The following is a 57,671-nucleotide window of genomic DNA, read 5'->3' as shown; positions in this document are numbered from 1 at the left end:
AGCTTTTCTCGCGATGGGAAATACATCGTCTACTCAACTTGGCACGACAAAGACCTGGGATCGATTCGCGTCACCGCGCTCGATTCGAGCAATGCTGAAAACTGGACGGTCACCGACGCGCCCGGTCACTACTTGCAGCCGGTGTTCTCTCCCGACGGGCAAACAATCGTTTTCATCAAATCGGGCGATGGCTACCTACGATCACCGCTCTGGTCTCGTGAACCTGGTCTTTATCAAATCGCCGCCCGAGACGGTGAACCAAAACTGATCACGCAATCCGGCGAAACGCCGCAATTCGGTTCCGAAAGCGACCGCGTTTATTACCTAAAAACCAATCGCAACTCCGATGCAGACAACTTGATGCTCTGCTCGATTGGGCTCGACGGAAAAGACGCACGTGAACACCTCAAAAGCACTTGGGGAACCACCGTTCAAGTCTCTCCTGACGGAAAATGGGCGGCGTTCATTGAACGGTTCAACGTCTATGTTTCGCCACTGGTCAAAGCTGGCAAGGCGATCAACATCGGCCCCAAAGGCTCTTCACTACCGATCGCCAAAGTCAGCCAACAAGCTGGCGACTGGTGCCACTTCTCGGGCGACAGCTCCAAGCTGCTTTGGACACTCGGACCAACGCTTTACAGCAAGCCTCTGGACGAAGCATTCGCTTTCTTGAAAGGCGAAACTGAAGACGTCGATTCCGAGGAAGCCACAGAAAAGCCTGATGATTCTGAATCCGACGAAGACGCATCTTCCGAAGACGCTGACGATAAAACCGATGACTCGATCGAAGAACTGGCGATCGGATTCGATGCAAAGACAGCTATTCCTGAAACCGCTTATGCTTTGGTCGGCGGCAAGATTGTCACGATGGGCAAGCAGGGCGTGATCAATCCCGGCACGATCATCGTTCGTGGTAATCGCATCGAAGCTCTCGGCGCCAAATCGGACATCGATATTCCTGATGATGTCAAAGTCATCCCGACACCCGGCATGGTCATCCTTCCTGGGTTGATCGATGTGCACGCACACGGCCCAATGTCCAGCGATGGCATCACGCCGCAGCAAAACTGGGTCAACTATGCACGACTTGCCTTCGGCATCACGACTGCACATGACCCGTCCAACGACACAGGCGGAACGTTCTCGGCGATCGAAATGATTCGTGCCGGCAAAACGCTTGGGCCGCGAACCTTTTCGACCGGTACGATTCTCTATGGCGCCGCGGGAAGCTTCAAAGCGGAGATCGAAAACCTCGACGATGCCAAGTTCCACCTGCAACGGATGAAAGCGGTCGGTGCCTTCAGCGTTAAAAGCTACAACCAACCGCGACGCGACCAGCGACAACAGGTCCTTGCCGCCGCACGTGAATTGGAAATGATGGTCGTTCCCGAAGGCGGTTCGACTTTCATGCACAACATGACAATGATCGTCGATGGCCATACCGGGATCGAACACACGCTTCCCGTTCAAAGCGCTTACGATGATGTGTTTGACCTTTGGCGAGGTACCAACGTTGGCTACACGCCAACTCTGTGTGTTGCTTACGGTGGTATCTCCGGGGAACGCTACTGGTACGAAGTTGACGACGTCTGGCGGCACCCACGACTGAAGCAATTCTTGCCACCGCACAAGCTTCATCCACAATCACATCGTCGACAAAAAGCCCCGCTGGAAGATTACAACCACATCCGAGTTGCTGAGATTGCCAAACAAGTCGTCGATGATGATGGTCTCGTTCAAGCCGGTGGTCACGGGCAGCTAAACGGAATCGACACCCACTGGGAATTGTGGAGTTTTGTCCAAGGTGGCATGACCCCAATGCAATCGCTTGCTTGTGGAACCATCAAAGGTGCCAAATACCTTGGACTCGATGGCGACATCGGATCACTGGAAACGGGCAAGCTGGCCGACCTGATCGTGATTGAACGAGGTTTCGATCCGACGGAAGAAATCCGTCACTCCGACAAGATCGACTTGGTGATGATCAACGGCCGTCTTTTCCGAGCATCCTCGATGGAAGAGGTCGGCGGTGCGGAACAGCCCGCACCAGAGTTCTTCTTCAGCAACGGGCAGACGATGACCGCACCGATCATGTCGCGACTGCGTGGCTGTGAATGTTGCCGCCCCGGTGGATTGCCAGACTGGATGCTTCAATCCAAATAGCCTGGCCAGCGGAGACGCGACCCAAAGCGTCTTTGGCCTTTATTCTTTCGGCTGATTCCTGCGGGCCGGTGGGAATCAGCCGAACCTAAGCTTCTAAGGCGTAGATGGATGCTTGCCGTCCATCTACGTTCGTGGCCGTCTGGTACTCGCGACACCTCTTTCAAGTCGGCAACATCGCGTAAAACAATAAGACGGCTCCAACAGCGTTTCTGCTAAACTGTCCCGGTTGTCATCTTCGCTGTGCCGGGAGCCATATAACGATGCCTATCGCGTTGTTGCGTTTGATCTTTGCCGTCGTTGTCTTCTTATCCACGTTCGGCAGCCTGCTGAAACCGCTCGCCGCCGCAGATGACCTACCAAAGCGAGCCACACCTTGGCTGACATCAAAAGTTCACGGTACGCCAGACCCGCCATTGCCGTTTAAGGCAACGCGGACATTTGCCGAAATCAAACTGAACAATCCGACGGACCTCGTCTGGCTGCCCGACGCACGGCGTTGGATCGCGACACAGCAGCACGGACCGATCGTTTCATTTGCAAATGATCCCGAGACCGATTCGCTTCAAAACGTGCTCGACTTAAGCGATTGCCATCCACAACGTGTCAGTCAAACACTGGCGACGCTGTTCCACCATGACTTGAAGAAATACCCATGGTGCTTTGTGACCTACACCTACAACGGCGGTGACACCCCAAGCACAAGGCTCGTCCGTTTTAAAGTCACCGACCCATCCGTTCCGACCATTGATCCCAACAGTCGGCAGCTGCTTGTCCAGTGGCAACCGACCGGACACACCGGTGGATCGATGCAATTTGGGCCCGACGGAATGCTCTACGTCTCCGTCGGTGATACCCAAGCCCCTTATCCACCCGATGCCGATGAAACGGGGCAGGATCTCACCGATCTAGAGGCTTCGATTCTGCGGATCGATGTCGACCTGCCCGAAGGTGATGTGACGTATCGAATCCCACACGACAATCCGTTTGTCGATCACCCGAACGCCCGCGGTGAAATTTGGTCGTATGGACTGCGCAATCCCTGGAAGATCGCTTTCAATCCGAACAATGGAGACCTACTGGCGGCCGATGTCGGCTGGGAAATGCGCGAGATGATCCATCGTGTGGATCGTGGTCGAAACCATGGTTGGAGCATCATGGAGGGCAGCCAAATCGTCAAACAGGGACGCGATCCCCTGATACCGATCACGCCTCCGCTGTTTGAACACACCCACCTGGATTCGCGTTCCATTACCGGTGGCCATTACTGGCAAAGCGACCGCATCCCTGAACTAGAGGGTGCCTTCATCTACGGGGACTGGATGACCGGTAAGGTCTGGGCCTTAAAATCAGATGGGGATCAAGTCGACTGGCAAAAAGAACTTGTCGACACATCGCTGCAAATCGTTTGCTTCGGTTTGGATCCCACCGGTGAAGTCCTGATCGTCGGTTTTGACGGAACCATCATGGCGATCGATCGCAATGACGCCGAGGATACTCAGCAGTCCTTCCCAAAACGATTAAGCCAAACCGGAATCTTTGCGGATGCTGTCAGTCAGCAGCCGTCTCCCGGTGTGGTTGAATATCAAATCAATGCTCACCACTGGGCCGACGGAACCGTCTCTCGCCAATGGATTGCCATCCCCGAAGACAAGCAGTTGGGGCTTTACGACCGTGACGACTGGCAGCGTCCGATCGTTTCGGGAAGGTTCGAATTCCCGACCGACACCGTCGTCGCAAAAACGGTCAGCTATTACAAAGACCCAAACGACAAATCGACACTCACACATCTCGAAACACAGATCTTGCATCTGCCGGATGAGGAATGGCGTGCTTACAACTATGTCTGGGACGAATCTCAATCGGATGCTTTCCTGCAAGACGATGTCGCCACCGAAACGAAACTACGCATCGTCGACCAAGAAACTGACGACGGATACCGCACCCAAACGTGGCGTCACGCCAGTCGTAGTGAATGCCTGCTCTGTCACATCTGGGCTGGTGGAACGGTGCAAGCCTTCTGGCCGCCTCAACTGAATCGATCCTTCGACCCGTCCAACGATTCACAGTCAAATCAAGGTTCGGTGCAGACCAATCAACTTGACGAGTTATTCAAGCTCGGTTATTTCCGATCGGAATTTGATTGGCCCGAACCGATCGCGTCGCCACACGACAAGTCTGCACCAATCGAAGATCGAGCTCGCGCGTACCTTTCGTTGAACTGTTCTTCTTGCCACCGACCTCAAGGCGGCGGAACGGCGAACTTCAACTTTGACATCACCAAAAGCCTCAAGGCCAATAACTTCATTAACGAAATTCCCGCACAAGGAAATTTCGATGTCGAAGATGCTCGTGTCATCAGTCCGGGCGATCCCTATCGAAGCGTGCTGCTATACCGTGTCTTGAAATCTGGACGCGGTCATATGCCCCAATTTGGTTCAAACGTCATCGACTTAGATGGCGTCCGTGTGCTCCATGACTGGATCGCCTCCATGAAAGGCCTTGAAGATCATCATCAAAGCTGGCAGCGACTCGCAACGAAACTAAACGCAGCTGATTCCCCAAATGAATTGATCCAAGCAAACTTGCGCTCGCCGCAAAATGCACTGGCGATGTCGCTTGCCTGTGGACTCGGCGAACTTGATCAACCACTGCGTGACCAAATCATCCAGCTCGCGACGGCCAGCGAGAAACCGCTGGTGCGTGACCTGTTCGAGCACTACTTGCCAGAAGATCAGCGAATCGAACGTTTGGGTCCAAGTATCGATGCGGAATCGTTGCTCGCCCTCAAGGGCAGCATCGAACGCGGCAAGGTACTGTTCGAACAAAGCAACGAAGCCAACTGCCGATCTTGCCATCAGATCAACCAAGTGGGCAAATCGGTCGGACCAGACCTGACCGGCATCGCCGTGAAACAATCACCACAGGAAGTCTTGGTAAGCATTTTGCAACCTTCGGCAAAGATCGACCCGAAATACCGATCGCGGCAGATCCTTGGAACCGATGGGCAAGTGATCGTGGGAATCGTCACGCGTGAAACTGCGACTGAGATCGAAGTCGTCGACTCGACCGGAAAGCAGCAATCGATTCTGATCGAAGAGATCGAACTGATGCGGCAATCTGAAAAGTCCGCGATGCCAGATCAACTGCTTTCCGGAATGACTGCAGACCAAGCTGCGGATCTGCTCGCGTACATCCTTTCGACGAAGGTTCCCGCTTCCCAATCGCAACCACCCGATGTGTCCCCGACGGAATGACCTGGACGTGGAACCTTGCAATATTGAACAATCCGGATTGACGGACGGTTTAGCCCAGCAAGGAGACACACCGTGGCTAGTGGTGACGAACAAAAATCGAAGTGGAGCGACCTTCGCGACCTATTCGCCGCGACTCGTGAGGCAATGATTGTTGCCGCGATGGTGTTATTGATCGTCGTCCCAAGTTTTGTCCGCAGCCAACTTGAACGTGCCGGCATCAGTTCCTTTGCCGGTGTCGAATTCGGTATCGAAGACGTTGTTGACGCGAGCGAGCAGGTCGCCATCGCGGAAGCCGAAGTCGCAAAACTGTCCGAGCAGCTTGCTACCGTTCAAGCCAAACTGGACACGATGACATCAACCGGACGTTCAGCCAGACCGGAAGAAATCCGCGAACTCGCCTCTGCGGTTAGCTCCCTAAAGTCGCACGCCACTTCGGTTGACCATTCGCTATCAAAAACGTCTAACAAATTTGGCCGGGTGATGGATTTGATGCCTCCCGAACAGCTTCGTGAACTGGCAGAACAGAACAAACGCAAAGCCGCAAACGAGCAAGATCTCAGCCAAGCTCAATCGACCTTGAACGATCCGCCCGTCCAACAAACGCCACAGCTGCGCGGCTTCCTCGTTCCTCAATCTGCTCAGTCTAGCCTGCAACCTCAGCCGCTGTCCCGCTAGCTTTCGAGAGCCAGCAATCGGTTCTCGCATAATCATCAGCCCGTCGCTGCCTAGCCATCCAGAGACCGTTCGCCGGAACTATACTGGTGCCCATCGGTTTCTGTTGATGGTGCGATAGAGTAAGGGTTGAACGTGAGCGACGAACTAGCTGCAAAAATGCGGGCCAAAATCTCCGGCTCGAAAATCGAGAACTTCGTCGAATCCATCCAGGTCGACGGACTGAATTTGATCGTGACCGCCAGTTTGGACTACATCGATCTCGATCATCCGCGACGTGAAAAACTACAGAACCTGATCGAAAAGGTTTGGCGAGAAGAAAGCGGGTTCCAGTTCGGACAGGTCCGCATGCAGCTCGCTCAATCAGCACCGGCTCCGCCACCAGCGCCGACCGCAGCGGTGATCCAACCGCCTGTCCCGCCAGCACCACAAACAGCCGCGGCGATTCCACAGATCGAAGTTGGACAACAAGCGGCACCAGAGCCTCAGCCAACTCCGCAAGTCGAAACGGCAACCGAATCAGCCAGCCCGTACTCGACCGACTTCGGAGCCGATTCGCCAAGTCGCTTTGCCGCCTTCAAGTCCTTTGCCTCAAACTCGCAACAAGCCGCTCAGTCCGTCGCCGGCTTCGGTAACCATACGACGTATCGGCAGGAACGGTCCGCAGCGAGCCTTGTGATTACCTACGGCGTCTTCTTTCGCTGGATTGTGAACATCGCGACAATCGTTGTTGCGATCCCCATCATCGGTGGAGCGTTGTTCGGGATCGTCATGGCAGTCCTAGGTGGCTCGCTTTCGGAGATCATGCTCGCTGCCCTAACCTTCGTCATCGCGGTCGTGGGTGTAGTCGGCTTTTGGTTCGCACTATCGCTACTCGGTGCGTTCTATATCGTCTTTGGAGGCATCATGCGTGCGCTAGCGGATATCTCAGATGCCGTCAGCGGAAGCCATCCTGAAAATGTTCAACGCTAGCTGAAGCACCTGACGCGATAGCCTGTGTGCCAAAGAGATCTGTATGCAAACTTGGATCGCACTCTTTCGTGGAATCAATGTCGGTGGGAACAACATTCTTCCGATGGCCAAGCTGCGTGAAAACCTCGAATCGCTTCAGCTAAGAAACGTTCAGACTTATATCCAAAGCGGCAATGCCGTCTTCGAAAGCAAAGCAAAAACAAGCGGACCGCTAACGAAGAAAATCCAGCAGGCGATCGAAAGCGAGCATGGATTTCGCCCAAATCTGATCCTTCTAAGCAGCGAGCAATTCGAGGAAACAATCGAAGCGAATCCATTTCCCGACGCCAGCGACGATCCAAAGTCTCTGCATTTTTTCTTTCTGCAAACGCCGGCAACCGATGCCGACCTGCCGGCGATCGATGCGATCAAATCTGAAACGGAACAGTACGTCCTTACCGATTCCGTCTTTTACCTGCATGCCCCAGAAGGCATCGGCCGATCCAAGCTAGCCGCAAAAGTCGAACGATATCTCGATGTCCCCACCACCGCACGAAACTTCCGCACGGTGCAAAAGCTAAGCGAGATGGTCGGTACCTAGAAGCTGTCCATAAGACGTCAACATTCCCGATCGCCAAAGCGGATCAGTTCGTCTGCCCTGAGCCGTGATCGCGCTAGCGACGGTTTCTTCTGCTGCTCAATGCCGTCTTCCATAGGCCTGTAATCAAATAACCGTGGCTAGCGCCAAAGCGGATCATCCCATTCCCCTGACCGCAAATGCCGGTGGATACCGGAGGGAAGGCATAGTAGTCATGGCGGTAAACTACTAGAATATCATTCCCTTGCGTCATCTCTTTGACGCAATTTCGCCGAACTGATTTGCTGATCAATGCCACCAACCCATCTATGGCAGCTGGGAATGGCAACAGCAACAACAACTTCAGTTCAACCGAACTTCACGACTTCTCAGCAAGAACGCTGATTGAGGCGTCAAAAAAGCTGCCATGCCCAAACAATCTATCTTTGCAACATCGGACGATCATTCCCGGACCTCCGCTGGGGCAACCCAGGAAAGCAAAGAACACATCGACGTGTCATCAAGCACCGATGAAGCGTCCGAATCAGGCTCCAGTTCTGCTGACACGTCCTCAAGCACTGATGAAGACTGCGAGGATTCTGACGACGCATGCCAGCACCACATCGTGGCGATCGGCGCATCGGCCGGTGGCCTGGAGGCACTCGAAAGTTTCTTCAAGTCAGCCGCGACAGATGCGGGGATCTCCTATGTGGTCATCCAGCATTTGTCACCTGACTTTGAAAGCCACATGGATTCGCTTCTGGGTCGAATGACCGACCTGCCCGTCAAGGTCGTCAAGGACCGAATGCCTGTCGAACCGAATCACATTTATTTGATTCCGGCCAAGACTGAGATGATTGTTTCCGAAGGCAAGCTACTGCTGACCGAACGCCCGAGTGATCGAATCGTCAACCATCCGATCGACTTGTTCTTTCGATCCCTGGCCCAAGACATCGGTCGCTACTCGATCGGTGTGATCATGTCCGGAACAGGAAGCGACGGCTCAAAAGGAGTCCGTGAAATCTCAGAAGTCGGCGGGCTGGTGATCTCCCAAGACCCCTCGACTTGCAAATTCGACTCCATGCCGTTGAATGCACAAGAAACGGGATGCGTCGACCTGATTCTTCCTCCAGATACGATCCCCAACGCCATCGTTCGTTATGTCGCCAATGGTGAACCCGTCGAACAACTGCGAGAACAGTTTCAGCACCAAGATGACACCTCTGGTTTGGACCATGTTTTCCACCTGCTGCAAACCGCTCACGACATCGACTTTTCCAGCTACAAGCCGGGAACCGTTCATCGCCGAATTCAGCGTCGCATGGAGATGCTCGACATCAGCGATTTGTCTCAATACGTCACCTATCTTCGCGAGAATGGGAACGAGGTAAACGATCTCTACAAAGATCTTCTCATTGGCGTGACGCGATTCTTTCGCGATACAGAATCATTCGAATTGCTGACGACGCACGCCTTTCCAAAACTGATCGAACAAATCGAAGACAGCGAATTTAGAGCGTGGGTTTGTGGCTGCGCCTCCGGCGAAGAAGCTTACTCGATCGCGATCCTTTTAAACGAAGCCTACGAGCGAGCTGGCCGACAACCGAACTTCAAAATCTTTGCGACCGACGCACACCAAGAGTCGCTACAGTTCGCTGCCGCAGGGATCTACGACGCAAAGAAAATCGAAACGCTTCCCGAAAGATATAGGGCGAAGTACTTCAGAAAGCGGCGCGACGGATTCTATGTCACACCGGAGCTTCGAAGGCACATCGTTTTCGCACCGCACAACGTCGTCAGCGACCCGCCATTCACACAAATGCATCTGGTCACGTGTCGCAATTTGCTGATTTACTTGCAACCGACGACACAGCGAAAAGCGTTATCGCTGCTGCACTTCGCGCTCTGCACTCAGGGAATCCTATTTCTTGGCCCGAGCGAATCGCCTGGTGACTTAGCAGATGAATTTGATTCATTGCAAAAAGGTCACAAGATCTATCGCAAGCGGCGCGATCTTCGATTGCCTACTGAAGTTCGCATGCCGATCGCTCGTCGCCACGAGCGACGTGGCGTCAGTCCGTTTTTTCAAAGCGAACAGCAAGTCGAAACACGCAATGACATCCTTCCATCGCTTTACGACACCTTGCTTGGCAAGGTCATGCCGCCCAGCATCCTGATCGACGAAAACAATCAGGTGCTTCATACATTTGCCGGATCAGAGCCATTCCTGAAAGTCGTCATTGGGCGACCGACGACGAACGTTCTGGAAATGATTTACCCGGCAGCACGCAATTCGCTCTCCGCCGCAATTCAGCACACCTTGCGTGGTGGCGAACCGGTGCGTTACAGCGGTCTGCCCCATCCTTCAGATCCCTCTCGCGAAGTTCGTCTAATCGTCGAACCGATTAAGCTGGAATCGAACGGACGGCTCTATTTACTCGTCCAATTCGAAGACATGCAGGCGGCGGCAACGTCCTACACCGAAGCCGAGTACCACAACGTTGATATCGGAACGGTCGCCGCTGCCAGAATCGAAACGCTCGAACAGGACCTGTCCTACACCCAGCAAAACTTGCAAGCGACGATCGAAGAACTTGAAACGTCGAACGAAGAGCTCCAAGCGACCAATGAAGAAATGGTCGCAGCCAACGAGGAATTAACCAGCACCAACGAAGAACTGCATAGCGTCAACGAGGAACTCTATACCGTCAACGCGGAACATCAAAAGCGAGTCAAAGAGCTTGATGAATCCAACACGGACATGCAAAACCTTCTGGCCACAACGCATGTCGGGGTGCTGTTTCTTGACCGAGAATTGCAAATCCGCAGATACACCCCTGCATTCGGAAAACTGCTTTATCTGGAAAGCCAAGACATCGGGCGAAAGATCGAAAATTTCCTCGCCCGAGTCGCAGACGACACGTTCATTCAGCAAGTGAATACGGTACTCGATGAGCGACGCGAGATCGAATGGGAAGTCACGATCGCTGACAAGGTCTACTTTACTCGCGCGATTCCGTATTGGACGGGATCAGAAGTCGACGGTGTTGTAATCTCACTTGTCGACATCAGCTCACGCAAGGAAACCGAAGCCGACCTTGAACAATTCAAGTTCATGGCGGATGCGAGCATTGACGCACAAGCGTTGATCGACGAACAAGGCCAAATCACCTATGCGAATGAGCAACTCGCGAAGCTGTTAAACACCACTGTTGAGGACACGGTCCATTCATCAATTCTGAAAATTGACAACCAACTGGACCAGATCGGATTCGGCGAGGCCTTCAGCGAAGCACGTAACAAAGGCGGACTGATCTACGAAACAACCCTCCAAACAATAGAGGACTCAATCGTCCCGGTCGAAATTGCCCTGACCTATGTGACGCTGCGAGAAAAAGGATTTCTGTTTGCCGCAATCCGAGACATCACGGAAAGAAAACAAGCCGAATCACGACGTCGACTACTCGAACAGGCCATCGAAACTGTTGAAACAGGTGTGGTGATCTCGGATCCGACCAAAGATGACAACCCCATCACTTTCGCAAATACCGGCTTCGAAAAAATTACCGGCTATTCCGTTGACGAGATTCTGGGACGCAACTGCCGCCTGATGCAAGGCGCCGAAACCGATCCCGATGACGTTCAAAAGCTGCGAACTTCGATCAAAAATCACCAGTCTTGCCGAACCACCATCCGCAACCACCGAAAAAATGGCGAGCCGTTCTGGAATGACCTGCATATCACTCCAGTAAAAGACAACGCTGGCGAGACGATTGCCTATGTTGGCATCCAAACGGATGTCACCGAACGAATCGAAGCCAGCTTGGCACTCGAACGCAACGAACGAATGACTCGCCTGTTGCTCAACTCCACCGCCGAAGGAATCTTCGGTATGGATCAGCAAGGAACCTGTACGTTCTGCAACCAAACCTGTGTGCGGATGCTCGGATATTCGGATGCAGAAGAATTGATCGGAAAGGACATCCACGATGCGATCCATCATACGTCGATCGAGGGTGATACGATCAATCGCGAAGACAGCATGATGCATCGGGCGCTGCGGCAGTCTGAATCGGATCATGCCGATTCAGATCAGGTCTTTTGGCGTGCCGACGGAACCTCATTCCCGGTCGAGTACTGGATTCACCCTCTTATCGAAAAGGGCATCTCGATTGGCGCCGTCGTTACCTTCGTTGACATCACCAAACGTCGCGAAGAAGAACGCCGACTTCGTCATATGCAACGTGAAGCCGATGCGGCCAACGCTGCGAAATCGCGTTTCCTTGCCAACATGTCCCACGAATTAAGAACGCCTCTATCCGCGATTCTCGGCTTCACGCAGATCGTTGACGAGGAAATTGAAAACGAAGAAGTCCGCGATAAGCTTGCGACGATCAAACGAAATGGCGAATACCTCCTTCGCTTGCTCAACGACGTGCTCGACCTTTCACGAATCGAATCTGGAAAGTTCTCCACCGACCCGATGGTCATTCGTCTTGATGAGTTCTTGACCGATATCGAACAGACGATGCAAATGCGAGCCATCGAGTTTGAAACCGAATTGAAAGTTGAACTGGAAAACCCACTACCAGAATCACTCAACACAGACCCGGCTCGCCTTCGCCAAATCCTGATCAACCTGACCAGCAACTCGATCAAGTTTGCTGCCGGTGGACATGCCAAGGTTGTTGTTCGGCACCACCAGCGAGACGACGGTCAATGGATGGAATTCGAAGTCTCCGACGATGGCATTGGCATGTCACAAGAACAGGTTGATCGCCTCTTCGAACCCTTCACCCAAGCCAGCCAAACGATTCACCAACGATTCGGTGGCACAGGACTGGGATTAAGCATCTGCCAAAGACTGGCAAAAGCCCTTTCCGGAACGATCGAAGTCGAGTCCCGAGAAGGCGAAGGCAGTAGCTTTCGAGTCACCCTGCCGGTCGACCCGGCCACGGAGCTTAAAGATCTGAAACTGGGTGAACGCCGCGAAACGGATCCGTTGCCGCAACACCAATCATCCGACGACCGCTCCATCGCCGGATCCCGAATCCTCATTGCCGATGACCGTCGCGACATTCGCTACATCGCACAACACTTTCTAAGCAAAGCAGGCTGCTTGATCGAAACAGCGGAAAACGGCCGACAAGCCGTCGACAAAGTCATTGAGTCTCACCAAACGGGTCAACCGTTCAACTTGGTCTTGATGGATATCCAAATGCCAATTCTGAACGGGATGCAAGCGATCGAAGAAATTCGCAATCGCGATTTGGAACTGCCGGTGATCGCGTTGACGGCAGACGCGATGAAGGGCACTCGGCGCAAATTGATCTCACTCGGCTTTGACGAATACTTAACTAAACCAATCAGCTCGAAGGTATTGCTTTCGACCGTGGAAAGATTACTCCACCCCGAATAAACCCCGATGACGGGTATCGGATTGATGCCTAGTGAAAGTCGCAAAGCTCTGTATTCGCAGATCTGAAATCAGACGATCTTCACTGCCGCGAAATGTCACCGAGGTGATAAGAATCGGCGAAACTCCTAGAACTCCTAGAACTCGCGGAACTCGCGTAGAAACGCAATCGTAACATTTGCGAATTTGACCTACCGCATCGCCTGGCTTTCCACATTCGCCATTCATACCGGTCACTGGCGAGTGCATCTGCGTCGATACGTGAAGCTTTGTCATCAAGACTTCGTATCTTTTTCCGCCCGATTGGCGGACATTTGCTGCCGATAGTAAAAAGTGACGCTTGCCACCAGCGATGCGAATTATCTTTTGTGTGGCGGCGGACGGCTTGATAAGTCGTGCTAAACTGTGCCGCTGAAAATCAAACACCCGCAGTGCACCTTCACCACCTCTTTAGCTAAATCAGAAAGTTCCTTTGACCGGTATGGAAGCAGATATTTGTGGCAAATGCGGCGGAGTGCTAACCGCGAACGAGCGACGCACGAAGTTCAAGTGCCCGTATTGCGGTATGAAATACAATCTGCCGGGAGCACCGATCCTTGCTCGATCACTTCGCGATAACAATGTCAAAGAAGCAATCTTGCTCACCTCAGCAGACGAAGTACGTCCGCAAAAACGAAAGACGCCTCCCCGTGTCCCTCCACGACGCCGACCTCCACCACAGCAACCACCTCCGCTATCACACTCCGTATCCTCCTTTTTTCGACTTATCAACCTTGCGATCAGCTGGGTAATCTTCGGAACGATCTGGCTCATGATCGCGGGAATCGGGGTCGGAGGAATCCTTCGTTTTTTTCTGTTCCGCAAAGCCCATCCCGGTCAGTACTGGGAATCAGAATGGGTGACCTACGGCATCGGTGCAGGCTGGATGGTGATGATCCTAAGTCTTCTGTTGTTTGTCTCCCTCTTTAAACCAAGCCGTTAAAGGACGAGCGATTTTGGCGATACGAATTGCATGCCCGCGATGCCATGAACCACTGGAAGTTCCCGACTATGCATCGGGCCGTGTCATCCAGTGTCCCGCGTGTCGTGCCCTCTCCGAAGCCCCGATGGCTTTCCGCCCCAAACCGCCACCACGGGTTAAACAAGGTCCCTCGGAATTGGATGACCTGACAAAGACATTCCAGAATCTGTATTCCAATCCGCTTCCAAATCTGTCGTTGTTCCTAAGCTGCCTCGCGATATTGTTTTTCATGCGTCCTTCGCATGCCCTTATCATAGGTGGCCTCACGATCTGCATCGGCCTGTATGGTCGGAATAGCGTCGAACTGAATCCCAGCGGCGCTGACAAAGAGCAAAAGAAAGCGAAGTCGCTAGAGATCAAAAAGTTTGATGCCGCCATTACCGTCAGCTCAATCGCAATCGCCCTCGCGTTGCTACTGAGCTGGTTCGGTCGCTAGACCACGCGAACTTCATGTGTCGATCCGATACAACGTATCGGCGTCATGCGGCGAACTTCTACTTGCCTGCCGAATGCCCAAAAGCTTGCAAGTAAGACACAACGTCTTATATTAAAGAGAAACTCCAAAGAGGCGTTTAGGATCATGCGAAGTCGATGCACCATGTATCAATCGGCAGCGTTGCTATTGATGATCGGGCTTGCTCTGCCAAACGCAATGTCGGCCGAAGAACCGGCAAAGCCAGATCAGCACCTCACATACCTGGTCAAACGTCAGCAAGCTCACCAGCTGACTCGCAAAGAGGACCGCGTCTCTTGTTCGCTGCGGACCGAGCCGATCATTCGTTGGGTGAACCCGATCAGTGGCGCCAATGGTGGTGTCTTTTTGTGGACGATCGACGACCGGCCCGCAGCGATCTCGAAATGCCACATCAACGACAGAAAGAAACACTACGTCGAATCGACCGTTGTCCTTGCTCCGAACCTGGTACTGACGCATCCCAATCGGTCAACATGGATGCCACAACAGCCCGATTTTAAAGAGATCGCTGTCAACGAGACTCCCCGCTTAAAACTTCCTGCGACAGGGCGTCTTATCGAGATGCGAAAGCTTGCCGAAGAATTCACGATCACCGATCGCTGGGGAGAAGACGAAGGCGAGCTTTATCAACTCAGACTCATGCCGCGCCCGCTGTATCGGTACTCGTCTGAATCAGCGGGGGTGATCGATGGCGCGATCTTTGGGTTTGCGCAAGGGACCAACCCGGAAGCGATCGTGATCGTCGAAGTCATTCGCCAAAATGGCAGCCTAAGTTTCCGATGCGGCATATCGCGACTCACCGGATATGAGCTTCAAGCCACACGCGGAGGAGCAACCGTCTTTGAAGTCGCCCGAGTCAACGGCCCAGGGATCCACGACGGCTACCGCCACCACTGGGAAAAACCGATGCCCTATCCGATTGCGTTCGACGAGACCAAGTAAACCAACTAAATCGCAAACGGGACGTTTATACCGAACGCGATCACCATCTTTTACCCTGGCTCCCATCGCCCCGCCTGCGATCGCCACACCCTACCTGCGCTGGCGGTTGCAATCTCATACCCAGGCTCCCTTCGCACCGCGTGCGGTCGCCATCTCTTCCCCAAGCTCCCTTCGCCCCGCTTGCGATCGCCACGCAACTTACTCTGGCTCCCTTCTCCCCGCTTGCGGGGAGAAGGGCTGGGGATGAGGGGCTCTCCCGACCGTTCCTAGAACAAACCCACCGTCGCCAACCCACCACAACCGAAGCAAAAACCAACACCTACATCACGACGGAGCGTGATGGATACCGAACGCATTACGTAGCGGAAGCATCACTATGCAGCCTGATGGGTACCGTACGAATATCTCTGCGGGAGCATCACGATTGCCCGTCTTCCACTGCCCCTCCTCTGCACCACACCCGCCTGGATCGCAAACGGGTATGCTCATCTGATATCAAGACTTGATCGCTTAGCGACGTCCGCCTCGACCTGATCGCGCCCCTCCTCGGCTGCCGCCCAAACTGGTCCCTCGACTTTGGGTCTGGATACCATTCTGGACACCCAAGGATGATGAGAAGTTGCCGCTTCCACGACTGAAATCTTGTCTCGTATCAGCTCCGGTCACCGAGCTTGCTCGTGATGCACCTGCCGAGCGACCGAACCGGCTACTAGCGTTTCCTTCATGCTTCAGAGTATTCGATCGGGCACTAAGGCCTTGCCCGGCCAATGCCTCGTTGAAATTTCCAGCTTGTCCGCTGTTGCGAGCGAAAGACCGTTGAGCACTCGATGCCGATTGGCTCTCACGTGCAGTACTCTGCGATTGACTGCCGAACTGTCCGTCGCCAGCAGTGACGGAGTGGCTACCGTTGTCGGTCGTCACCGTTGATGTGACTTGCCCGTTCCCTGCACTCGTTTCAATGCTCGCGTTACCGTGCGTCGAATCGATCGAGCTGGACCCGTTGTAGCTGCTATTGCCAATCCCACCTGCGGTTCCGGCTCCTTCGTGTGTGATTGTCGAACTGCCGTAACTGCTGACAGTTTGAGTCGTTGCTGATCGGTCGAAGCTTGTTGTCCCATCCGCATTTTGCGATGTCGATGCGTCGCCGCTCCGAACGGCGCCGGCGTAGTTGCCGGTCGCGGGATTGTAGACCGCGCCTCCAGCGACAGAACTTGTGTTGTACCCCGAACCGGTATTGGTTACCGAACCGGCCGCACCGCCAACTCCATAGACGGTGTTGCCCGCAGGACCAGTCACGGCTCCCGCCCCGGCGACGCCTGCGACGGTCGTGTCACCATGGGGCACCTGCCCACTGACGGTGCCAGTTGTCGCTGTCGTTCCCGCAGGACCGGTTGCCGTTTGCGAAGCAACGTACACGTTGTATTCGTCATTCAATTCATCGATCACCGCATCAGCCCACAAGGTGGCCGTGTAAGCGATGTAACCCGCCGGGACATAAGCCGTGGGAACAGGAACCGCGGCAACATTCGTCACTGTTGCAGGCTGATTGGCGTAGGTCGCCTCGGCCATTTTGTAGGCTTTCCGGACACGATCGATCGCATCCCAAACGTCGTTGATTTGTGTACGTGCCGCGACACCGAGCCGTGCGGTCAACGCCAGTTGCGAGTCAAGCTGCTGAAGCAATTCTGGGTACTTTGCCAAAAACAATAGGCTTTCATCAGTTTGACTGTTTACCCCATCGACGGCAGCCACGTGCAACGACTGTGGGTCTTGAGCGGCCGACAGAATGTGTTCGATCACAGGGTCACGATAAAACGCACAACTGGAAACGAGCGCGTCCATCGCAGGAGGCGACAGCAACGCGACCGGAGACGCGTCGGATTGTTGAGCCAAAACCCTTTTTGAAACAACGTTGCTGACGGAAACAATTGTGATACCGATCACGACCAAGTGCTGGATTCGGCTCAATATTCTCGATGACTTCATGGGATGCCTTTGACAAGTTGTTGCGGACGAAAAGTGGTGTGCGATTTCCCTATCGATGTAGCTAGTTGTTCGCGGAACCGAAATCGAGGACACCTGATAGCCAATTTTCTTTTTCGGCGGGTGCTCTCGTTGCCAATGGATTGGCGTATTCGATACCAAACCTAAAACCGCTACGAAGTCGGTTCCGTTGGAAACCATCCTCCCAGTCGAATCCTCGAAAATTGAGATTTTCGTGTCCTCGACCGCGACCCAATCGCACAATACTTCGTGGAAAAACTAGCTTATGAACCAGCCTCCACCTTGCGAAAAATCGCTTCATCGATATGCCTGAACCGCATTCCAACGCACACGACTTGTTCGAGATCCTTGTGCGCGAGAACTCGCGTACCCTGCTGGCTTACATTCGCAGTGCGGTATTTGATTCGTCTTCAATCGACGACATCTGGCAAGAAACCATGATGGTCGCATGGCGTCGAATCGATGATTTTGATCGATCCCGTCCGTTCGCGCCGTGGTTACGCGCCATCGCCGCCAATGTCATCCTGGCACATGGACGCAAAACTTCGCAGGCCATTTGTGTCGACCAGCAAACGCTTCAGCTGCTCGACTCTCGCTTCGAGCAATTACAGATGCTCAGCGGTGACACCCTCGATGAAAAGCTGCAGGTCCTGCGCGACTGCGTATCTGACTTACCAGACCACTATCGCACCTGCATCGAATTGCGTTTCCTGCACGACCTGAAGCCAAGTGAGCTAAGTAAACGCATCGGATCGGCCATTGAATCGGTCAAGAAGCGGTTATCACGCGGCAAGGCGATGCTTGCCGATTGCATGAATCGAAAAATTGCTGCTCAGTGACCGAAGGGACCAACAATGATTCGCAGGCCCAACGAATTGCCCGATCATGACAATCGCTACATCGACACGCTGCTGCAGGAAGCGCTAGCACCGGATCCTGCTGCTGATGAGCGAAGGATCGAAGCACTAATGCAAAAGATTCGGTCCGAATCTGAACCGTCCGTCGAACTGCCCTCGACCCATTCAAGAGGTGCCAGGTTGTTGTCGCGACGAAACATAACGCGACTGACCATGGCAGCTGCCGTGATGCTAATTGCAGGCATCGCGGTCTCATTTTCCCTGGGAGGCAATACCGCCTACGCGACGGTGATGCGTGCGATGCGAAACGTCTATCCGACACGCCAATATCACGTCCAAATGATCAACCGCTGGCCCGTCATTGGCGATCGTGATGTTGCCGCAACACTTTACATCAGCCGCGATGGGGAATTCTGCTTACAACACCCAGGCTGGTTGCCGGGGGGAGAACTTTGGTTGGGCGGCGATGACCAATCACGCTGGTTCGTGCCTCGCATGGGCCCCGTCATCACCGGTGATCAATTGATGGTTGGCAGTGTGTTGCAGCCGCAAGGCCTGAACTCACCACTCCTTCACATGCAAACGCTTCTCACACGATTTAGTGAATCTTACTCACTAGAATTGGCCGATGACGAACGGATTACAAGAACGAATAACACTGCTTTAACGGTGCTTTGTCACCATGTTGTCGGAACGATCATCAAGGGTGATGACAACACGTCAGCCGTCCCCTTACCCGTCCAGATCGACCTTTGGGCCAATACCGAAACGGGCGTCGCCGAGCGAATCATCATTCGCTGGTCGGACAATGCAGGAAACTACATGCCGCGGCGATGGCAAATCGACCTCGTCGGTTATCCGGATTTAGATTCAGAATGGTTTCAACACACCGCCCACAGTCGGTCGGGCCAAACCGTGTTGCCGTTGTCAGTAAAGCCGTTGTCTATAACGAATGAGGGTGCATCCAAAGCGAACGACACTCAATGACCGATTACTTTGGATGCGATCGCCAACAATCTTCAAGATCTGCTGTCCTCGAATCACCACACAACAGCAATAGAAACGTGAATGCTTTGTGCGATCGTAGCACGTTGCAAAACTTTTCCATTGCTCAGGTGCTTTTCGGTGATTTCAACTATCCGATCTTTTTACCGCTGTCTTGTCGGCGCAACGATGTTGCTGATGTCAGCTTTGTCCGCCAGTGCCGGCTCAATTACCGAGTCGGTTGACTATGAAAACGATGTTGCCCCGATCATTGCCCAAAACTGTTCTGGATGCCATCAGCCCAATCAATCTGGCCCATTTCCCCTACTCACTTTCGAAGACGTCGCGACGCACGCCGAAACGATCGAGGCGGTGATTGCAGATGGCTACATGCCACCCTGGAAACCGGTTGATACGGGCATCAAATTTGTAAATGAACGTTGCATCAACGATCACGACCGGAAGATCATTTCGACCTGGATTGCCGCCGGAAAGCCACGTGGTGAACGGCCCCAACCTCCCCAAGCAACGCTTGGCGACATAGCCGAGCAACCAGAGCCGACAGATTGGCTGCTAGGCCAACCCGACCTCGTCGTGTCGATGAAAACTCCGTTCGAAATTCCTGCCGAAGGTCCGGATCTCTATCGCTCGTTCGTGTTCGAAGTCGGGCTGACCAAAGACCGCTGGATCAAAGCGATGGAGATTCGCCCGAGCGCTCGCGGCGCGATGCATCATGCCTTGTTCTTCGTCGATCCATCCGGCAAGTTACGGCAGCGGCATGCAAGCGACGGCAGAACAGGGTTCAATGGAATGAGCTTTCTGAGTGCAGCTTGGGCCGGAGCGGGCGGAATTACAGAAAACTTCAATCGCGGATTGGGTGGTTACGTGCCCGGAGCGATACCAACGCGATTGCCGGGCGACCTCGCTCGAAAGTTACCCGCAGGAAGTGATATCGTCATGCAAACGCACTTCCACCCGATCGGTCGTACGGAGACTGAGCAAGCCACGCTGGCGATTTATTTCGCTGACAAAGCGCCGTCTCATGAATTGATTCCACTTCAATTGCCACCGCTTTTCGGAATCGGTGCGGGCATTGATGTTCCAGCAGGTGAAGCCAACTTTGTTGTCCGCCATTCTTACACGTTGCCAATCGATGTTTCCGCAATCGAAGTGGGCGGGCATGCTCACTACATTTGCAGCAGCATGCAACTCGATGCGACGCTTCCTGGTGGTTCGATGCTGACGCTCTTAAAAATCGAGGACTGGGATCTCGATTGGCAAGACTCCTATCAGTTCGCCGATGCGATTGATCTACCTACAGGAACTCGACTGGACGTTCGCATCACCTACGACAACTCGGCGGCGAACCCATCGAACCCTTTCACGCCTCCACGACAAATCGCCTGGGGCCGCGAGTCAACCGACGAGATGGGTTCTATGATTCTAAATGTTGTCGCAAAAGACGAGTCGGAACGTGACGTCTTAATCAAAGATATTCAGCAGAACACCAAAGACGCGCTGCGAAGACGAATCCTTGCACAACAGCAAAAACTGGGCATATCTCTGCCGACGCGAATGCCGAACATGCGGCTGCTGATGCTGTTGGATCAAAACGGAGATCAAAAGATCCAATCTTCTGAAGTACCGGAGCGTTTCCGGAGCCGCCTATTCGACTTTTTTGACAACGATCAAGATGCAACGCTCGACGAAACCGAGATCCGGCGACTACGGACCTTCATCTCGGAATTGATGTCCGACGAAGAATAAGATTCGCAGCCCCGTCAAAGTTCTTTTGCGTTATCCACCATCCGTCGAGACGAAAACTCCATGTCACGCCCCCTTTGTACCGCTCTTCAACTGATCGTATTGTTGTGTCATGCCCCAAACGTTGGGGCTATCGATCCGGTTGGCACGCTTGATTCCACGAACCTTTCCCCGATCTCTGTGATTGATGCCGATGGCGACGTCATCAACGTACAGACCATCAACGTACCGACACTGCTTGCGCGTAAGCCTATAACGATCATCTTTGTCAAACATGATTGCCCCGTCGCCAATAGCTACATGCCAACACTCAACCGATTGTTTGAAAGGGTTGATCGAAGCCAGATGAATTTTGCGTTTGTCTATCCCTCGCAATCTATCTCGGTTGCGGATGTCGAATCCCATTGCCGTCAGTATCAAATAAAAGTCCCCGTCTACATCGACACCGATCTGCAATTGGCACGTACTTTGGACGCAACGGTCACTCCCGAAGCCGTCGTGCTCGACTCAACCGGCGCGGTCCGATATCGAGGGCGAATCGACGATCGCATCGTTGGCTATGGGAAACGCCGCCCTTCTGCGACACGAGATGATCTGGCCGAAGCGATCACGGATGTCCTAAGCAATCACCCCGTTCGCGTCCCAGAAACCAAAGCGATCGGTTGCATCATCCCACGATGATACCGCTTTGGCAGTGCGTGCAGGCTTACCTTTGCTGAAGGAATGATTGTGCTGAGACATCACGCCGGAGCGTGATGGGTACCAATTCAGTCAATCACAGTTGGGACGCAAGTCACCTGACTTTGGATCTCCGTCACACTTTACAGGGTTCACCTACGCTGGCCCCCTTCGCTCCGCCCACGATCGCCAACCTTACACAGGCTCCCTTCGCCCCGCGTGCGATAGCCATCTCTTACTCTGGCTCCCTCCGCCCCGCGTGCGGGGAGAAGGGCCGGGGATGAGGGGCTCTTCCGACCGTTCCCAAAACAAACCCACCGTCGCCAACCGGCTACGACCATTGCAAAAACCAACACACACATCGCGTCGGAGCGTGATGGATACAGTCGACTCGCATCACGCGGAGCGTGATGGGTACGATTGGGATGCGGGATGGGTGCATGGTGGGCGATTGCCCTACGAAAAAACCCCGCAGGACGCTTGGCCTTGCGGGGTTCTCTTTCTAAGTGGGCGATACAGAACTCGAATCTGTGACCTCCACGATGTCAACGTGGCGCTCTAACCAACTGAGCTAATCGCCCTTTTTGCTCTCCAGGCAAGTTATCCTGCCCGGGAGTGTCTTTGATCGGCAAGTGATGAACGAAACTTCAATCAAATGCCGTCCACGACGGGTTGCGTAGTCTGTAGCGATCCGGGCGTATCGTCAAGATGCTTCGAGCGTTTCTTGGTCCAAGGTTTGCCATTTTTTACCTGACTTGCCCGCATCCGCCTGAACGCCTATTAATTCCCTGCCCCCAATACCACACGCTGTCCCCGCTGCCGCACCACAGCACTCAACTTTCCTCCCCCGCCCGTTCAATTCCACCATTCCAAAATGTCAAAGTTCTTAGCCGGAATGTTCTGCGGTGCACTGCTGCTGTTCGTCGCGATGCATTACCACATCGTCCACGGAAACAATGGCGTCGTCCTCGTCCCCAAAATCAGCAACAACCTCTCGGACGTCTACACCGACATTCGCGAGTTTGACCTCGATGATTGGCGACAACACAAATCACTCGCCGCAGCCATCATGCGAAGCAGCCAAGCCAATCTGCTGGAAGAGTCCGCCTACCAAAGCTTTGGACGTTCGATGCGGCAAGCGGTTGACCAATTATTCGGTGATGATCCCCCCAAAGGGTCAAATTGATTCGATGGGATAGGGAAGGATCGGAAAGAAGCGTGATCGCTGGTGCAGACCGGAAAGCTAAACCCGTCATGGGAACCGCGGCTAATGCCGTGCGGCTTAGGGAGACAAAAAAGGCCCGGCGCTACGAGGCCACTGAACTGAACCCCAGCAATCCGACGACGAAACACAGCAACGCATCTCGGATTGTTAGGGAGATTCCGATTACAGCGACGGTGATCGAGCAGCGCGAAACTTCTGTGGGCGGTTCGGTTGTCTGCACCGACCGAGCTAGACGATAGCAAAACGTGGAACCCTTCCTCCCTTCCGTTGCTGATCGACTAGAACCATGTCACTGTACCGAAATCGATATTTCCTATTCGGGATCCTGCTGATCCTACTGGGGCTGCAATTTCGTCGCGTTGAATCGTTCGTCCTGAACGAACCGTCAACCCGCTTCATGGCGAAGATGACCAACACGCCCCTGGTCGATAACTCGACCACTGTCGGCGCCTTGATCGAACCGGTGGTCCCTAAACCCAAGAAGCGAGTTCAGCCGCCACGCTGGCTGGGGCTTTCGATGATCGCTGTCGGTGTTGTGATCACCTTCCACTCCTTTGCGATCCCGAAATACAAAGGCGACTGATTCGAGTCGGTGACGAAAGCAAGGATGGGACTCATCGCTTCGTCGATTGCTGGTTGGAGGGCGAAGGACTCATCGCTTCGTCCACTACCTACTGGGTGAGGGACTCATCGCTTCGTCCACTACCTACTGGGCGAGGGACTCATCGCTTCGTCCACTACGGCTTCGTCTGCTAGGGTTTGACCGTTTAGATTGATTCGAGCTTTGCTCGGATCTCGCCGGGGATCTCGGCTTTTTGTAGGTGGCCACCGGGCTGCAGCTTGCAACACACGACGACAGTTTTACCGGTCGCGATGGGGGCCATTTCGCCGGAAGACGACTCGCGATAGAAAGCGATATCGTACTGAACGCTCGATCGACCGACCTTTCCGATGGTAACATCGATCGTCAGGACGTCTTCAAAACGCGCGGCCTGATGGTAGTCACAGGAAACGCTGACCCGCGGCCAAGTGACCTCGTCCGCGTGATCTTGATGATCGGGAATGATTTTGATCCCGACCGACCGCAGCATCTCGTGCTCGGCAGATTCCATCCAGGGAAAGTACGCCGAGAAGTGAACTATCCCGGCCGCGTCGGTATCTCGAAACTCGACGCGCCGGTTCGTTCGAAAGCTCATTCGCCTTGGTAAGGCAGCAGAGCCATGTAGCGTGCGCGTTTAACAGCGGCGGTGACAGCGTGCTGGCTGACCGCGGTGCAACCGCTCTTGCGACGACCGACGATGCGGCCTTGGCGGTTGATCATTTTCTTTAGCAATTCAACGTCCTTGTAATCGACATACATCGGACGTGGTCGCTGGCCATCGACGAAGATTGGATCCTTCTTCTTGGCGCGGGAGCGGACGCGTGAACGCTTGCGGGCTCGGCTACGCGAGCTCATTGGACGTGGAGGCATTTTTAAAGCTCTCGAGGTTGGTGGCGAACGGACGCGGTCGCAAGCTTGGGATCGAACCTAGGAGTAAACTTCGGTGTCCAATCGCCTGAGTTCAGCGATCGGTCGAATTCGCCACCGCAAACCGGTTCGGGCAAAGCAGCCAAAGCGGTTTTCTTCTGACGCGGTCCAAAGTGACTGCGACGGGGGGATTCGACGAAGCAGACTCGTCAAAGCTACGACGACGGTCGTTGAGACTGGAGCTTGCCAAGGAAACAGATCCCAGGCTCGGCTCAGCGACTCGCCTTCAAAAAATCTAAGGGAGCAGGAGTATGTCGGCCTGATTCGGGTCCGGCAAGAGGAAACTATGTGGCAACCGAGCAAAACGCGGGGAATATCATTCGCTGTGGTCACCCAGTTGACCACGGCAGATCGGTTTTGCGCCGCGCACCTGCCACACTTGGGAACTCCCGTCATTTGCGAGCAATTCACTTGCTTGCCAAAGCGATGGAAACGATCCTCGCTGTCAGTCCCGTCGATGGGTGCTCGGGGTCCGGCTATTTGGGCCGCCACACGCGGGATTTAGGGAACTTTCCGCGTCGATTCGCCAATGCGGCCAAAGCAGACTTTCGTTGCTGTCCTTTACAAACCGATCAGTTCACGAGTCGATCAGCCGATAGACCGATCGATCACGGCTTGATCAAGCGAACGAGAATCGCTCGAAGGCGGCGACGAACAGCTGTTCGTCCAAGCAATGGGATTTGATGAACGTTCCTGCAGCCGAATCGCGTCGAGGGGCCAATTTGCCCTTCCCGCTAGGCCAATCCTTTGCCATATTCCGCAAAAATTTCCAGCCATTCCGGCGTGGTTCCGCTCTCGGTACATCCTGACCGGCCATTTTTGGCCCCTGGATCAACCTTGCGATCACCCGATTGGCCCCACCCGTTGACCGGTCAGCGACGGATTTGAACCCGGGTGGTTCCCCAAGTTTGCGAATGTCGGCGTCGAAGGTAGATCGCCATCATTTCCACTCAAATCACTGCAGACTTAATCGCAGCTCGATAGACACGAAAACATTCAACCCCCGACCAAACGACTGCGGCAGTTGCCGTGTTATCTCTCGGTCGGTTGCCAATGCTAGGTAAAAAAAGATGAAACTGGAGAACGTACGAAACATCGGGATCAGCGCCCACATTGACTCGGGCAAGACCACCCTCAGTGAGCGAATCCTGTTCTACGCTGGCCGAATCCACAAGATCGAAGACGTCCGTGGTGGCGGTGACGGCGCGACGATGGACCATATGGAACTGGAAAAGGAACGTGGGATCACGATCACCAGTGCCGCGACCAGCCTGAAGTGGAAAGGCAAAAGCATCAACTTGATCGACACCCCCGGCCACGTCGACTTTACCGTCGAAGTGGAACGCAGTCTTCGCGTTCTTGACGGTGCGGTTTTGGTCCTTTGCAGCGTCGGTGGTGTTCAGAGCCAATCGATCACCGTTGACCGTCAGATGAAACGCTACCAAGTTCCTCGCTTGGCTTTCATCAACAAGATGGACCGTACCGGTGCGAACCCATTCCGCGTTGTCGAACAATTGCGTGAAAAGCTGGGTGCCGAAGCGTTCCTGATGCAGTACCCGATCGGTGCCGAAGAAAACTTCGAAGGCGTTGTCGACCTGATCGAAATGAAATCGTATCGCCACGCCGGTAGCGAAGGCCAAGACATCGTCGTCGGCGAAGTCCCCGAAGACATCAAGGAAGAATGCGAAGCACAGCGCGTTCACATGCTCGAGCAGTTGTCGATGTACAACGACGAGATGATGGAACTGCTGCTTAGCGAAGAAGAAGTTCCCAAGGAAATGATTTACAAGGTCACTCGTGACGCCGTCCTCGGCGGTGCGACCCCTGTTTACATGGGAACGGCGTTCAAGAACAAAGGTGTTCAACCTTTGCTGGATGCGGTTAACCGTTACCTGCCAAGCCCTCTGGATCGCGAAATCCATGGCCGCGACCCTCAGGACGAAGAAAAGCGAATCGAACTGAAACCCGATCCAGACGCTCCGTTCGTCGGCATGGGCTTCAAGATCGTTGACGATCCGTTCGGCCAGTTGACCTTCATGCGTATTTACCAGGGCAAGATCGAGAAAGGCGGCACCTACGTTAACCAACGTACCGGCCGCAGCGAACGATTCAGCCGTATCGTGCGAATGCACAGTGACAAACGCGAAGAGATCGATTCGGCAGAAGCCGGTGATATCGTCGCGATCATGGGTATCGACGCGGCTAGTGGTGACACCTATGGCGCATCTCGTGACCAGTGCACGCTGGAATCGATGTTCGTCCCAGACCCGGTTATCAAAATCGCTGTCGCTCCCAAGAGCCGTGGCGACGGAGACAAGATGGGCAAGGCACTGCAACGTTTCCGTAAGGAAGACCCAACGTTCCGCGTGATGACGGATGAAGAGACCAACGAAATCCTGATCAGCGGAATGGGTGAGCTTCACCTGGAAGTTTACATCGAACGAATTCGCCGCGAATACGACGTCGAAATCGAAGTCGGTGCACCAAAGGTAAGCTACCGCGAAAGCCCCACCAAGGAAATCGAGTTCAACTACAAGCACAAGAAGCAAACCGGTGGTAGCGGTCAATACGCTCACATCGTCGGTAAGCTGAGCCCACTGGGCTCGGTGAGCGAAGATAGCTTTGAATTCGAAGACCACGTCGTCGGTGGACGTATTCCTAAGCAATACATCCCCGCGATCGAAAAAGGCTTCCGCGACATCCTCGGCAAAGGCCCCTTGGCTGAGTACCCAGTGGTGGGAACGCGTATCGACTTGAACGACGGTTCGTTCCACGAAGTCGACTCGTCGGAAAAGGCGTTTTATACCGCGGCTCAAGGTTGCTTCCGTGAATACTTCAAGCAAGCCGGTCCAAAGCTGCTCGAGCCGATCATGAAGGTCGAAATCGAGTGCCCCGAGGACTTCCAAGGTACCGTCGTCGGTGACGTCATTCGCCGCCGCGGAATCATGAACAGCAACGATATCGTCGATGGCAACAGCATCATCATCGCAGAAGTCCCACTTGCGGAAACCTTCGGTTACGCGACCGACCTGCGAAGCATGACGCAAGGCCAAGGGACATTCACGATGGAACTGGAAACCTATCGCGAAGTTCCTTCGAACGTCCAAGCGGACATCATCGAAGCGAAACGCAAAGAGAAAGAAGGCAAGTAATCGCCTAAGTCTCTGACGTTTTGATAAAAACGAATCCCTCGCCGGCAGTTGCTGGCGAGGGATTTTTTTGTGCTCGTCGCAAGGCTCCTGCCTTGCGACGCACTGCATGCAGCCTCTGGCTGCTGAGACTCCGTCAACCGCGGCGAACGCCAAAGCGGCTCAGGGAATGGTTTACTGAGCCGATTCGCGCTAGCGACGGTTAGATGATGTCCAGACTTTTGGGCGGGCGGAGCCCGCAAGACATGGCACACGAGGTAGGACTCGTCGCAAGGCTCCTGCCTTGTGACGTACTGCATGCAGCCTCCGGCTGCTGAGACGCAGTCAACCGCGGCTAACGCCGATGCGGCTCAGGGAATGGTTTACTGAGCCGTTTCGCGCTAGCGACGGTTGGATGACGTCCAGGTTCTTGGGCGAGCGGAGCCCGCAAGACATCGCAGGTGAAGAAGGACTCGTCGCCTCGTCCACTACCAACTCGTCGCAAGGCTCCCGCCTTGTGACGTACTGCATGCAGCCTCTGGCTGCCGCGCACGCAACCGCGGCTAACGCCAAAGCGGCTCAGGGATCAATGTCTTTGAGGAACTTGAAGATATCGCTATCGGTGGTTAACACCAACGTGCTATCCCCGCCGAGCATCTCTTCGTAGGTTTCCATGGTTTTAATGAACTCATAAAACCGAATGGCTTCCTCGTCTTGGTTATAGGCCGCGGCATAGATCTCCGTCGCTTTCGCATCCGCCGCGCCGCGAATCTGCTGCACCTTTTTGTAGGCCTCCGACTCGATCTCAAGTAGGTCGCGTTCCTTTCGGCCAATGATCTTTGCCGCCTCGCCAGCACCTTCACTGCGGAACCGCTCGGCGATTTGCTGACGCTCACTGATCATTCGGTCATAGATTCGCAGCTGAACGTTGTCGTTGTAGTTAATTCGCTTGAAGCGAACATCGAGCAGTTCGATGCCGAAGTCGGACAACTTCTCGACCGATTTTTCGAAAATCTCTTGCTCGATTTTTGCACGACCTTTGGTAATCGGATAAAGCGTCCCTGTCGTGCCCGGACCGTCAACGATCACCACATCCTGAACCGGCTGGCGATCTATTGTCGTCCGCACCAACTCGATCAATTCATGCTTCGCGATCGCGTTGCGAGTCTCACTCCCGAGGATGTCATCCAGACGCGATTGCGCACTGCGTTCATCACGCAAACGCAAAAAGTACTGCTTGGCATCTTTGATTTTCCAACGACCAAACGTATCGACAACGATGTACGTTTTGTCCTTGGTCGGCATCTCATTCGGGCGGCCATCCCATTCCAAGATCCGCTTTTCAAAAAACGTTGCCTCTTGGATGAACGGCAGCTTGAAATGCAAGCCGCTATCGACGATCGGATCTCCGACCGGCTTGCCGAATTGGGTCAAGATCACCTGCTCGGTTTCCTTCACCGAATAGCTGCAGCTATAGGCTATAAACGAGGCAGCGACAATGAAAACGACCAACAGTGTTACGGGGACTTGTTTCATCGAACCGCACCTCCGGTTAAAGGCAACAAGGGCAAGATCTGCTTCGCCCCGTCATCAAGAATGATCTTCTTTCCAAGCGACGGCACAACCTGACGCATCGTTTCGATATAGATTCGCTGCTTAGTCACTTCGGGAGCTTTACGGTACTCTTTCAGAACAGCCACAAAGCGAGCCACATCGCCTTCGGCTTCATTGACTCGTTTGGTCGCGTAGCCTTCGGCACCTTGAATCTTTTGCTCCGCTTCACCGCGAGCACGGGGAACCTCTTTGTTGTATTCACCATTGGCGACGTTGATCAACTTTTCGCGTTCCTGCTGTGCTTGATTGACCTCATTAAACGAAGGCTGCACCGGCTCGGGCGGATTCACGTTTTTGAGCTGCACCTGATCGATCGCCAAGCCAAGCTCATAGCGGTTGACCAGCTCTTGCAGCTGAGTCAGCGCGTCGACTTCGATCTCCTGCCGACCGATCGTAATGACTTCGTCAACCGTCCGATCGCCCACAACCGTACGCATGACGGATTCGGATAAGTCACGAAGCGTCCGGCCCGGGTCACGGACTTTGAACAAGTACATCTGCGGCTCTTTAATCCGGTATTGAATCACCCATTCGACCGATGCGGTGTTCAAGTCACCGGTCACCATGTTGCGTTCTTCTTTTTGCTCACTGGAATACTGCGTCGGGTTTGACGCACCAGCAGTCCCGAAGCCAAACTCTTGTTTCAACTGACGCTTGATCGGAACGAACTCGACCTTGTCGATCCCCAACGGCAGCTTGAAACGCAACCCGGGATCAGCCGTCCTTACAAAGCGACCGAAACGCAGCACGACGGCCTGCGACTCGGCTTGAACGGTGTAGAAGCTGGTGCTCAACAGGAACACCAACCCGATCCCTAGAGCAACCCAAACGGCGTATGGCCGTAGATGCTCAAAATCTGGCAACTGGAGTCCATCGGATTCAGATTGGCTCATGTTCAATTCCGGATTCGTTAATCTTCGGAAGGTAGATGACTGGTTAGTGAGCGGCGACGCGAGGCGATGACATCAGTGCCGCTGAGCAATTGGCACGAAAACATGGGTCTTGAAGCACCCTTTTCAGCGAAATAATCCGGCCGAGGAAACATTTCGCCCATTCGTTCGCCGCAACGTCCGCATTCTTGGCATCAACGGACAACGCATAGAACCGGTAAAAACCGAACGCGATGTGGAACGAGGACCGAGATGCCGTCATCAGCCGAACCCTGGCCGAGGCCGAACCCTCGCCTCGATCGCAGTGTCCTTCACATCGCACAGACAAGTGGCTCCGAAGCCTCGCCTGCGATGTAGCTGTCGGACATTGCTAGTGACGGGCAACGCTATTGGCGGGGAATGCGACGTTACCTTGTCTTTCACTGCCGGTCTCGTAGAATGGCAGTGCCGAGGGAGTGACTCTTCGGTCTCCCTGTTTTTCATCGGGGGCGACTTGGATTCGACCGGATGATTGGAAGCGAGTGATTGCGTGTCGTGGTTGATCAGTTGGCCACGTAAAAAGCTGATCATAAATTTAATTGCAGATGAAAATCTAGCACTGGCTGCCTAATTACAGGCATCCCTGACTGAGGGGGCCCGCCAGAGGCGCCCGACTGTCAGATGTAATTCTGGATCGCCTGCCGTCCTGCTCGAGACGCGGTGGGTTAAATAAAGATTCGAACTAGTGAGCGGCGGAGCCTGTCGGGCAGCGCCGCAGTGAGCGAAACTGGACTTCGGTCCGAAATAGCCTGACTACACACGTAGACGTCGCCGTGGACGCATCGCGGGACGCGGGTTCAATTCCCGCCGCCTCCATACAAAAGCCGTTTGTGAGAAATCACAAACGGCTTTTTTTTCTTGATGCTGAGGCGATTCCTTTGCTTTCCGGGCGCCCCTCGCATTCGATAAGGTCCAAGCAGAGTTTCAATTGGACCCCAGCGAATCGCTTCAGAAGTCTTCAATGACCGTCGGAAAAGATAAAATTGGTCCATGACTTCATCCGCAACAAGATTCGCCGAATGATGGCGAGCGGCTCCATATGCTCGCTATAGACCGCGACTTGTCCGGTCGATCCAGGGGCGATCGTGAAGCCCTCAAACGCCTCCTCTTCAAACTCGATCGAAACATTGATTCGTCCTTCTCCGCTGATCTTCTCCGCGGCGACGAGCTCGCCACTGGGCTGGAGCTGCCCCTGGGCCACGACGGCGCCGACGAGCTTGACCTTCCCCTTAAAGAAACGCCCCGGGACGGATTGGAATATCGCCTCGGCCTCGGCTCCTTGCGTGACGCGTTGGGCGTTGTTCTGCAAGAACGAAGCGACGAACACAGGATTTTCATCATGTTGAAAGATCATGACCGGTTTCAACGGCAAGGGGACCGCCATCATTCCGGGGCGTAACATCACTTGCAGCACGACTCCGTCAGTGGGCGCTCGAACGACAGTTTCGTCCAAGTCAAACTGAGCTTTGGCCAGCCGCGCCTCGGCCTCGGCAACATCCGTATGGACCCCTTCGACCAACGACTCCGCCTCCAGCTGGGCTCGCTTCAGTTCCGCGTTCGCCTGACTGGCACGCGCGACGGCGGACAGGTAGGCTTGCTTGGATTGCTCAAATTCGGCGCGTGACGTCGCGTTCTGCTCGACAAGCTTCTGATCGCGCTCATAGGTGTCTTGCGCGGCATTCCGGTTCGCAACGGCAGAATTGAATGCCTCTTGATAGGCTTCCAGATTGACCTTCAACCCTTCGGCACGCTGTTTCGCTGCGACCAACATCGCTTGATTCTGATCAACGATCGCCTGGAAAGGTGTGGGGTCAATCTTGAAGAGGATGTCTCCCGCTTTGACCTGATGCTTATCCGAGACGAGAACCTCAATCACTTTCCCCTGCACCTGCGGGACAATTGGCGTCGTCCGAAAATAGAATCGTCCAACCCTGGTGAAGGGATGGTTGTAGTTCATCGTCAACAACAAGGCTGCCAACAAGGCAATGCCTCCAAGCGCCGCCGTGACGACGGTGTATCCGTTGACCGGAATCTTAAACACCTTGAACGCGCCAACCGCCAACGCCGCATAGGACAATAAGATCAATAGGTCCATCAGTTAGGCTCTTCGTTCACGGGAGGCAACTTAGAAACCTGCAACGCCGCGAGCCGCGATTCGATTTCCGCGACACGCTCTTCCAAACTGGTGGAATCGGCAGGCTCTTCTTTCGATTCGCGACCGCTATAACCGTGTCGAGGATCGTAAGCCGTCGCCCAAATCCAAAGGAAAGGCCAAATGGCATGCAAAGTGAACAGGCTGACCCATCCGCCGGCGTGAATCGCCGATTGATGCGGGTGATTCCGCGATTTAGCAATCTTGTAGGGAATGTCGTGAATCGCGATCACTCCATAAACCAATGCCAAGATGACGAGCAGGATGGTCACCAAAGCGAGCCAGCTGAGTCCATCGATCATGACAACTCCGACCAGTGGAAGCGTTCGTCAAGACTGATCAAGAGCGGTAAGGCTAACCGCGTATTGATCTTACAATAAGTGCTCACCAACGAGGATCAACACGATGGCTCAGAACTGGATTTGATACTTCGCTGTCATAGCACGTCGAACCTCTGCGGTGATCTTATCGATTTGGTTCAGTGTTCCGCGATAGTCCCCATACGCGTTTCCCCGAGCCATCGCGTCGGTGACACGCTGATAGTCAACACTGCTGTTCGTGTTGTAATAGCCATACCCATCGTTGTAGTAGCCGTTGTCGAGGCTTTGGTTCGCCTTCACCTTGCCGGCCTGAATATTATTTTGCCGCACGTTGATCGCATTACCGCGAAGGAGCTCGGCCACGTTCGTTCCGTACTGAATCATCTCAGGATCAACATTCAGTGTTCCTAGCTCATCAATCTGGCGTGCGCGTTTGTCATTCCAACTGGCCATCGCGCCTGTAGTCTGAGATTTATGATCTCGCGTCCGCTCGATGATCGTATTGACTTCATCGAAATAATGCTTCGACTGATAAGCAATCTGCTTGTCATCGTCCGCTTCAAGAGTCGCTCTGCCCGCAGCTCGCTCGGCCTGACTCTGTACGCTGAAAACGCTCATCAAGCCACTTAAGGTTGACTGCGTGATCGGTCCTTGCAGTGCAAGCTCGTTGTCTTTGACGGAAACTTTCCAAGTCTTGATCTCTGCTGCCGCCAAACCATTCTTTTCCAAAATCTCTGCGAGCATCTCAGCGGCGATCGGCTTGAGCGATGCTGGTGATTTATCGAATTGAAACTTCACGATGCACTGCTGCAGGCTTTGTCGGCCAACAATCACGCTGACACCTTGAATCGATGCCAAAACCTTCGCCACAGACTCGGGAGGGTTGGCTTTCAAAGACTCGATGGTTTGCAAACGCGTTGCCAAAGGAACTGGCGAAAGTACATTCCGCAGCTCCAATGCCATCATGAATGACAAATACGATTCTGGCTGATTGGCCTGAGAATCTAAAAATGGGGTGTACTGGATGTTCATCGTTGGAGTCAACCAACCGGCCAACAGAGTACGATCGGTTGGACGCAAAATGCCTAGACGCTCGGGATGCTTCACACCAGGAACGAAATAAGTTTGCTTGGGGGCGTGGACGACTTGCTGGGTTTCGACCGTGTCGACATATCCACCCAATGCGCTGGCAAGTTGCTCGGTATCAACTGCTTTTTTAAGAGTTGCATATCCTGCCTCCCATTTAGGCCGCATTTCGGCCAGGTCCAGATCAGCGATAAACCAGACTTGATCGATTGAGGAACTGACCTGAGTTGAAAACCCGGCATCCTTCATCAGCTTGTTGAGCGATGGAATATCAATGAATCCGATCGCGTTCGCTTGGGCTGGCGACCGATCCAACAGTAAAGCGATCTTTTCCTTTTCCTGCCCAAGACATGGAACAGTCGAGACCACAAACAAAACAGCCGCATTGATCAAAGTTCGAATTCGCATCTGTCCAGTCGTTTAGCCGTGATGTGAGACAACTTTGCGGAGCTAAAAATCAAAGAAGCATCAGCAATGCGTGGCTCCGCGTTGAGAGCACATCAGTATAGCCAGCAACTCCGACAACAGTGCATTCAGAAACGGTTTCAAAGACGCGATTAACATGCTTTAAAAACGTAAAACCATCTATGCAATTGAAGTCTTCAAACCCGCTTGGCCGAAATCACTAAAGTTCAGTGACTTCGCTAGCTTCACCGTTTCGCGCCCTCATGGGTCAAATCGATTCCGAAACGAGTGATACTCGCCACATTACGATGCACTTACGTCCACTATTCATCGTCACCATCGCACACATCACTGCTGCGATGATATTTCTTTGTCCATTAAATGCACAAAACATCAGTACTATTGGACTTCTTCACCCTGAACAAGAAACTAATCGGCCCCTAAGACCTTATACCGATACAGCGTCTGCATTAGAGCTTGGTGCACCGCAACTAGCCGAAATGTCGATGGAGCCGCAGAGCTTTGCAAACGATGGACTGAGTGCTTCCGACTTTCGCACGCCAGAATTTGACGATACCCTCCTAAACCAAAACAAGAATGACTTTAACGCCGTACCTGAGTTTTCCGGCGGCATCGTCATTATCGCTGACAAAGCGGCGATGAAAGTTGGAGGCTTCATAAAAGCCGACTTCATTTCCGACTTGGCTCCTATCGACAGCGAAGATTCTTTTGTAACGACCGAGATCCCGGTCGGTGCGGCGGACCATAAAAATGCTCGATTTCATGCCAAACAGTCCCGCTTAAGCTTTGATACACGATGGCGAGTTGAAGAAGACATTGCCAGGGCGTTCATCGAAGCTGACTTTTTTGGCGGAGGCGACGGTTCCAATGGATCACTGCGTCTTCGACACGCATACGGAACTTTAGGGCGATTCACCGCTGGACAAACCTGGACGACATTCACCGATCCTTCCGCTGTCCCACAAACGCTGGATTTTGAGGGCGCGGTATCAAACGTCAATCGTCGCCAAGGCCTTGTGCGTTTCATCCAACCACTCGGACGGTCAGGCTGGAGCTTTGCGACCTCCCTGGAAGATCCCACCGTCATTATCGAAGTGCCAACTGGACTTTCTGGTCAAGGGCGAACCGAGTCTCCGGACGTCATCACCCACCTTCGCTGGGAAAGCGACTATGCGGAAACCCAATCCGCGCTGGTGCTGCGAAAACTTGGCTTCCAACCGACCGGAGGGTCCGTGATTACGGGAACTGCGTGGGGCATCAACATCACCGGTTCCGTGCACCTGACTGATTGCACAAGAGTTTATTCGCAACTGACTGTCGGCGAAGGAATCGGCAGCTATCGAGGATCACCAGACATCGTATCGACAGGCCCCAACAGTGCTGCAATCCTGCCGATGTTCGGATGGATGATCGGATGCAAACAAGCTTGGTCCGATCGCGTGACTTCGAACCTAACATTCAGCCAACTCACCCTCGATGATCTTCCCGGGCAGTCTGGATCGAACCTGCGTCAGACGAAATACTTGGCGATCAATACGATATTCAACCCGTACGATCGGATATTTGCCGGCGCGGAGTATCTGTACGGCGTTCGTGAAAACCAAGACCTTCGTCAAGCTGACGCTCACCGCATCCAAGTCTCGTTTGGATTTTACCTGCCGTGATATTGAATCACGTCTTGATCGAATGGAAATTGGCTCACAGCATCTGCCTTTCAAAGGCGACTTGCCTTTCTGACACCGATTAGCGAGTAACCCGGATAGTTCGGCAACACCATTTGGGTTGCGGCATTACTATCATGTGCTGAAACCATGACGCTGACAGGTCGGCCATAGACGGCAGGGTTGGGCTTGAGCTGAACTTCCCAAATCGAAATCAAGCCGGTTTGAGCAGCCAACATATTCAACTTCAACATTTCCATCCGTTGATATTCAGCCTGTTGAGCGATCGATCGTTGATAGTCCATGGCCTCGGATCGCATCATCAGATCCTCACGTGACTTCGCCGCACCGTCAGTTTGCTGCCAGTTCTCCCAACCGGTTTTCAAAATCTCCAGGTCGCTATCGCTGAACATAAAAAAAGGCACGGCAATCTGATCACCAGATGCCAACTCCATCAGCACGCCTTCCAAGGGATACGTCTTCGGCTGCCCGCCCAGGGAACCGACAAAGCGTTTCAAATCCCTTTCGTCCTCAAGCGGCGTATTCTCGATCTTTGAAAGGACTTTTAATGCGACGTGCTGGTGTAGAGAATCGAGTGCCGAGAATGCTTTACCATTGATCGTAATGACGCCGCGCTGCTTCGCCAAAGTGTAGTCTTTCTTTCCGTAAGAGATGACGCGTGCCTGAATCTTCATCCCGTCGCGTGACTTCCAAGTTTGCATGTGCTCGGCATCTTTATCAGCCTGCGATTCATCCTTGACTATTGCAACTTCCGACGGATCCCGATTCAGCAGTTCACGGATCACTTCGCGATCCTTTGGCGAAAGCTCGGATAGTTCAACCGCTACCAAACGGCCCGACCCTTTGCGTTTCAAGATTGCGGTCGTTTCATCGGAAGCAATAAACTCACCTTCAATGGTGACGTTACCGTCGACACTGGTCCACAAACGAGGCTTGGCTTCTGCGGGCGACAGGACCAAAGCGAAATGAACCAGGCACACAGCGATTAATGAAACTCGATGACAAATCATGGCGTGATCTTGGGTAGAAGATTAGTTTCCGGAAGCTGACACTTCGGGGCTAGGCAGACGAACCAAAAGGTATTCGTCGTGATTTTCGCTACCGTAATGCACCAGGACGGAAGCTTCATCCTGAGTCAGGTTGTAGAGCCCCGTTTCGACAACAACATCTTCGCTTTCACCAAGACGCATGGCGACTCGTTGCGTGTCTTTATCAACACGTCCTTGTATCGCCTGTAACTGATCGGTGTCATTGTTGTAGAGTGTCCCAGAAACGATTCCCTGCCGGTTGACGGCAAGTTGAACGATGCGTGAAGGATTGACATCAGCAGGATCGGCGGTCAACGCAAATGTCCCAAGCGGCATCCACTCGGCCTCCTCCGCATCTTTCGTGTCTTCAGGTTCATCGACAGTGGATAGCAGAGCAGCGCTCTGAGCAAACTCATCGGCACCCGCAACGGCTTGCCCCTCGATGTAGACCTGATTCTCTTGGTAAATCACATTGCCGCTGTTTCCGTAATCGTAGTAAACCGGTTGCGACGCGACAGATGCCGCAGCGTTCAAGTTGCACCAAGTCACAACGTCGTTGTAGGTCGGCGTGCCCCACCAATACGTATAGGGATAGTACGTGTATGCATAAAAATAATGCCAACCAGAGCACCTAAATTGGTGTCGTGCCCACCAGTCTGGACGGAAGTAGCCGGGGTAATGGCTCCCGCTCCAATGGTCGCGGATCGCATCACCCCAATCCTGAAATCGACCTGGAACTCTTGCCGGCAAGGTCGTGGCACTGTTGAGCTGATTACTCCAACGCCGATTGATCGCGCTAACTCGATTATTGTCGATCGTCGCCCATCGAGGCTTGTTGCTGATGACATTGTTGTTTCCGATGTTGACATCGCCAATCTGAATATCGGGACGTCGATCAGGCGCAAGCCGATTGCCTGGTTCTGGCCGGGGTGACAAGCCATGATTTCTATCTGGGCGAACGACTGCGGGAAGGGTGTCACGCTGGCCAACCTTTTCGCCGATGTTTGGACGCTCAAATCCGGTGTCACGATTCCCCGCGGGCAGCATCGGCCGACTCGGATTCGAGGCGGGTCGTGTGGGTGGATCTACACCAAGGAAATCACCAAGCTCACCTGCCGAGGGCCTTCCAGAAGGCAGCTTGCCAAAGTCCGGCATCGCGGGCCGATTCGTGTTCGCCACTGGCCTAGATCTTTGACTCGGTACGTTCAAGTTGTTTGGCCGGACCGCGGCGTCTGGTCGAACCACAGCGTTGGAACGCCCTGTAGAAATGGACCTGCGTTCGGCTTCATCACGCCGCCCCGGACCGAAACTGGATCGATTCTGTGAAGGCACACTGAGATTCGAATGATTCAAGTTCCCAGAAGCGCCCAGGTGCGGTGAACTGGTTTGTGGACGCTGCATCGGAAATGAACCGCCGCCACCGAAACCGGTACGTCCTGTGTTCACATTCGGTCGAACATTACCAACACCGCTGCCTGCACCTCCAAAACTTGCACGGGCACCAACGGAAGGACGGCCCCCACCAATGCTTGCACGCACACCAGCACCTCGGCCGCCAAGACCTCCGCACTCCGCTGTTGCCGCCCAGGGGCTTGCAACGATGATAACGAAAGCAAAGCGCCTCAAACGATGAACCAATACTTTCATCACTCAGCTCCAATAGCGGGTGTTGATTCGGATGAAACACCGACGCTGCCATCGATGCGTTTAAGCGTTACCTCTTGCCCCGAAGGCATCGGCTCACCATCGATTTCTCGCGAGATCATTTGCACGACCATCGTGTTCTTATCTTCCGGACGGATGATATAGGTTCCCAACGCGCTGCGTCCGTCTCGAAGTGTTTGAACGAGTTTCAATCGCCAATGGTCGGAACCGCTGCTCCAGATCCCGCTACCAAAACTACCATCGGTAAAGAACATCCAAGAGCGGACCAAATTTGACTTCGCATCGTAGCCGACCAACTCGTACCCGATAGACGCCTTCGTCGAGGGATCAAGAATCGTTCTTCGCAAGAACTTTCGCCCTGGCAGGTACTCGATCTCACTTTGCAGCCTTCGGTCCGATGAATCTTCCCAAGTACCTACCAACCATTCCAATGACTCAATGGCATGATTGGGCTCCGGGCTGCCACCGAGACTCAGTCGCTCTGCGTCGATCGGTGCCTGCTCAACAATGGATGTAATTGTCCAGTGTCCTGACTGCTTAACCACCGTCACGACAAAATCAGAAACCTCATCCGGCATCGATTCGGATACCAGCGTCGTCTGACCACGAACGACCATCTTTGCGACATCAACATCACCCTGGTTCTGATTCTCCAACCCGATAATCTGTGCCTTCAAAACCAACCCTGGCTCTCGTTCGACTGCAGTTTTAATCCGACCGATCAAACCGTGAACACCAGATATTTGCTCTGCCGAGGATTCATCGCGATAAGTGACGTCAGAAGCAACCAGCTGCCCCAGGTCTTCCCATCGCCGATCATTGAATGCCTGGGTATAGCGTTTCAAATGCGCCCGCACAGAATCCTCATCCGCTTGATCTACAGAAACGGCGTTCGTCTCACCTTGCTGTGCAGCCGCCCAGTTCACCGGTAGCAACAAATACACCCAACAAAAAGCGACCAAAACTTCAAAGCGATGCGACATCATGCGTTTCCAATTCAAGAGCAGTAGTTGACCGAGCATTCCAATCCCGTCCGAGAACGATGCCTCTCCGATTCCCTACCCTGGGACATTTTACTGAACCCATACAACTAGATTCGATCGATGAACATGTAAGAAAAAACCCCAATCCCCCCGTCAGCGGACAATTCGCCATTCCGAAAACTCAAGCTGTACGAGGATATTACTTAAAAGCTGCAGAGCCCCGGGGACCCACCAGTGGCAGTTAAACAAACGCATTCGATCTTGCGACGTCTGACAATAGACACGGTGCTCTGCTGCGTCGTATTGATTGGATCCTCTGCGAATGCCTCAGCTCAAGTGAACACATGCACCAATAGCTATGAGAGCTTCGCGTGCGACTGTGGCACAACAACTTGCGACCAGCTCGGATGCGATGGCGTAGGCTGCGAATCTCCCTCATGGCTCCAAGGGATTCATGCAACCTTAGCGTCCCGTGGTATCACAGTCACAAACAACCTCACGCAATATTACTTTGGCACTGTCAGCGGTGGGCTTGAAGAAACAGACCGATACGGCGGACACGGAGATTACCTTGCCAACCTCGACCTTGGAAAAATGGGAGTCCAAGAAGGGCTATTCATAAAACTCCGCGCCGAACATCACTTTGGCCGATCGATAGGCGAACCTGCTGGTGTTCTCTTGCCGCCAACTCTACCGACCGAACTGCCCGTTGCTGACAGCCGTGATCTGTACCTAACAAACGTGCTTTTCACTCAGTTTCTCTCGGAGAGATTTGCGGTCTATGCGGGAAAGCTGGACACGCTTGACGGTGATGCCAACGCTTACGCCAGTGGACGAGGGATCACGCAGTTTTCTAACGCCGCATTCATCGCTAATCCGATCGCTCTCCGAACGGTACCGTACGCTTCGCTGGGCTGTGGATTTGTGATCGTCGAGGGGACGGAACCAATCTTCAATTTCCTTGTCATGAACCCGACCGACACAGCAGATTCCGACGGGTTTAGTGAACTATTCGAGGATGGCGTCACTTTGTCTGCCGAATGGCGGTTTGCGACGGACTGGCTAGGCAAACCCGGGCACCAGCTATTGGGCGGCACCTGGAGCAGTCGCGACTATGTTTCATTCGGGCAAGACCCTCGTATTTTGTTACCAAACGTTCCAGTCAATCGAGTTGACGGATCATGGTCTCTGTACTGGAACACCGACCAAGCCTTGTGGGTTGACCCTTGCGATTCTTCACGCCACTGCGGCTACTTTGCACGAGCGGGAATCGCAGACGACTCCGCCAATCCCATTAGCTATTTGCTAAGTGCCGGCCTAGGTGGCAGCAACCCGTGGCGAGAGAAAGACTCCTTTGGAATCGGCTACTACTACAGCGGCACGAGTGACGAAGTAGGGCCTATTTTGTCGACGGTACTCGGTTCGATCGGAGATTCAAAAGGTGTGGAAATCTTTTATCGGTCACAGATATCACGAACTGTCTCGGTCACACCTGATTTCCAGTGGATCAGCCAAGCACGCAGGGAATTGAGCGACGCGTATCTCCTTGGGATGCGTGTGAACATTGCGTTCTAATCACCTTCACATATGCCCCTGAATCACATTGGAACCATTGAGAGGTTCACTTCATTTGATCTCGTTGACACCAGGCGACAAGTGATGGCACCTCTAGCAACAAGACTTCACCGGCTTCGCCGGTACTTATCACATAGCCACCAATAAACAAAACTACATTTCATTTTTGTTCACCTGAGGCATATAAGACTCAGCTGTGAAACTTCTATAAACTTACTACTACGTGACCCCTCGTCCAAAATCCAAGTGTTAGGATGCTTTCAATAGAAGTCGGCTTCTCTTGTACTGCCGACGCATCCGCTGGCTATTAACTTCAGCCAATCACTCGGGGAATCACAGCATGATAAAAAGGCGCACTGGTGCGTTGGCGATGTTGCTGTCGCTTGCGATCACTACGTTTTCTTCCGCACAAGACAAACCCAACATCGTCGTGATTTGGGGCGATGACATTGGGACATGGAACATCAGCCATAACAATCGTGGCATGATGGGATACCAAACGCCAAACATCGACAGAATCGCCAGGGGAGGAATCGCCTTCACTGACTACTATGGCCAACAAAGTTGCACGGCGGGACGTGCCGCGTTCATGGGCGGCAATGTACCTGTCCGGACAGGAATGACCAAAGTCGGCCTTCCCGGAGCAAAAGAAGGTTGGCAGGAAAGCGATGTCACCATTGCAGCGGTTTTGAAGGGACAAGGCTATTCCACAGGCCAGTTCGGAAAGAACCACTTTGGAGATCGCGACGAACACCTCCCCACCAATCATGGCTTCGATGAATTCTTCGGGAACCTATATCACCTTAACGCCGAAGAAGAGCCAGAGAACCGCGATTACCCAAGTGACTACGTACTGCCAAGTGGCAAAACATTCCGCGAACAGTACGGTCCACGTGGCGTTCTGAAATGCAAAGCGAACGGCGACGGTACACAATCGATCGAAAACACTGGACCGTTAACTAAGAAACGGATGGAAACGATCGACGAAGAAACCGTCGCTGCAGCGAAAGATTTTATCAAACGCAAAAACGATACTGACAAGCCGTTCTTCTGCTGGTGGAATGCGACTCGCATGCACTTCCGCACGCATGTGAAGGAAGAGAACAAGGGACTGTCGGGCAAAGATGGCGACGAATACCACGATGGCATGGTGGAACATGACGGCCACGTCGGTGAGCTACTAGACCTTCTGGACGAACTGGGCATTGCAGAAAACACCATCGTCTTTTATTCGACCGACAATGGCCCTCACTACAACACCTGGCCCGATGCCGGAACGACCCCGTTCCGCAGTGAAAAGAACAGTAACTGGGAAGGCGCCTACCGCGTTCCTGCATTTATCCGCTGGCCTGCAAAGTTCCAGAAAGGGGTCACACTGAACGGCATTGTTGCCCACGAAGACTGGTTGCCAACGTTCGCCGCAGCTGCGGGAGAACCCAACATCACAGAGAAACTGCGAGAGGGCACCGAATTGATTGGCCGTCAATATCGCAATTACATCGATGGGCATAACATGCTGGACTACCTGTCCGGCAAGACCGATCAGTCGCCTCGAAAGGAATTCATGTATGTCAACGACGACGGGAAAGTCGTAGCCCTACGACTGGGGCCTTGGAAAGGCGTGTTCATGGAAAACCGAGGACAAGCCTTTGGCGTCTGGCGCGAACCGTTCACCGAACTACGTGTCCCACTGCTGTTTAACCTGCGACGCGACCCCTTTGAAAAGGCACAGCACAACAGCAACACCTACAACGACTGGTTCCTGGATCGTGCCTACGTCTTGATTCCGATGCAGCAGTACGCTGCCCAGTTCCTGCAAACGATGGTTGAGTATCCGCCCAGCCAGACACCTGGCTCCTTCAACCTGGAAAAGGTGATTGAGCAGATTAAGAATGCCAACAAAGGCAGCTAGTCTCTGAACTAAAACCGCCGGCAGTTTCCTGCCGGCGGTTTTCTTTTTTCTATAACCAGACGGTAGCTCAATGTTCGCTCGCCAATTCATACTTGGGCTCTGCGCCTGCGGCTTGCTAAACGCATCGAATTTGTCACTCGCCGACGAGCCTCTTCCTTCATGGAACGATGGGCAAGCCAAGCAAGCGATCATTCACTTTGTAAACCGTGTCACCGACCGAAATTCGCCTGACTTTGTACCTCCGCCCGAACGCATCGCTACCTTCGATAACGACGGGACGCTGTGGAGCGAAAAGCCAGCGTATTTCCAGCTGCTATTTATCGTCGATCGCGTCAAAGCCATGGCGGTGGACCATCCGGAATGGCAGAACACCGAACCCTTCGCATCGATCCTGAAAGACGACCTGCATGCGGTCGCGGCATCCGGAAAACCTGGGCTGATGAAACTGTTCGCGGCAACTCATGCGGGGATGACGGTCGAAGAGTTCTCAGAAACGGTCAAAGATTGGCTCGCGAAGTCACGTCACCCAACGTCGGGAAAACGTTACGACGAAATGATCTACCAACCGATGTTGGAGCTGCTCAACTACCTCCGATCAAAGGGATTCAAGACCTACATCGTCTCCGGCGGTGGGATCGAATTCATGCGGCCCTGGGCAGAAGAGGTTTATGGCATCCCGCCAGAGCAGGTCGTCGGTAGCAGCCTAAAAATGAAATACGAGCTTCACAACGGAACACCGGTTCTGGTCAAACTGCCTGAAGTAGACCTGATCGACGACAAAGAAGGCAAACCTGTTGGCATCCAAAGCCATATCGGACGACGCCCAATTTTCGCTGGCGGTAATTCCGACGGAGACTACCAGATGATGCAATGGACGACATCCGGCCAAAACGCTCGCTTTGGGCTACTGATCCATCACACCGATGCCGATCGCGAATGGGCATATGACAAAGACTCTGCCATCGGCAAACTCGACAAAGGACTTCAGGATGCAGCGGCGCTAGGATGGACCGTTGTCGACATGAAGACCGACTGGAACACAATTTACCCGTGGAAGTAGCTTCACTACTCGAATTAACGATCCGATCATCTGATTGTGACGCACCGAACGAGCGCGAGTTTGCAGCGTCTACTCTGATCCGCTACCAACCAACGCAACCTCGGTTGGCTCAGTCGCGATCATTTGACGAAGCTCTTCGACACAACGTCCCGCCTCGGGACCGTAAAGGGTTCCGCCGAGAACCTGCCCGCTCGCGTCGTCGATCACCAAGCGATAACAAGGGCTAACCGACGGCGAGTCGACTTGACGATTGTCCCAATCTCGCCAGACGCCCTGGCGGATTCGGACTGTGATCCCCTGTCGCTCTGCTACCAGATCGGGCATTCCAACACTGATACACCGCCAATCAAGAATAAACGGTTCACTCATCTCACACTCCCTTTGAATTGTTCGTTTTCCGAGCGTTCACTCGGTGCCTGTTCAACCGGACGGTCTTCAAATGCAAGCCAACGAGAAACAACAATCCATGCGTCACCCGGGAGACGATTCGCAGTACCCGTCTCACAAACGTGACAGCAGGCGGATCGTGTGTGACGACTGCACGTGATTACACAGGTGCATTCCGATCAACGCAGCCACACATGTGCGGCACGACGTCGTCACCGAAGCGCAAAGAGGTTAGCGCCGTCTCTGCATTATCAATCAATTGCCTGGGCCGGTTCTAGCGTGTTTTTATTGCTTTGGGCAAAACAAAACAATCGCGGAAACCATACCGCTGGTGCATTTTTTAACGATCGCTTCCCAAACGAGGTCGCGATCGACCTGGCCTGCAAAGCGAACCCCGCAAAGACTGCCCAGTTTGACAACACCAGGTTCGCACCAGCGAAACGAACTAAGCTAAATCGAAAAGCATCAATTCGGCAGCCTCATCAGCGACCAGCTGCAAATCCGGCTGATCGCTAATCGCAACGGCGTCCCCCTGCGCCAACTGGTGTTCACCAACCGAGACCGAACCGCGCAAGACCTGCAACCAAGCATGCCGCCCCTCGGAAATACTGTAGGTAAGGCCGCTTGCCGCGTTTAGGTCCGCCAGATAGATCCGAACGTCCTGGTGAATCAACAAAGAACCGGCTTCGCCATCACGAGATGCGACGAGCTGAAAGTTGTCACGACGCCCCTCGGGATCGAAAGCCTTTTGCTCATAGCTGGGCTCAATTCCGCTTCGCTCCGGAAGCAACCAGATCTGATAGAGATGCGTTTGATTGTCCGCAGACGGATTGAATTCGCTATGCGTGATCCCTGTTCCCGCCGTGATCCGCTGGAACTCACCGGGACGCAAGACTTCGCCATTGCCCATCGAATCACGATGCTCCAAAGCACCTTCAAGGACATAGGTGACAATTTCCATGTTGTCATGCGGATGCGTCCCAAAGCCCTTCCCGGGCGCGACATGATCTTCGTTCATGACGCGCAATGAACGAAACCCCATATGCTGTGGGTCGTAGTAACTAGAAAACGAGAACGAATAGCGGGTTTTCAACCAGCCATGATCCGCTGATCCCCGCTCTTCCGAACGTCGAACTGTCAACATGTTGCTACCCTGTATGTTGCCGCGATGGCCCTTCGTATGAAATCAAAACTGCATGGCGATCGACTTCGCGTTTGCGACTGCGGACGCTTCAACCGCCGCCACGTCTTCCGGGGTTCCTAAGGTTGGCTCAACCAATACCGAACTGATGTCGGTAAAGCCCACGAAACCAAGAAACAAATCCATATAGCCTTTCTGCAGGTCCATCGCCTTGGCTTGGTCGTTACCGTACGCCCCACCTCGCGAATAAACCACAGCGACCGGTTTCCCGGTGACCAAACCCGTATATCCGGTTGCGGGATCGAAGCTAAACGTTTGGCCGGGCTGAGCGATCAGGTCAACGTAGTGCTTCAGCTTGTAGGGAACGCCAAAGTTCCACATCGGAAGACCGATCAAGTACTTGTCAGCCGACTTAAACTCTTCGCACAACTCGACAACGGTCTGCCATGCCTGTTGCTGCTGCTCGGTAAAATCCTGGCCGTGCATGACCTGGTATTTCGCATCGAGCATATCGCCGTCAAACTCGGGAAGCGGTTTATCCCACAGGTCGATCTTGACGACCTCATCCCCAGGATTCTGTTCCTGATACGCCTCCAAAAAGGCACTCGCGACCGCGATGGACTTCGAACGTTTCTTGCGTGGTGACGACTCGATATACAGCAACTTTGCCATTTTGAACTCCTTCGTTATGGATTTGAAAAATCGAATTAAACTGAACTGCGAGGCCCTGCGGTGACGGAACACGTTTTCGCGATGCCGCGGAGAATCACCACCAGCACAACAAAGCTCTACTAGCAGAATACTCCGCCTCGCCAATTACCTTACATGTCAACCTTTTGAGCAAATGTTTTAATCGGCCACACCCGAGCGAAGCTTTTCCAAAATCCGAATCAGATTCTTCTGATCCGTCGCGGATACGCCCTCAAAAAGACTGGCGTGCAGATCAAGAACTGGCTGATCCAATTTTTTGAGCAGTCGCTTTGCCGCGGGTTTTAGCTCAATCTGAAAGACACGCCGGTCTTCTTCCGATTGAACTTTGCTAATCAAGTCCAACTTTAACAATTGGTCGACGACGCGAGTGATTGCCGGTGCGACCTGGATCATCCGCTCGGCGACTTCAAGGCACGGCAGCGGCTTGCCTTCACCGCGCAAGATGCGAAGCACGTTGTACTGGGTTACCGTTAAACCGTGTTGGCGCATCAATCTGGCGATTCGATTTTCCAAAAGATCGCTTGTGCGCAGGATTGCTAGCGTCGCCTCTTGTTGGGAAGAAGCAAAGGGCCCACGTTTCTTAAGTTCTTCACGCAGTGTTTTTGTCATCGGATTGGCCTCTGGATATACTTTACATGTAATCTTTTGAGGAGTCAAGGTTGGTCGGGGCTGTGGGGGAACCGACGCTAACGCGTTGCGAGTTCAGGGAAACAATACTGAGCCGCGTTGGCGCTAGCCGCGCTTGAAATTTTCTGTATGTGAGCCAAACCCACATAACCGACGCTAGCGCGTTTCGGCTCAGGTTAAACATTACTGAACCGCGTTGGCGCTAGCCGCGGTTGGGTGATGTGTTAACCGCGGGCTGGCGCCAGCGGCTGATGATCACGCCACGATCAGCCGCAACGCGCCAGCGTGCGGTTAGGTGTTTGGAGCACGGAACTGTCAACCGACGCTAGCGCGTTTCGGCTCAGGGTAGACATTGCTGAGCCGCGTCGGCGCTAGCCGCGGTTGGGTGATGTATTAACCGCGAGCTGGCGCCAGCGGCTGATGATCAAACCACGATCAGCCGCAACGCGCCAGCGTGCGGTTAGGTGTTTGGAGCACGGAACTGTCAACCGACGCTAGCGCGTTTCGGCTCACGGAGATTGCGAATTGAGCCGCGTCGGCGCTAGCCGCGGTTGGGTGATGTGTTAACCGCGGGCTGGCGCCAGCGGCTGATGATCACGCCACGATCAGCCGCAACGCGCCAGCGTGCGGTTAGGTGCTTGGAGCACGGAACTGTCAACCGACGCTAACGCGTTTCGGCTAATGGAGACATTACTGAGCCGCGTCGGCGCTAGCCGCGCTTGAAATTTTCTGCATGCGAACCAAACCCACACAACCGACGCTAGCGCGTTTCGGCTCAGAGGGATCAACAATTGCCTTGGCTGCTTGTGTCGAACGCCACACTTCAAATTCCATCGACCGAATTGCGATGGTGTGTGTCTGGTTTTTCCGATTCGCAAGACGACCACGACGTCCCAATGCGACTTGACGTAAAATAGCTGTGGGCGGTTCGACCTAGGTGCCGGGCACCCGCTCGATCAGCCAGTTCTCTCCCCCACCTGCCCCCGCCTTCGCGATATGTTTCGTTGCACGTTTTTGATTGCTTGCGGTGCTAGCCTCTTTCTCGCTATCTCAGCAACGGCACACGGCGACTCTGAACTGTCGTTTAACCGCGACGTCCGTCCCATCCTTTCGGACTTCTGTTACGCCTGCCATGGTCCTGACGCCAATCATCGCGAAGCCGATTTGCGTCTCGATGATCGCGAAGCGGCAATCGACTACGGCGCGATTGTCCCTGGCGAGACAGACGCCAGCTTGCTGATCGAACGCATCATGACGGATGACGCCGACATGGTGATGCCGCCACCCAAAGGCGGAAAAAAGCTTTCTGAAAAAGAAAAGCAAATCCTAAAACGCTGGATCGCCGAGGGTGCCACCTACGAACAGCACTGGGCGTTCGCTGCTGTCCCCGCATCGGTTCCGATCCCAGAGATCGACAAGACGCCCAGTGGTGAATCTTGGGCAATCAACGCCATCGACCACTTTGTTGCCAAAGCTCATTCCGAGCAAAGCCTGTCGCCAAACCAACCGGCGGATCGTGCAACATGGCTACGACGTGTGACGTTCGATTTGACGGGGCTCCCGCCAACGACGGATGAACTGGACTTGTTTTTCAATGACGACAAGGATGATGCCTATGAACGCGTTGTCGATCGCCTGCTTAAGTCCGACGCTTATGGCGAGCGGATGGCAAACATGTGGTTGGATGTTGCTCGGTACGCTGACACGTTCGGCTACCAGAACGACATGCCTATGGAAATCTGGCCATGGCGTGACTGGGTTATCGACGCATTCAACCAGAACATGCCTTATGACCAATTTCTGACCGAGCAAATCGCAGGCGACCTGCTACCCAACGCGACCGATGATCAAAAACTTGCGACCGCGTTTAATCGCCTGCACCGTCAAACGAACGAGGGTGGCAGCGTTCCAGAAGAATTTCGTCTGACCGGCATCGCCGACCGGACAACGACTGCCGGAACAGCTTTCCTAGCGCTGACGTTCGAATGCAGTCGCTGTCACGATCACAAGTTCGACCCGATCAAGCAGCGAGACTTTTATCGTCTTTCGGCGTACTTTTCTGACATCGACGAATTCGGTTTGTACTCGCATTTCACGCGAGCCCAACCGTCACCAGCGATGCTGCTGTTCGATAGCGATGATCAGCGTAGATCCTACCAGGAGGCAGTCCATGCTGTTCATGTCGCACAGAAAAGCTATGACCAGGCGTTTGAATCGGCGAAATCAGACTGGATGAAACGGCAGAGTGAACTCAGCCTCGATCCACCCGCCGTACGCGAAGCGGCGCTGCACTTGCCGCTTGATGGTGACGCCGATGGCATGATCGAAAAAGCGACTCGCTGCGACGGGGACAATGAAATCGTTTGCAACGACGCACCGAAGTTTGGTCGCACGGATCCGTTTACCTATTCGATTTGGGTACGACCGGCATTGAAACAAAATCGCATGCTGGTGCTGCATCAATCGGTTGCTGCCGAAGACGCAGGATTCCGTGGTTTACAACTGACAATCGATGATGGACATCCCGAATTTTCAATGATCCATTTCTGGCCAGGCAATGCGGTGCGAATCGAAGGCACCGAAAGCATTCCGGTCGATAGATGGACCCACATTGCCGTAACCCACGACGGCAGCGGCCGAGCAGCCGGGCTGCGATTATTCATCAACGGTCAACAAGTCGAGGTGAAAGTCGAACGAGACAAACTGACCCGCGACATTCGACATCGAAACGAATGGGGTGATAGCTCGGTCGGCAAAGTCAACTTGGCTTTAGGCGCCAGATTTCGCGACATCGGATTTCGCGATGGTTTGGTGGATGATTTAAAGGTCTATAAACAACAGCTCTCCGCTGCCGAAATCGCGGCGATCCACCATCAAGCAAATGCCGAGAGTCCATCAGCTATCACGTTCGATCAAGCGTTCGAACATCAACTGCTTGTTGCGGACGAAAAACTAGAGCAACTGCGTGCAGAACTCCAACAATCGCGTGAGCATGAAAATGAAGTGGTCACCAAAATTCGTAACATCATGGTGATGAGACACTTCGCTGATGCTCCCGCGACACACGTTTTGGATCGCGGCGAATACACCGAAAAGGCTGACATCGTTTCTGCGGGTGTTCCTGAATTCCTTAGCGACATCCCGACCGAAGGCGAGGGACGCCTGGCGCTTGCCCATTGGATGACGGATCCGGCCAACCCGTTGACTTCGCGAGTGATCGCCAACCGCTTGTGGCATTTGTTTTTCGGTCGAGGAATTGTGGTGACGTTGGAGGATTTTGGAGCCCAAGGATCACCCCCATCACATCCGCAATTGCTTGACTACATGGCCCGCACTTTGATGGATCACCAATGGGACTTGCAGTCTCTTTGTCGCGAGATCGTCTTGTCGGCGACTTACCGGCAATCGTCAACGATCGAAGACAAGGAGACTTACGCGGCCGACCCGAACAACGTGTACTTGGCTCGCGGTCCGAAACACCGGTTATCCGCCGAACAGCTTCGCGACGCGGTGTTGTTTGCCAGCGGGTTGCTTGTCGAAAAAGTCGGTGGCCCCAGCGTCATGCCTTACCAACCGCGAGGCCTTTGGAAAGAATCCGGAACGGGGAAGAGCTATCACCAGTCGACTGGTGACGGTCTGTATCGCCGAAGCCTTTACACGTTTTGGAAACGCACCGCGCCGCCGCCATCGATGCTGACGTTTGACGCGACCAGTCGCGAAACCTGCACGGCACGGCGGGAACTGACAACGACGCCTTTACAGGCATTGGTGTTCTTAAATGACCCGCAGTATGTCGAAGCGTCGCGTGTCTTGGCGGAGCACTTGCTGCAGACTTTTCCCGAAGACCAGAAAAGTCGTTGGGAGAACCTGTTTCGCCGATTGATTAGTCGTCCACCGACAGCGAAAGAACGCAATGTCGTCAACGAACTGTACCAAGAACAGCTCGCCTATTTCAGTGATAGCCCTGACATGGCAGCACAGCTTTTGAAGGTCGGCGACAAACCGGCAAACGCCTCACTTGAACCGTCGAACCTGGCGGCAACCACGATCGTTGTGCAAACGATCATTGCGTATGACGAAACCATCATGCTTCGATAGCGACTGTCGTTTCGAACGATCCATCCACCATTAGATATCGACCAACATGAACGACCACACCAACCGGCGACATTGGTTGCAAAAATTCGGCATGGGCTTTGGAAGCGTCGCGGCGATGCATCTGATGCAACGCGAATGTGCCGGCAACGAGGCTACTTCGATCGAATCGGGAGTGAAGAGCCTTGGGGTCATCAACCCGACGCATCATATCCCGACTGCAAAACGGGTCATTTATCTGTTCCAAGCCGGCGGCCCGTCGCAGCTCGAAACGTGGGACTACAAGCCCTTGCTTAACGAGCAACAGGGAACACAACTTCCTGACTCGGTTCGTGATGGGCAACGTTTGACGGGCATGTCGGGAAACCAAGCCAGCCTGCCGCTTGCCGGTTCGATTTACAAGTTCGACCGACACGGCGAAAGCGGGACATGGGTTTCCGAACTGATGCCGCACATGGCAAAACAGGTCGATCGGATTTCTGTCATTCGATCTATGTATACCGAAGCGATCAACCACGATCCGGCGATCACGTTTCTGCAGACCGGCAATCAGATTTCCGGGCGACCGAGCATCGGTTCGTGGTTGGATTATGGGCTGGGAAGTGAAAGTGAAAACCTGCCTTCCTTTGTTGTCTTGATCACCAAAGGCAAAGGCGGTCAGCCGCTTTATTCGCGGCTGTGGGGATCAGGATTCTTACCAGCGCGTTACCAAGGCGTGCAGTTCCGCTCTGGTAAAGAACCAGTGCTTTACCTAACCAACCCGCCGGGCATTTCACAAGACAGTCGACGCAGCATGCTGGATCGGCTCAACCAGTTGCACCAGCTAGAACAAGAACGACTGGGCGATCCGGAGCTGACCACTCGAATCGGTCAGTACGAAATGGCGTATCGGATGCAAAGCAGCGTCCCCGAAGTCGCAAACGTTTCAGACGAGCCGCAGCACATCCTTGATCTATATGGACCGGACGCGACGAAGCCCGGATCCTTTGCGTCCAACTGCATTCTTGCTAGGCGACTGGCAGAACGCGGAGTCCGATTCATCCAGCTGTATCACCAAGGCTGGGATCACCACGGGAACATTCCCAGTGGCATGAAAACACAGTGCAAGGACACCGATCAACCGGCAGCGGCGTTACTGGAGGATCTTCAACAACGCGGCATGCTGGATGACACACTTGTGATTTGGGGTGGTGAATTCGGCCGCACCAATTATTCCCAAGGCAAGTTGACGGCAACCAACTACGGTCGTGACCACCACCCGCGTTGCTTTAGCATGTGGATGGCGGGCGGCGGTGTTCGCGAAGGCATGACCTTTGGAGAGACTTGCCCTTACGGGTACAACGTCGTCGAAAATGGAGTCCATGTCCGCGACTTTCACGCAACCCTAATGCACTTGATGGGTATTGATCACGAACGCTTTACGGCCAAGTTCCAAGGCCTTGATGCCAAGTTAACCGGCGTCGAACCGGCGCGTGTTGTGAAAGAGATCCTGAAAGGCTAGTGCTTCGTTACAACTCGATTTTAGGATTTGCCGTATGGCGTTAGCCGCGGTTTGAGTGCAATAACCGGGGCTAACGCCCGTCGGCTGATGAACCGAACCCGTATTTTCGTATCTCCGGTTGGTGCCACCCACCATCTGAACTCTAGTGCTTCGTTCTAACTCAATCTTAGAATTAGCCGTATGGCGTTAGCCACGGTTTCAGTGCAATAACCGGGGCTAATGCCCGTCGGTTGATGAACCGAACCCGTATTTTCATATCGAACGAAACACTAGTGCCACTAGCGGCTTGGTTTTAAGCGAATCGCCATACAGACCTCGCAACGATTGCGTGCGAGCTGGCGAACGCGAATCTCTTCGGGGTTCCACGTTTTGATCCGTTCGATCCACTTCGGAATGTGCCTGGCAACTTCGTAGTCGCCAAGCTTCATCGTCAGCAACAGCCCTTCGATATCACACAGTCGATGCTTCACGATGTTCTCGATCGTGACAAGCGTTTTTTCAGGCTTCACATTTGAATCGGCTAGCAACCAACGGGCCCCGCGATATTCCTTTCTGGGAAGGTCGCCGGCACGTGCACGCAGGTGTTTGAATTTTGGATGGTTGGCGATTCTGGGATCCATGTCCGCCGGGTCGATTCCGATCACCCGCATGCCAAGTTCTAACATGCGTCCGCACGCCCCACCGGGTGCACTTCCGACCTCGACAGCCAAGTCACCTGGCTTCACGTCAAAACCGCTCCACGTGATCGATTCCGCCGCTTTGTAGTACGCGCGGCTAATCGGTTCGTGTTGCGGATTGATCGGCTGAACGCCGCCGGGCCACCGACTGTGCCAATCCGAAGCGACGTGTTGACCGATGAACCAGTCTGACGGATCGACCAAGACGATATCCAAACAGCGGGCATCGGGTTCGGCAATCCGGTTAGGCGCATCACAGCGAAGCCAAGTATCCGCCAGTGCTTGATAGATCTCCTGAGCGACCAAACGACTGACTTCATCCTGGCCGGGCTCGAACCCGAACTTGCCGATTGGCAGACGATCGCGTGGCCAAAGATGCAGTTCGTCGAACTGCATCCCGTTGGGGTACTGCGCCTGAAGCAGTTCGACCAAGGACTGAACCTGCTGCTGAGCATCGACAGAACGTAAATGTCCAATGGAATAAGACGCCGACCGAACAAAAGTTCCGTAGGGCAATTCGGAAGGCCGATCGTTCTTCAGTGTTACAAAGCCAGGCCGCGAAAAGGCTCGCCGCCAACCTTGCGAATCGATGTCTTTCAAAACTTGTTTTTCTGCACCGTTGGCACAGCAGACCATAGCGAACGAAGGCTCCATCGCCGCGTTATCTGAATCATTCGTCATTCGTAGTCGACCTATACTTTTGGAGTCGCTCTTCGACTCCCGGAATTAACCGCGCGGCGTTTTTGTAATAAAGCTTTTGCAGAACGTCATCTGGCAAATCGATGCCATAGATGGTCCACAAGCCTTGCGGTGGTGGGATTTTTTCGCTGTATGGAAACGACTCGTCACGGGTTTCAAAGAATCTCCAATAGAGCTGAAAACGCAGCTCCGGCCATGGGCCATCGGTGCCAAACAAGATCCGATCCTGATAACGGATCAAAAAGTCTCGTGTGGTGTAAGGCTGACGGCCAAGTTCGGCGATTCGTGACGCGGGTTCGATCCAAAGGTTGGGGTACTGATCGAGCCACTCGCCGACCACTTTTAGATCTTCGCTATTGTTGGCGATGTGTGCACCAATGAAGTTCGTCTGTGGGTGGCGCTCGATGACTCGGTTACGAGCGGCGAGCAGGTCCTCTCGCGAGGGAAACATTTCGCCATAGAAGCTCCAATCGGGATGACGCGACAGTTCTTCCCAGCGTTCATTATGTTTATCAATTGGGTCAAAGAAGGCTGCCGGGTCTGCGGTGTGGATGATGACGGGAATGCCAAGCTCGCCGCACTTTGCCCAAATCGGATCCCAGCGGGGGTCATCGATTTTGATCAGTGAACCGTCGGGGTTTTTGTAGCCCAAGCCGAACGCTTTGAAAACTTTCAATCCGCAAACGCCTCGCTGGACAGCGTGCTCGAGTTCATCGGCGGTGCGTTCGGCAAATCCGGGTTGGTGACAGGGCCACAACTGGGGTTCGTCAGCCGGGGCGTTGCCTTGCCAGTTGACGTTGGCAAAGATTGCGAAGCGATCACGGTACTTTGTCCACAGATATTTCATGTGGTCATCAAGTTGCTGCCCCAGTTTTCCGTCCAGCGAAACACACATGGCGATGTTGTTGCGATCCATCAGATCGACAAAGTCCTCGAGTGCTTCCAAACTGTCCCGCAGGCGGTAGTGCATGTGGATGTGAACATCCACAACCGGGTGACTTGCCGCGGACAAAGGGTGTTCGGGAACGACAAGTTTTTGCTTGGGACGAAAATCGCGTAACAGGAGATCGTCGCCGCCGCTTGGTTGTTCTTGCGCCGGAAGCGACAGCGTGCAACACAAGGAGAGGACGATGGCACCAAACAATCGGATCGGCACGACCGCAGCGGCGTTGATCCAGACGCCATCGACCAGCTTTCTCGTTACAATACGATTCGGTTGGTTCGGTACAGGAAGGATTGACACGGCGTCTACCAGCTTGGGATGCGAAAGGGTGGCTCAGTGAACGAAGGAGATTTGACGGAGTTTCAAACCGAGGGTGGTCAGTCGGCCAGCAAGAAGCTGTCGATGCAGGCTACCGCGCCGCCGTCGGACGTCCCAGGGTATCGCCTGGAGCGTTTTTTGGGCAGCGGCGCGTTTGGACAAGTCTGGGTCGGACGAGATTTGAACACCGGGCGGCCGGTCGCGGTCAAGTTTTTCTTGCATCGCGGCGGTGTGAATTGGTCACTGCTATCGCACGAGGTCAAAAACCTGGTCCAGCTTTCGGCCGACCGTCACATTGTCCAGGTCTTGGAAGTGGGCTGGGACAACGATCCACCCTACTACGTGATGGAGCTAGTCCCCGGAGGCTCGCTCGAAGACGAGCTTACTGAGCGTGGCGCCCTGCCAATTGGCGAAGCGGTGCTGCTGTTTCGAAAAATCTGCATCGGGCTCAACCACAGCCACAACAAGGGGGTTCTGCACTGCGACTTGAAACCCGCCAACGTGCTACTGGGTGACGATCACGAACCACGTCTCGCGGACTTTGGCCAAAGCCGCATGACGCATGACCAGACGCCGTCGCTGGGCACGCTGTTTTACATGGCCCCCGAACAAGCCGACTTGGGGTCATCCCCGAGCAGTTCATGGGACGTCTACGCTGTCGGTGCGATCATGTATCGAATGCTGACCGGTGGACCGCCCTATCGCGATGATTCGATCGTCGAACAGCTTGATACCGCGGGCTCATTGCCGAAGCGATTGGAACGCTATCGTGAATCGATCCGCAATGCGACGCCGCCAGTGCGGCACATCCAACGTGGCGGTGTCGATCGCGAACTGGCTCGGATCGTTAGCCGATGCCTCGCCCCAGAACCCGACGCGCGGTTTGCGAACGTTCAAGAGATCCTGGAACACTTGGACCGTCGCGACGAATCCCGCGCCAGACGCCCGTTGATGCTTCTAGGCATCCTGGGACCACTGCTGCTGTTGATCGTGACCAGTATCTCGGGTGTGCAAACTATCAACACCGCCAAGGAACAAACCATGGTGGCGCTTAAAGCGGAGGCGCGCGAAAGCAATCTGCTCGCGGCTCGCTTTGCGGCCCGGACTTTGGAAAGTGAACTGGAACGATACTTTCGCTTGTGCCAAGAAGAAATCACAAGCGATCAGTTCCGACAACAGCTCGGGGAAACCCTGCGTGACGCGGGCTTGCAGAAACAACTGCGCGGCCTAAAGAACGCAGGCACAAGTCAAAACGCCAGTAAACTGACCGATGTTCGTGATCGGCTATTGGATAACGAGGCACGGATCAAGCTAGACGAGTACTTGCAAAGTCGTCTGGACGACTACATGCCGAGCGAGGATCACCCGCACCGGCCAAAGCTGGCAACGATCTTCGTCACCGACGGAAGCGGGACTATCTTTTCGATCGCCTACGTTAACGCGGTCGCGCGGGAACAAAGTAGTGCCGGTCGAAACTATGCCTATCGGACGTATTTCCATGGGCAAAAAAATGACCTACCCAAAACCACGGCAATCGCTGACGTCAAAGCCCTAAGCCACATGCAGATGTCGGCCGCGTTTCAGTCCACCGCGACATTTTTGTGGAAGATCGCGATCAGTGCGCCCGTCACACTATCGGACGATCCCAACGCGCCACCCGACGCAGTATTTGTTGCCACAATCAACCTTGGTGATATCGAAATCCTGCAAGGTGATGAACAGAAAAACCACGTCGCAGTCCTTGTCGATGCGCGTGACGGTCCGACCCGTGGAACGTTGCTACAACACCCTTACATGGACGATCGCCAACGCGAAGGCAAGTTGAAAAACGGTGAGGTGTATCGCGTTGACAATCAAACGATGGATGCCCTTCTACTTGGCGAAGACGTCAACTACTCCGATCCGGTCGCGAAGGCTGAGGAGTCCGATATCTATTCGGGTGGCTGGATCGCGGCGATGCAACCGGTCGCGGTTCCGAGGCTTCGAATTCGACCGGGTGAAGCTCAGCAAGCTTCATCGGGAAACCTCACCATCGACGAGCAGTCTGACCTGCTGGTACTGGTCCAGTACAGGCTGAATAAGGTGTTCGCGCCGGTGGGTCAAATGACGCAAAGTCTGCTACGAACCGGTAGCGTTGGGCTGCTTGCCCTGCTGTTGGTCAGCGCGATGCTGTGGTTCTTTGTTCGCCGGGTTCGCGATGACCGCGTGGTACGACGAATTCGAAAAGCGACTGTCGATGTGAAGCCAATGGATCGGCAGCCAGTGAACAAACAAATGTCGGGCCGGAGATCATCCGGCAATCAAGCGACGAAAGAGACGTCGAAGCCAACCCCGGTTAGCGACCCGACAGAAACGATCGTGCTGCCAGAAAAGAGAGACTGAGAGCCTCGGAAAAGGCGACTGTGAAAGTTGCCGACAGACGGTGCCTGCAGACAGTGCCTACAGACGGTGTTTTCGGCAACAAAACCTTTTCCCATTGAACGACAAAAGGCAACGAATCC

General features: G+C 53.9%; 40 protein-coding genes, 1 tRNA gene and 1 other RNA gene (1 of these 42 running past the window's edge). 24 read left to right on the top strand and 18 right to left on the bottom strand.

The window, feature by feature from the left end:
- The 9 genes from LOC67_RS00970 to LOC67_RS00930 all read left to right on the top strand — a co-directional run.
- Window positions 1–2,163, top strand: the 3' portion of a protein-coding gene (locus LOC67_RS00970; RefSeq protein ID WP_230260517.1) for an amidohydrolase family protein. The gene continues 1,311 nt to the left of window position 1, outside the view; the window shows 2,163 of its 3,474 coding nt (coding positions 1,312–3,474); its start codon lies beyond the left edge, outside the window; its stop codon occupies window positions 2,161–2,163.
- A gap of 260 nt (window positions 2,164–2,423) precedes the next feature.
- Window positions 2,424–5,417, top strand: a complete 2,994-nt coding sequence (locus tag LOC67_RS00965; RefSeq protein ID WP_230260516.1) for a PQQ-dependent sugar dehydrogenase — start codon at window positions 2,424–2,426, stop codon at window positions 5,415–5,417.
- Window positions 5,418–5,489: 72 nt separating this feature from the next.
- Window positions 5,490–6,092 carry a hypothetical protein gene (locus tag LOC67_RS00960; RefSeq protein WP_230260515.1) on the top strand — a complete coding sequence of 201 codons (603 nt, stop codon included), beginning with the start codon at window positions 5,490–5,492 and terminating at the stop codon, window positions 6,090–6,092.
- A 132-nt stretch (window positions 6,093–6,224) separates the two neighbouring features.
- Entirely contained in the window at window positions 6,225–7,061 is an 837-nt protein-coding gene (locus tag LOC67_RS00955; protein WP_230260514.1) for a hypothetical protein, read from the top strand.
- A gap of 43 nt (window positions 7,062–7,104) precedes the next feature.
- Window positions 7,105–7,641: a DUF1697 domain-containing protein gene (locus LOC67_RS00950; protein ID WP_230260513.1), complete on the top strand. Its 537-nt coding sequence runs from the start codon at window positions 7,105–7,107 to the stop codon at window positions 7,639–7,641.
- A 403-nt stretch (window positions 7,642–8,044) separates the two neighbouring features.
- Window positions 8,045–13,036, top strand: coding sequence for a chemotaxis protein CheB (locus tag LOC67_RS00945; protein ID WP_230260512.1), 4,992 nt, complete (start codon window positions 8,045–8,047; stop codon window positions 13,034–13,036).
- Window positions 13,037–13,598: 562 nt separating this feature from the next.
- Window positions 13,599–14,015, top strand: a complete 417-nt coding sequence (locus tag LOC67_RS00940) for a hypothetical protein (protein WP_230260510.1) — start codon at window positions 13,599–13,601, stop codon at window positions 14,013–14,015.
- 124 nt (window positions 14,016–14,139) lie between these two features.
- Complete coding sequence (locus tag LOC67_RS00935) at window positions 14,140–14,490, top strand: hypothetical protein (protein ID WP_230260508.1); 351 nt, start codon at window positions 14,140–14,142, stop codon at window positions 14,488–14,490.
- Window positions 14,491–14,652: 162 nt separating this feature from the next.
- Entirely contained in the window at window positions 14,653–15,471 is an 819-nt protein-coding gene (locus LOC67_RS00930) for a hypothetical protein (RefSeq protein WP_230260506.1), read from the top strand.
- Between the two features lie 510 nt (window positions 15,472–15,981).
- Here the strand turns inward: LOC67_RS00930 and LOC67_RS00925 are convergent.
- Window positions 15,982–17,439 carry a DUF3300 domain-containing protein gene (locus LOC67_RS00925; protein WP_230260505.1) on the bottom strand — a complete coding sequence of 486 codons (1,458 nt, stop codon included), beginning with the start codon at window positions 17,437–17,439 and terminating at the stop codon, window positions 15,982–15,984.
- A gap of 341 nt (window positions 17,440–17,780) precedes the next feature.
- Here LOC67_RS00925 and LOC67_RS00920 point away from each other — a divergent pair, with 341 nt between their 5' ends.
- The 4 genes from LOC67_RS00920 (at window position 17,781) to LOC67_RS00905 (ending at window position 21,761) form a co-directional block, all read left to right on the top strand.
- Window positions 17,781–18,314, top strand: a complete 534-nt coding sequence (locus LOC67_RS00920; RefSeq protein WP_230260504.1) for an RNA polymerase sigma factor — start codon at window positions 17,781–17,783, stop codon at window positions 18,312–18,314.
- 15 nt (window positions 18,315–18,329) lie between these two features.
- Window positions 18,330–19,319 (top strand): hypothetical protein, encoded by a 990-nt coding sequence (locus LOC67_RS00915; RefSeq protein ID WP_230260503.1) that lies wholly within the window; start codon window positions 18,330–18,332, stop codon window positions 19,317–19,319.
- Window positions 19,320–19,514: 195 nt separating this feature from the next.
- A complete protein-coding gene (locus LOC67_RS00910; RefSeq protein ID WP_230260502.1) occupies window positions 19,515–21,083 on the top strand; it encodes a c-type cytochrome in 1,569 nt (522 codons plus the stop codon).
- A 60-nt stretch (window positions 21,084–21,143) separates the two neighbouring features.
- Window positions 21,144–21,761, top strand: coding sequence for a redoxin domain-containing protein (locus LOC67_RS00905; RefSeq protein ID WP_230260501.1), 618 nt, complete (start codon window positions 21,144–21,146; stop codon window positions 21,759–21,761).
- 504 nt (window positions 21,762–22,265) lie between these two features.
- Here LOC67_RS00905 and LOC67_RS00900 read toward each other — a convergent pair.
- Window positions 22,266–22,339 (bottom strand) — tRNA-Val (locus LOC67_RS00900).
- 293 nt (window positions 22,340–22,632) lie between these two features.
- On the opposite strand from LOC67_RS00900, the gene LOC67_RS00895 reads away from it, so the two are divergent.
- Together LOC67_RS00895 and LOC67_RS00890 are read left to right on the top strand one after the other, a co-directional pair.
- Window positions 22,633–22,944, top strand: a complete 312-nt coding sequence (locus tag LOC67_RS00895; RefSeq protein ID WP_230260500.1) for a hypothetical protein — start codon at window positions 22,633–22,635, stop codon at window positions 22,942–22,944.
- A gap of 325 nt (window positions 22,945–23,269) precedes the next feature.
- The gene (locus LOC67_RS00890; RefSeq protein WP_230260498.1) at window positions 23,270–23,566 is read left to right on the top strand and encodes a hypothetical protein; all 297 of its coding nucleotides are present in this window, start codon (window positions 23,270–23,272) and stop codon (window positions 23,564–23,566) included.
- A 184-nt stretch (window positions 23,567–23,750) separates the two neighbouring features.
- Here the strand turns inward: LOC67_RS00890 and LOC67_RS00885 are convergent, their stop codons facing one another.
- Both LOC67_RS00885 and rpsR read right to left on the bottom strand, forming a co-directional pair.
- The gene (locus LOC67_RS00885) at window positions 23,751–24,179 is read right to left on the bottom strand and encodes an acyl-CoA thioesterase (protein ID WP_230260496.1); all 429 of its coding nucleotides are present in this window, start codon (window positions 24,177–24,179) and stop codon (window positions 23,751–23,753) included.
- A complete protein-coding gene (gene rpsR / locus LOC67_RS00880) occupies window positions 24,176–24,454 on the bottom strand; it encodes a 30S ribosomal protein S18 (protein WP_230260494.1) in 279 nt (92 codons plus the stop codon). The genes LOC67_RS00885 and rpsR overlap by 4 nt, the downstream gene beginning before the upstream one ends.
- Before the next feature lie 1,127 nt (window positions 24,455–25,581).
- Here rpsR and fusA point away from each other — a divergent pair.
- Complete coding sequence (fusA, locus tag LOC67_RS00875; RefSeq protein WP_230260492.1) at window positions 25,582–27,663, top strand: elongation factor G; 2,082 nt, start codon at window positions 25,582–25,584, stop codon at window positions 27,661–27,663.
- A 555-nt stretch (window positions 27,664–28,218) separates the two neighbouring features.
- Here fusA and hflC read toward each other — a convergent pair.
- Both hflC and hflK read right to left on the bottom strand, forming a co-directional pair.
- The gene (gene hflC, locus LOC67_RS00870) at window positions 28,219–29,175 is read right to left on the bottom strand and encodes a protease modulator HflC (protein ID WP_230260490.1); all 957 of its coding nucleotides are present in this window, start codon (window positions 29,173–29,175) and stop codon (window positions 28,219–28,221) included.
- A complete protein-coding gene (gene hflK / locus LOC67_RS00865; RefSeq protein ID WP_230260488.1) occupies window positions 29,172–30,146 on the bottom strand; it encodes an FtsH protease activity modulator HflK in 975 nt (324 codons plus the stop codon). Before hflK ends, hflC begins: the two co-directional genes overlap by 4 nt.
- A gap of 481 nt (window positions 30,147–30,627) precedes the next feature.
- Between hflK and ssrA the strand changes: the two genes are divergently transcribed.
- Window positions 30,628–31,001: a transfer-messenger RNA gene (gene ssrA / locus LOC67_RS00860) on the top strand.
- A 139-nt stretch (window positions 31,002–31,140) separates the two neighbouring features.
- On the opposite strand, the gene LOC67_RS00855 is transcribed toward ssrA, so the two are convergent.
- From LOC67_RS00855 to LOC67_RS00845, 3 genes are all read right to left on the bottom strand, one after another.
- Window positions 31,141–32,277, bottom strand: a complete 1,137-nt coding sequence (locus tag LOC67_RS00855; protein ID WP_230260485.1) for an HlyD family secretion protein — start codon at window positions 32,275–32,277, stop codon at window positions 31,141–31,143.
- A complete protein-coding gene (locus tag LOC67_RS00850) occupies window positions 32,277–32,636 on the bottom strand; it encodes a DUF3302 domain-containing protein (protein WP_230260482.1) in 360 nt (119 codons plus the stop codon). Before LOC67_RS00850 ends, LOC67_RS00855 begins: the two co-directional genes overlap by 1 nt.
- Window positions 32,637–32,744: 108 nt before the next feature.
- Window positions 32,745–34,148, bottom strand: coding sequence for a hypothetical protein (locus LOC67_RS00845; RefSeq protein WP_230260480.1), 1,404 nt, complete (start codon window positions 34,146–34,148; stop codon window positions 32,745–32,747).
- A 503-nt stretch (window positions 34,149–34,651) separates the two neighbouring features.
- Between LOC67_RS00845 and LOC67_RS00840 the strand changes: the two genes are divergently transcribed.
- Window positions 34,652–35,830 (top strand): DcaP family trimeric outer membrane transporter, encoded by a 1,179-nt coding sequence (locus LOC67_RS00840; RefSeq protein ID WP_230260478.1) that lies wholly within the window; start codon window positions 34,652–34,654, stop codon window positions 35,828–35,830.
- Window positions 35,831–35,880: 50 nt separating this feature from the next.
- Here LOC67_RS00840 and LOC67_RS00835 read toward each other — a convergent pair whose 3' ends face one another.
- The 3 genes from LOC67_RS00835 to LOC67_RS00825 all read right to left on the bottom strand — a co-directional run bounded on the left by LOC67_RS00835 (window position 35,881) and on the right by LOC67_RS00825 (window position 39,563).
- Window positions 35,881–36,858 (bottom strand): hypothetical protein, encoded by a 978-nt coding sequence (locus tag LOC67_RS00835; RefSeq protein WP_230260476.1) that lies wholly within the window; start codon window positions 36,856–36,858, stop codon window positions 35,881–35,883.
- A gap of 21 nt (window positions 36,859–36,879) precedes the next feature.
- Window positions 36,880–38,055, bottom strand: coding sequence for a hypothetical protein (locus tag LOC67_RS00830; RefSeq protein WP_230260474.1), 1,176 nt, complete (start codon window positions 38,053–38,055; stop codon window positions 36,880–36,882).
- Window positions 38,056–38,522: 467 nt separating this feature from the next.
- Entirely contained in the window at window positions 38,523–39,563 is a 1,041-nt protein-coding gene (locus LOC67_RS00825) for a hypothetical protein (RefSeq protein ID WP_230260471.1), read from the bottom strand.
- 297 nt (window positions 39,564–39,860) lie between these two features.
- Here LOC67_RS00825 and LOC67_RS00820 point away from each other — a divergent pair, with 297 nt between their 5' ends.
- The 3 genes from LOC67_RS00820 to LOC67_RS00810 all read left to right on the top strand — a co-directional run bounded on the left by LOC67_RS00820 (window position 39,861) and on the right by LOC67_RS00810 (window position 44,071).
- Window positions 39,861–41,099: a carbohydrate porin gene (locus LOC67_RS00820; protein ID WP_230260469.1), complete on the top strand. Its 1,239-nt coding sequence runs from the start codon at window positions 39,861–39,863 to the stop codon at window positions 41,097–41,099.
- Between the two features lie 370 nt (window positions 41,100–41,469).
- A complete protein-coding gene (locus LOC67_RS00815; RefSeq protein WP_315861033.1) occupies window positions 41,470–43,011 on the top strand; it encodes an arylsulfatase in 1,542 nt (513 codons plus the stop codon).
- Window positions 43,012–43,081: 70 nt separating this feature from the next.
- On the top strand, window positions 43,082–44,071 hold the full coding sequence (locus LOC67_RS00810) for an HAD family hydrolase (RefSeq protein WP_230260465.1): 990 nt from the start codon (window positions 43,082–43,084) through the stop codon (window positions 44,069–44,071).
- A 69-nt stretch (window positions 44,072–44,140) separates the two neighbouring features.
- Here LOC67_RS00810 and LOC67_RS00805 read toward each other — a convergent pair whose 3' ends face one another.
- The 4 genes from LOC67_RS00805 to LOC67_RS00790 all read right to left on the bottom strand — a co-directional run bounded on the left by LOC67_RS00805 (window position 44,141) and on the right by LOC67_RS00790 (window position 46,919).
- Window positions 44,141–44,440: a hypothetical protein gene (locus LOC67_RS00805; protein ID WP_230260463.1), complete on the bottom strand. Its 300-nt coding sequence runs from the start codon at window positions 44,438–44,440 to the stop codon at window positions 44,141–44,143.
- Between the two features lie 463 nt (window positions 44,441–44,903).
- On the bottom strand, window positions 44,904–45,602 hold the full coding sequence (locus LOC67_RS00800; protein WP_230260462.1) for a pirin family protein: 699 nt from the start codon (window positions 45,600–45,602) through the stop codon (window positions 44,904–44,906).
- Between the two features lie 42 nt (window positions 45,603–45,644).
- The gene (locus tag LOC67_RS00795; RefSeq protein WP_230260460.1) at window positions 45,645–46,271 is read right to left on the bottom strand and encodes an FMN-dependent NADH-azoreductase; all 627 of its coding nucleotides are present in this window, start codon (window positions 46,269–46,271) and stop codon (window positions 45,645–45,647) included.
- 177 nt (window positions 46,272–46,448) lie between these two features.
- On the bottom strand, window positions 46,449–46,919 hold the full coding sequence (locus LOC67_RS00790) for a MarR family winged helix-turn-helix transcriptional regulator (RefSeq protein ID WP_230260459.1): 471 nt from the start codon (window positions 46,917–46,919) through the stop codon (window positions 46,449–46,451).
- A 1,014-nt stretch (window positions 46,920–47,933) separates the two neighbouring features.
- Between LOC67_RS00790 and LOC67_RS00785 the strand changes: the two genes are divergently transcribed.
- Complete coding sequence (locus LOC67_RS00785; protein ID WP_230260458.1) at window positions 47,934–51,035, top strand: DUF1553 domain-containing protein; 3,102 nt, start codon at window positions 47,934–47,936, stop codon at window positions 51,033–51,035.
- Window positions 51,036–51,081: 46 nt separating this feature from the next.
- Complete coding sequence (locus LOC67_RS00780; RefSeq protein ID WP_230260457.1) at window positions 51,082–52,533, top strand: DUF1501 domain-containing protein; 1,452 nt, start codon at window positions 51,082–51,084, stop codon at window positions 52,531–52,533.
- Window positions 52,534–52,811: 278 nt separating this feature from the next.
- Here the strand turns inward: LOC67_RS00780 and LOC67_RS00775 are convergent, their stop codons facing one another.
- Both LOC67_RS00775 and LOC67_RS00770 read right to left on the bottom strand, forming a co-directional pair.
- A complete protein-coding gene (locus LOC67_RS00775; RefSeq protein ID WP_230260456.1) occupies window positions 52,812–53,891 on the bottom strand; it encodes an SAM-dependent methyltransferase in 1,080 nt (359 codons plus the stop codon).
- Window positions 53,881–55,041, bottom strand: a complete 1,161-nt coding sequence (locus tag LOC67_RS00770) for an amidohydrolase family protein (RefSeq protein WP_410001115.1) — start codon at window positions 55,039–55,041, stop codon at window positions 53,881–53,883. The genes LOC67_RS00775 and LOC67_RS00770 overlap by 11 nt, the downstream gene beginning before the upstream one ends.
- Window positions 55,042–55,188: 147 nt before the next feature.
- Here LOC67_RS00770 and LOC67_RS00765 point away from each other — a divergent pair, with 147 nt between their 5' ends.
- Complete coding sequence (locus LOC67_RS00765) at window positions 55,189–57,552, top strand: serine/threonine-protein kinase (RefSeq protein ID WP_230260454.1); 2,364 nt, start codon at window positions 55,189–55,191, stop codon at window positions 57,550–57,552.
- Window positions 57,553–57,671 lie beyond the last annotated feature (119 nt).

The sequence above is a fragment of the Stieleria sp. JC731 genome, assembly GCF_020966635.1.
Classification (GTDB): domain Bacteria; phylum Planctomycetota; class Planctomycetia; order Pirellulales; family Pirellulaceae; genus Stieleria.
Note: the sequence above shows the minus strand (reverse complement) of the source record. Positions and strands in the feature narration are given on the sequence as shown.

Coding starts and splice junctions, on each gene's coding strand:
- LOC67_RS00845 (WP_230260480.1), bottom strand. CDS start 34,148: ATGCGAATTCGAACTTTGATCAATGCGGCTGTTTTGTTTGTGGTCTCG.
- LOC67_RS00795 (WP_230260460.1), bottom strand. CDS start 46,271: ATGGCAAAGTTGCTGTATATCGAGTCGTCACCACGCAAGAAACGTTCG.
- hflC (WP_230260490.1), bottom strand. CDS start 29,175: ATGAAACAAGTCCCCGTAACACTGTTGGTCGTTTTCATTGTCGCTGCC.
- LOC67_RS00790 (WP_230260459.1), bottom strand. CDS start 46,919: ATGACAAAAACACTGCGTGAAGAACTTAAGAAACGTGGGCCCTTTGCT.
- rpsR (WP_230260494.1), bottom strand. CDS start 24,454: ATGCCTCCACGTCCAATGAGCTCGCGTAGCCGAGCCCGCAAGCGTTCA.
- LOC67_RS00840 (WP_230260478.1), top strand. CDS start 34,652: ATGGAGCCGCAGAGCTTTGCAAACGATGGACTGAGTGCTTCCGACTTT.
- hflK (WP_230260488.1), bottom strand. CDS start 30,146: ATGAGCCAATCTGAATCCGATGGACTCCAGTTGCCAGATTTTGAGCAT.
- LOC67_RS00965 (WP_230260516.1), top strand. CDS start 2,424: ATGCCTATCGCGTTGTTGCGTTTGATCTTTGCCGTCGTTGTCTTCTTA.
- fusA (WP_230260492.1), top strand. CDS start 25,582: ATGAAACTGGAGAACGTACGAAACATCGGGATCAGCGCCCACATTGAC.
- LOC67_RS00935 (WP_230260508.1), top strand. CDS start 14,140: ATGGCTTTCCGCCCCAAACCGCCACCACGGGTTAAACAAGGTCCCTCG.
- LOC67_RS00885 (WP_230260496.1), bottom strand. CDS start 24,179: ATGAGCTTTCGAACGAACCGGCGCGTCGAGTTTCGAGATACCGACGCG.
- LOC67_RS00910 (WP_230260502.1), top strand. CDS start 19,515: ATGTCAGCTTTGTCCGCCAGTGCCGGCTCAATTACCGAGTCGGTTGAC.
- LOC67_RS00855 (WP_230260485.1), bottom strand. CDS start 32,277: ATGGACCTATTGATCTTATTGTCCTATGCGGCGTTGGCGGTTGGCGCG.
- LOC67_RS00915 (WP_230260503.1), top strand. CDS start 18,330: ATGATTCGCAGGCCCAACGAATTGCCCGATCATGACAATCGCTACATC.
- LOC67_RS00800 (WP_230260462.1), bottom strand. CDS start 45,602: ATGTTGACAGTTCGACGTTCGGAAGAGCGGGGATCAGCGGATCATGGC.
- LOC67_RS00920 (WP_230260504.1), top strand. CDS start 17,781: ATGCCTGAACCGCATTCCAACGCACACGACTTGTTCGAGATCCTTGTG.
- LOC67_RS00805 (WP_230260463.1), bottom strand. CDS start 44,440: ATGAGTGAACCGTTTATTCTTGATTGGCGGTGTATCAGTGTTGGAATG.
- LOC67_RS00850 (WP_230260482.1), bottom strand. CDS start 32,636: ATGATCGATGGACTCAGCTGGCTCGCTTTGGTGACCATCCTGCTCGTC.
- LOC67_RS00895 (WP_230260500.1), top strand. CDS start 22,633: ATGTCAAAGTTCTTAGCCGGAATGTTCTGCGGTGCACTGCTGCTGTTC.
- LOC67_RS00930 (WP_230260506.1), top strand. CDS start 14,653: ATGTATCAATCGGCAGCGTTGCTATTGATGATCGGGCTTGCTCTGCCA.
- LOC67_RS00775 (WP_230260456.1), bottom strand. CDS start 53,891: ATGACGAATGATTCAGATAACGCGGCGATGGAGCCTTCGTTCGCTATG.
- LOC67_RS00940 (WP_230260510.1), top strand. CDS start 13,599: ATGAAATACAATCTGCCGGGAGCACCGATCCTTGCTCGATCACTTCGC.
- LOC67_RS00945 (WP_230260512.1), top strand. CDS start 8,045: ATGCCCAAACAATCTATCTTTGCAACATCGGACGATCATTCCCGGACC.
- LOC67_RS00815 (WP_315861033.1), top strand. CDS start 41,470: ATGTTGCTGTCGCTTGCGATCACTACGTTTTCTTCCGCACAAGACAAA.
- LOC67_RS00780 (WP_230260457.1), top strand. CDS start 51,082: ATGAACGACCACACCAACCGGCGACATTGGTTGCAAAAATTCGGCATG.
- LOC67_RS00785 (WP_230260458.1), top strand. CDS start 47,934: ATGTTTCGTTGCACGTTTTTGATTGCTTGCGGTGCTAGCCTCTTTCTC.
- LOC67_RS00905 (WP_230260501.1), top strand. CDS start 21,144: ATGTCACGCCCCCTTTGTACCGCTCTTCAACTGATCGTATTGTTGTGT.
- LOC67_RS00810 (WP_230260465.1), top strand. CDS start 43,082: ATGTTCGCTCGCCAATTCATACTTGGGCTCTGCGCCTGCGGCTTGCTA.
- LOC67_RS00835 (WP_230260476.1), bottom strand. CDS start 36,858: ATGATTTGTCATCGAGTTTCATTAATCGCTGTGTGCCTGGTTCATTTC.
- LOC67_RS00825 (WP_230260471.1), bottom strand. CDS start 39,563: ATGCTCGGTCAACTACTGCTCTTGAATTGGAAACGCATGATGTCGCAT.
- LOC67_RS00890 (WP_230260498.1), top strand. CDS start 23,270: ATGTCACTGTACCGAAATCGATATTTCCTATTCGGGATCCTGCTGATC.
- LOC67_RS00950 (WP_230260513.1), top strand. CDS start 7,105: ATGCAAACTTGGATCGCACTCTTTCGTGGAATCAATGTCGGTGGGAAC.